This is a genomic window from Desulfogranum japonicum DSM 18378, from assembly GCF_000429945.1.
GTDB classification, from domain to species: domain Bacteria; phylum Desulfobacterota; class Desulfobulbia; order Desulfobulbales; family Desulfobulbaceae; genus Desulfogranum; species Desulfogranum japonicum.
In genome coordinates this window covers 1-51,495 of sequence record NZ_AUCV01000047.1, presented here as the reverse complement: position 1 = coordinate 51,495, position 51,495 = coordinate 1, and the positions used below count along the sequence as shown (strand labels likewise).

At 49.2% G+C, this 51,495-nt stretch carries 40 protein-coding genes and 1 pseudogene; 38 read left to right on the top strand and 3 right to left on the bottom strand.

The window, feature by feature from the left end:
* Positions 1-175 precede the first annotated feature (175 nt).
* Entirely contained in the window at positions 176-481 is a 306-nt protein-coding gene (locus G493_RS0118630) for a hypothetical protein (protein WP_028581616.1), read from the bottom strand.
* A 920-nt stretch (positions 482-1,401) separates the two neighbouring features.
* Here G493_RS0118630 and G493_RS30085 point away from each other — a divergent pair.
* The 27 genes from G493_RS30085 (at position 1,402) to G493_RS30045 (ending at position 36,879) form a co-directional block, all read left to right on the top strand.
* Positions 1,402-2,772, top strand: a complete 1,371-nt coding sequence (locus tag G493_RS30085; protein ID WP_051309547.1) for a UTP--glucose-1-phosphate uridylyltransferase — start codon at positions 1,402-1,404, stop codon at positions 2,770-2,772.
* Between the two features lie 18 nt (positions 2,773-2,790).
* Positions 2,791-4,887 (top strand): WecB/TagA/CpsF family glycosyltransferase, encoded by a 2,097-nt coding sequence (locus tag G493_RS0118615; RefSeq protein WP_051309545.1) that lies wholly within the window; start codon positions 2,791-2,793, stop codon positions 4,885-4,887.
* Positions 4,888-4,905: 18 nt separating this feature from the next.
* Positions 4,906-5,244 carry an STAS domain-containing protein gene (locus G493_RS30080; RefSeq protein WP_035275109.1) on the top strand — a complete coding sequence of 113 codons (339 nt, stop codon included), beginning with the start codon at positions 4,906-4,908 and terminating at the stop codon, positions 5,242-5,244.
* A 17-nt stretch (positions 5,245-5,261) separates the two neighbouring features.
* Positions 5,262-6,638: a glycosyltransferase gene (locus tag G493_RS0118605; protein WP_028581614.1), complete on the top strand. Its 1,377-nt coding sequence runs from the start codon at positions 5,262-5,264 to the stop codon at positions 6,636-6,638.
* Between the two features lie 16 nt (positions 6,639-6,654).
* Positions 6,655-6,990 (top strand): STAS domain-containing protein, encoded by a 336-nt coding sequence (locus G493_RS0118600; RefSeq protein WP_028581613.1) that lies wholly within the window; start codon positions 6,655-6,657, stop codon positions 6,988-6,990.
* A gap of 13 nt (positions 6,991-7,003) precedes the next feature.
* Positions 7,004-7,456: an ATP-binding protein gene (locus G493_RS30075; RefSeq protein WP_051309543.1), complete on the top strand. Its 453-nt coding sequence runs from the start codon at positions 7,004-7,006 to the stop codon at positions 7,454-7,456.
* A gap of 27 nt (positions 7,457-7,483) precedes the next feature.
* Positions 7,484-8,461, top strand: a complete 978-nt coding sequence (locus tag G493_RS0118590) for a glycosyltransferase family 2 protein (protein WP_035275106.1) — start codon at positions 7,484-7,486, stop codon at positions 8,459-8,461.
* A 6-nt stretch (positions 8,462-8,467) separates the two neighbouring features.
* Positions 8,468-8,992, top strand: coding sequence for a serine O-acetyltransferase (locus G493_RS0118585; RefSeq protein WP_028581611.1), 525 nt, complete (start codon positions 8,468-8,470; stop codon positions 8,990-8,992).
* Between the two features lie 7 nt (positions 8,993-8,999).
* On the top strand, positions 9,000-10,583 hold the full coding sequence (locus tag G493_RS30070; RefSeq protein WP_153306585.1) for a hypothetical protein: 1,584 nt from the start codon (positions 9,000-9,002) through the stop codon (positions 10,581-10,583).
* 210 nt (positions 10,584-10,793) lie between these two features.
* Positions 10,794-12,005 carry a PP2C family protein-serine/threonine phosphatase gene (locus tag G493_RS30065; protein ID WP_051309538.1) on the top strand — a complete coding sequence of 404 codons (1,212 nt, stop codon included), beginning with the start codon at positions 10,794-10,796 and terminating at the stop codon, positions 12,003-12,005.
* Entirely contained in the window at positions 12,005-13,159 is a 1,155-nt protein-coding gene (locus G493_RS0118570) for an SLBB domain-containing protein (RefSeq protein WP_028581610.1), read from the top strand. The genes G493_RS30065 and G493_RS0118570 overlap by 1 nt, the downstream gene beginning before the upstream one ends.
* A gap of 73 nt (positions 13,160-13,232) precedes the next feature.
* Positions 13,233-15,002: an oligosaccharide flippase family protein gene (locus tag G493_RS0118565; protein ID WP_028581609.1), complete on the top strand. Its 1,770-nt coding sequence runs from the start codon at positions 13,233-13,235 to the stop codon at positions 15,000-15,002.
* Positions 14,999-17,197, top strand: coding sequence for a GumC family protein (locus tag G493_RS0118560; RefSeq protein ID WP_028581608.1), 2,199 nt, complete (start codon positions 14,999-15,001; stop codon positions 17,195-17,197). Before G493_RS0118565 ends, G493_RS0118560 begins: the two co-directional genes overlap by 4 nt.
* Positions 17,198-17,200: 3 nt before the next feature.
* Positions 17,201-18,340 (top strand): glycosyltransferase family 4 protein, encoded by a 1,140-nt coding sequence (locus tag G493_RS0118555; protein ID WP_028581607.1) that lies wholly within the window; start codon positions 17,201-17,203, stop codon positions 18,338-18,340.
* A gap of 1 nt (position 18,341) precedes the next feature.
* Positions 18,342-18,863, top strand: a complete 522-nt coding sequence (locus tag G493_RS0118550) for a serine O-acetyltransferase (RefSeq protein ID WP_028581606.1) — start codon at positions 18,342-18,344, stop codon at positions 18,861-18,863.
* The gene (locus tag G493_RS0118545; protein WP_028581605.1) at positions 18,856-20,052 is read left to right on the top strand and encodes a glycosyltransferase family 4 protein; all 1,197 of its coding nucleotides are present in this window, start codon (positions 18,856-18,858) and stop codon (positions 20,050-20,052) included. The genes G493_RS0118550 and G493_RS0118545 overlap by 8 nt, the downstream gene beginning before the upstream one ends.
* Positions 20,052-21,464, top strand: coding sequence for a hypothetical protein (locus tag G493_RS30060; protein WP_051309535.1), 1,413 nt, complete (start codon positions 20,052-20,054; stop codon positions 21,462-21,464). The genes G493_RS0118545 and G493_RS30060 overlap by 1 nt, the downstream gene beginning before the upstream one ends.
* Entirely contained in the window at positions 21,461-21,856 is a 396-nt protein-coding gene (locus G493_RS30055; protein ID WP_035275102.1) for a VanZ family protein, read from the top strand. The genes G493_RS30060 and G493_RS30055 overlap by 4 nt, the downstream gene beginning before the upstream one ends.
* The gene (locus tag G493_RS0118530; protein WP_028581604.1) at positions 21,853-23,058 is read left to right on the top strand and encodes a glycosyltransferase family 4 protein; all 1,206 of its coding nucleotides are present in this window, start codon (positions 21,853-21,855) and stop codon (positions 23,056-23,058) included. The genes G493_RS30055 and G493_RS0118530 overlap by 4 nt, the downstream gene beginning before the upstream one ends.
* A 21-nt stretch (positions 23,059-23,079) precedes the next feature.
* Complete coding sequence (locus tag G493_RS0118525; protein WP_028581603.1) at positions 23,080-24,276, top strand: glycosyltransferase family 2 protein; 1,197 nt, start codon at positions 23,080-23,082, stop codon at positions 24,274-24,276.
* 3 nt (positions 24,277-24,279) lie between these two features.
* Positions 24,280-25,230, top strand: a complete 951-nt coding sequence (locus G493_RS0118520; protein ID WP_028581602.1) for a metallophosphoesterase — start codon at positions 24,280-24,282, stop codon at positions 25,228-25,230.
* A gap of 11 nt (positions 25,231-25,241) precedes the next feature.
* Positions 25,242-26,327 carry a glycosyltransferase gene (locus G493_RS0118515; RefSeq protein ID WP_028581601.1) on the top strand — a complete coding sequence of 362 codons (1,086 nt, stop codon included), beginning with the start codon at positions 25,242-25,244 and terminating at the stop codon, positions 26,325-26,327.
* A gap of 54 nt (positions 26,328-26,381) precedes the next feature.
* The gene (locus G493_RS0118510) at positions 26,382-30,323 is read left to right on the top strand and encodes an ATP-binding protein (protein WP_028581600.1); all 3,942 of its coding nucleotides are present in this window, start codon (positions 26,382-26,384) and stop codon (positions 30,321-30,323) included.
* Positions 30,301-31,242 (top strand): diguanylate cyclase, encoded by a 942-nt coding sequence (locus G493_RS0118505; RefSeq protein ID WP_051309551.1) that lies wholly within the window; start codon positions 30,301-30,303, stop codon positions 31,240-31,242. The genes G493_RS0118510 and G493_RS0118505 overlap by 23 nt, the downstream gene beginning before the upstream one ends.
* A gap of 140 nt (positions 31,243-31,382) precedes the next feature.
* Positions 31,383-32,216, top strand: coding sequence for a phosphate/phosphite/phosphonate ABC transporter substrate-binding protein (locus G493_RS0118500; protein WP_028581598.1), 834 nt, complete (start codon positions 31,383-31,385; stop codon positions 32,214-32,216).
* A 6-nt stretch (positions 32,217-32,222) separates the two neighbouring features.
* A complete protein-coding gene (locus G493_RS30050) occupies positions 32,223-35,498 on the top strand; it encodes a response regulator (RefSeq protein WP_051309533.1) in 3,276 nt (1,091 codons plus the stop codon).
* A gap of 253 nt (positions 35,499-35,751) precedes the next feature.
* Entirely contained in the window at positions 35,752-36,879 is a 1,128-nt protein-coding gene (locus tag G493_RS30045) for an MASE3 domain-containing protein (protein ID WP_084813653.1), read from the top strand.
* Between the two features lie 595 nt (positions 36,880-37,474).
* Here G493_RS30045 and G493_RS34435 read toward each other — a convergent pair.
* Together G493_RS34435 and G493_RS32485 are read right to left on the bottom strand one after the other, a co-directional pair.
* Complete coding sequence (locus G493_RS34435) at positions 37,475-38,404, bottom strand: AraC family transcriptional regulator (protein ID WP_028581597.1); 930 nt, start codon at positions 38,402-38,404, stop codon at positions 37,475-37,477.
* 98 nt (positions 38,405-38,502) lie between these two features.
* The gene (locus G493_RS32485; RefSeq protein ID WP_161629854.1) at positions 38,503-39,990 is read right to left on the bottom strand and encodes a PP2C family protein-serine/threonine phosphatase; all 1,488 of its coding nucleotides are present in this window, start codon (positions 39,988-39,990) and stop codon (positions 38,503-38,505) included.
* 560 nt (positions 39,991-40,550) lie between these two features.
* Between G493_RS32485 and G493_RS0118475 the strand changes: the two genes are divergently transcribed.
* The 11 genes and pseudogenes from G493_RS0118475 to G493_RS30020 form a co-directional block, all read left to right on the top strand.
* Positions 40,551-41,534, top strand: coding sequence for an aldo/keto reductase (locus G493_RS0118475; protein WP_028581596.1), 984 nt, complete (start codon positions 40,551-40,553; stop codon positions 41,532-41,534).
* Positions 41,535-41,546: 12 nt separating this feature from the next.
* Complete coding sequence (locus tag G493_RS0118470; RefSeq protein WP_028581595.1) at positions 41,547-42,293, top strand: SDR family oxidoreductase; 747 nt, start codon at positions 41,547-41,549, stop codon at positions 42,291-42,293.
* 42 nt (positions 42,294-42,335) lie between these two features.
* Entirely contained in the window at positions 42,336-43,556 is a 1,221-nt protein-coding gene (locus tag G493_RS30035; RefSeq protein ID WP_051309549.1) for a Bcr/CflA family multidrug efflux MFS transporter, read from the top strand.
* A 40-nt stretch (positions 43,557-43,596) separates the two neighbouring features.
* The gene (locus tag G493_RS0118460) at positions 43,597-44,448 is read left to right on the top strand and encodes an aldo/keto reductase (RefSeq protein WP_028581594.1); all 852 of its coding nucleotides are present in this window, start codon (positions 43,597-43,599) and stop codon (positions 44,446-44,448) included.
* Between the two features lie 214 nt (positions 44,449-44,662).
* A complete protein-coding gene (locus tag G493_RS0118455) occupies positions 44,663-45,328 on the top strand; it encodes a flavodoxin (protein WP_028581593.1) in 666 nt (221 codons plus the stop codon).
* Between the two features lie 32 nt (positions 45,329-45,360).
* On the top strand, positions 45,361-46,020 hold the full coding sequence (locus G493_RS0118450; protein WP_028581592.1) for a hypothetical protein: 660 nt from the start codon (positions 45,361-45,363) through the stop codon (positions 46,018-46,020).
* 213 nt (positions 46,021-46,233) lie between these two features.
* Positions 46,234-47,325 (top strand): alpha/beta hydrolase, encoded by a 1,092-nt coding sequence (locus G493_RS0118445; RefSeq protein ID WP_028581591.1) that lies wholly within the window; start codon positions 46,234-46,236, stop codon positions 47,323-47,325.
* A gap of 67 nt (positions 47,326-47,392) precedes the next feature.
* Positions 47,393-48,532 (top strand): (R)-mandelonitrile lyase, encoded by a 1,140-nt coding sequence (locus tag G493_RS30030; protein WP_051309528.1) that lies wholly within the window; start codon positions 47,393-47,395, stop codon positions 48,530-48,532.
* Positions 48,533-48,543: 11 nt separating this feature from the next.
* Positions 48,544-49,728: an aldo/keto reductase gene (locus G493_RS0118435; protein ID WP_028581590.1), complete on the top strand. Its 1,185-nt coding sequence runs from the start codon at positions 48,544-48,546 to the stop codon at positions 49,726-49,728.
* 66 nt (positions 49,729-49,794) lie between these two features.
* Positions 49,795-50,832: an alpha/beta hydrolase gene (locus G493_RS30025; RefSeq protein ID WP_205623711.1), complete on the top strand. Its 1,038-nt coding sequence runs from the start codon at positions 49,795-49,797 to the stop codon at positions 50,830-50,832.
* 37 nt (positions 50,833-50,869) lie between these two features.
* A pseudogene (locus G493_RS30020) lies at positions 50,870-51,196 on the top strand (alpha/beta hydrolase); the annotation flags it as partial.
* Between the last annotated feature and the right edge of the window lie 299 nt (positions 51,197-51,495).

Here is a 51,495-nt window from a genome sequence, read left to right as displayed (position 1 = left end):
ATGGGTGTCTGGTGCAGCTAGTAACAAGAGAGCACGTACCCTGAGAAATAACGGGCGTAGAGAGGAAGAAAGTTTACAACAAACAGCGAACAGTCCGTATTTTGACAAGGTATTTTACCTTAACGGAGGAGTATATTCCCTTGACAATTGCCTTTTAATGGGTGTCCCCATTTTTTCATCCGCCTACGAAAAGGGTAAATACTATAAAAAGAATTCCTATATTCACCAATAATGCTGAGAACATGGCAGGTAAAACTCGATATTTCTTCATTACTTTCAACATTAGACTGACAATTAAGCAACCCAGAGGCCCTACAATAATACCACATATCATGGGCAAAAGAATACGATCAAAAAAGCTAAATACTTCTCCTGAAACGAATGAGCCAAATACAAGATTAGCAACAATAACCGACAAACCAATCGTTATACCATATACCCATAACAAAATTTTGATCGTTGAGTTGGAATTAAATTTCATCTATTTTGACACCTCATTCTCACAACAATTATTACCGTTATTTGGTGTATAGCAGTCAGGCTAAGCCCCTTTATCCAGCTACCTGTATCACCTCACCATTATAGATCAGGCTGAATGTGCCAAATAGTATATCCGGGAAGTGATTGTTTCCTCTATTTTTCTTCTCTATAATAAGTGCTTTCTTCGACTCAGATCAAAAAACATGTAACTGATCACAGACCCCATCTTTGCATAATCGCGGTTTCCCAAGTAGATATCCTAACAGAGTCTTCCAAAGAGTGAAGCCAGATATTCTGTCCCTGCCTGTCCTGCCAGTTTGGAGTGACACCAAGAAAATACAGACCAGTGACGAGTCAGTGTCAATGCATATGCGCTGGGTAACTACACACAAATGCTGTCAGCTGAACTTAGGGTCACGAAAAAAATACATTTTCCAATCTTGCTTGTCTCTCAACTCGGTAACATCGTCGCGCCATTGGCTCAATACGGTCAGTATGGAACCATTGACGCGACGATGTTACCAAACCGATATCCTACGCAATTTTTGGATATTTATTATTTTCCGCGCCCCTAAAAAGCTCGCATTGCTGCGCACAGTAAACAATCACTACCCTCCCTGCAAAAATTGACTTAGCCCCCTGGAGTGAATTCCAACCCACAATCAAATTAAACAGTCTTTTCAAATCCTTAACAGGAAAGACGGCCATCGTTTTATTCCTTGTACGATTGTTCCTCCATGTGATACAGTTTTTCAAGGCCCTCCCTTTTGTACTTTATTTTCAGGCAACTGAAACCTTCTTGAAGATTCGCTTTACTCTTGAGTATTCGGACCCACGGGAGGCCTCTTTCTGAACACTTCAAGCACCCATGCAACGTAATCTGCACCTGACAGCCCACAACAAGGTATACAGCAGATGGCCATGAACACCGAAGAGATCAAAAAAAAGATGGCAGAGAGAGGCGTTTCTCCCGGAGCTATCGCCCACTTTCTCTCCTGCAGGGAATCAATCATTGACGGGGTCGTCAATACAGAACAACTGCGCTGGAATGATATCATTCCCTTTGGTGATGCAGATGTACAACAGATAGATGAGAATCAGGATACCTTCCGTCAGTATAAGAAAATCGGCGAAAACCATCTGGAGCATGCAGTTGTAATCAAACTCAATGGAGGACGTTCCACCTCCATGGGCGGTGCAATACCGAAGTGCTTTGTGGAAGCCAAAAACGGACGCAGTTTTCTTGACATCTGCATGCAGCGGATCATGCACCTTAACGATTGTTTTAAGGTAGAAATTCCGCTGGTTCTGATGAATTCCTTTTTCACCAACGAAGTGACTAAGGAAATAGTCGGTCGCACCCCGCTGATGATTCTCAACTTCATCCAGAACGAGTACCCCCGTCTGCTGGTCAAAGGGATGTCTCCACTGGATACGGGTGGAGAAGAAGATTGGTGCCCGGCCGGACACGGAGACTTTTATATCAGCTTCTACGAATCAGGACTTCTCGACAAGCTGCTTCAGCTGGGTTATCGCTGGGTCTTTATCTCCAACATCGACAACCTCTGCGCCGACATTTCTCCGGCCATTCTTGGCATGATGATCGACAATGGCCACGACTTTATGATGGAAGTGACCCGTAAAACGCCGGTTGATATCAAGGGTGGGGCTCCTGCCTTTATCAATGGGCACCCCGGCCTGCTGGAAATTGCCCAGGTGGAACCGGAACATGAGGCGGAATTCCAGGACATCAACACCTTTCGCTATTTCAACACCAACAACCTGTGGATCGACATGGAGGCAATTCGGGATCTGATCACAAGCAACAGCCTGCATATTCCCACCATCCTCAATCCCAAGACCGTCCTCGGCCACCCTGTCATCCAGATAGAGACGGCAATGGGTGCCGCCATGGGCTCATTCAGGAAACCGGCAGCCATAAGAGTTCCCAGAAGTCGTTTCTTCCCTGTGAAAAAAATGAAGGATCTTTTAATCCTGCAGTCAGATGCATTTCTCCTCAACCAAGAGTTTGAGATTCTTCCCAATCCGCAGCGCCCGGCCAAACTTCCCTTCCTCCCAGAGGTATCGTTCAGAGGGGGATTCATGGCTGACAACGAGTTAAAAAACTGGTTCGCCGATCCAGCCTCTCTCTCCCTTGTCGATGCAGAATCCCTCGAGATTCAAGGCAGGGTCTTTTTTGAGAAAGGGGTCACGGTTCGGGGTCGGGTGAAGGTGAAGCAGACCGGTGCAGGAGAATTCCGCATTCCTGCAGATACCGTTCTTACCGACTGAGGTCCCCCTGGGAATGCCATGACACAGAAGCGTATCAAAAAACTTGAACGGCTAATCAAGCGCCACAGTGGTGCCCAGGATGCAAGAAAAGCGAAGAGGCGGCGTTTTCTCTTTCGAAGCATTGCCCTTTTCGGCCTGCTCCTCAACCGCTTTGTGGAATTGCTTGTCACCATTCCGGTTCTGCTCTTCTTCACCCTGCCGGTCCACGTTGTTTTCCTCATCCGCAAAATTACCCGCGGCAAAAGGGTTTTTCACCCGCAAACGGTTGCCGGAGCCAACGCAAAACCGCTGACCATCTACACCTTTAATACCCCCCGGCCATTGCTGAAAAAACTGGCTCTTTTTTATCACGTCCTCTCTGGACAACTGGCTCTGGTAGGTCCGGAAAGCAGAAAATTATCCGGGGGTCCCAGGGGGCAGAAACAGGCCTATATCAGCACCATCAATCCCGGTGTTTTTTCTCTCAGTTACGTGAGGCGGGCAAGTAAAATTGCACACGAAGGAGAAGAGGCAATTGAATGGGAGTATATGTTCAAAAAGAGCCCTGTGTTTGATATGCTCCTGCTCCTGCGAACCATACCGGCAATCTTTTTCCAGAGTAAAGAAAGGATTGAACTCGACACGCTTGAACTCTTTGGTCTGAAGATCGCCAACATGACCATGGTTGAAGCCATTGGAGCAATCCAAGAGACGATCACAAACAAAGAAAGACGATCCATTTTTTTCGTCAATGCTGACTGCCTCAACAAAATCTTCAGCGACCGCGACTACTTTCAGATTTTACACAGGGAAAATCTGGTACTTCCGGACGGCATCGGCCTCGTTCTTGCCGGTAACATGCTGCAAACCCCACTGAAGGAAAATGTCAACGGCACCGACATGCTCCCTTATCTCTGCGAAATGGCAGCAGCCAATGGATATTCCCTGTTCCTTCTCGGGGGGAGGCCCCAGGTCGCCGAACAGATGGCTGCCAGACTTGCCGAGGTGTACAGGGTGAGCATTGCCGGCACCCACCACGGCTATTTCGACAGGGAGACAGAGAGTGAAAAGGTCATCGCGGCCATCAATGACTCAGGAGCTGAAATTCTCCTGGTTGCCTTTGGGGCTCCGCTCCAGGAAAAATGGATCAGTACGCACAGGGAACAACTTACACCCAATATCCTCATGGGCGTGGGCGGCCTTTTCGACTTCTACTCGGAAAGAACAAAGAGAGCCCCTCGATGGCTGAGAGAAATCGGCCTTGAGTGGGTGTATCGCATGCTCCAGGAACCAGGCAGGATGTGGAGACGTTATGTAATAGGCAACCCCCTCTTCCTCTTTCGGGTCATGCGCTGGAAAATCTATCCGGGCCGGCTCTCTGCTGAGGATTCCACTGAGCCGGTCAATGGAGAACCGGTGATCAATGATGCTGAAAAAAGAAAACAGCTGATTGAGCGGATAGAGGCTGCCACCACCCACCATCCTTCCAGTCCGCGTCGGGCGAAAATGGCGGTCTGGCGGTTTACCGTCGGTTTTTCCTATTTTCTCAAACGTCTTTTGGATATCTCCGTCTCCGTACTCATGCTGGTTCTCCTCTCCCCTCTCTTCCTGATTGTTGCTGCCCTGATTTACAGGGAAGATCCCGGACCGATCTTCTACAGCCAGATCAGAGTGGGAAAAGACGGCCGACATTTTGTTTTTTTCAAGTTTCGCTCCATGGTGATGAACGCCGACAAAATAAAGGAAGAACTCATGGCTGATAACGAATCCGGAGACGGTGTTATCTTCAAGATGAAAAACGACCCGAGGGTAACCAGAATAGGCAGGTTTATCCGCAAATTCTCCATAGATGAGTTACCTCAACTGGTCAACGTCCTCAAAGGCGACATGAGCCTGGTCGGTCCGAGACCGGCACTGCCTGTCGAAGTTGCGGAATATACCCTGGAACAACGAAAAAGGCTGCATATAACCCCTGGAATCACCTGTATATGGCAGGTCTCGGGGAGAAGTGACATCCCCTTTTCCGGTCAGGTGCAGCTGGACATGGAGTACATCCAGAGTTCCAGCTTTTTCAAAGATATCATTATTCTTCTCAAAACCATTCCGGCAGTTCTCACCGGAAAGGGAGCCTATTAACCTTAACAGGATTCTGTCATGCAATACTCGGAGCAACGTGTTGGTACAGTTCTGGTGGTCGGCCTCAGCGGGCGGCTGGATATGGAGGCGGAATATGAACTGCTGCAGTCCTTTGACACCTGGATGGACAGTAAACCGAATTTTGTCTTTGACTGCACCGACCTTGAGTTCATCGACAGTTCCGGCCTCGGTATTCTGCTGCGCATCCTGAAACGGACCATCAGTGCAGGCAAAGACATCAGACTGGCAGCCGTCAATGACCAGGTACGCATGCTCTTTGAGATCACCAGGGCAGATCAGATCTTCCAGCTCTTCTCCACCACGGAGGAAGCGATCGATTCCTTTTCCGAAAATTGATCAACGGAACTATCACAATGAAAGGACTTATACGTATCAGCGAGGCAAAATGCAGCTGGTTGCGCGAGCTGGTGCCGGTGTACCATCCAGCCATGATCCCGCTCTGCAACAAGCCCCTGCTTGAATATCTGTTGGAGTTCTGCATTCTATGCGGAGCAGACAAGGTGCGATTTGTCTTTGACTGCCCTGATAACACAATAGAAGACTACTTCAGCACCGGCAACCGCTGGGGGGTGGAAATCTCCTACAGCGCGATGAAGGAAAACGATTGTCTGGAGGATATTCTCAAGAAAAACAGCGGGTTTTCCGGTGGCTCCCCCCTGCTGATCCTGGATGGTTTCTTCTTTGTCAGATTTGACAAGAATGGTACGTATGAAAAGTTGTTTGATCCCCAAGGCGGTACAACCGAACTATGCTGCGACAGTGGTGCGATACGCTTCCAGGGGGAGAGTGGTCCTCCAGTCATCCTCAAAGCTGCTGAGGGGCTGCATCTGAGCATCAATCCACTTCAGGGAATCAGTAATCTTTTGACCTTGTCCATGGATATTCTCTCCCAGGATGCCCACCAATACATTCTGCCGGGCTACAACAATGAAGAGGGCGTGTATATAGGGAGAAACGTCGCCATACCGAAAACTGCCAAAATCAGCAAACCCATCCTCCTGGGCAACAACGTGCAGATCGGAAAAGGATGTGAGATCGGTCCGATGGCTATTATGGGCAATAATGTCATCATTGATTCCGGCACCGTGATTTCACACTCCATCATACTTGATAACACCTACATTGGTGCAGACCTGACCATCAGGGAAAAGATCATCCAGAGTAATATGGCCATTTCGGCGGAAAGCGGCAAAGCGTTCCAGTTCGTGGACCAGCATCTTCTTTCTGGCATCCGCAACACAAAAAGGAATCAGCCGCTCAAAATGGTGCTTCACTGGTGTTTATCCCTGATTCTCTATGTTCTGGCCATTCTTCCGGCCACTCTGTTACGGCTTTTGCTGAAAAACAGCGGCAACTGGTATCAGGAGAAAAACAGTATCCTCCTGGCCGATGGAAAAGCGCTGACAGTTGACCGATATACCGTTACAACGGCATCGTTTCTTGCCAAAATCGCCAGGGGACTTGCCATGGACAAGGTTTTTCTCCTTCCCCAGGTTCTCAACGGCAGACTTGACCTGGTTGGCAACAAACCCCTGCAGGCGACGGCAGAGGGCAAAATACTCTTTGACGACTTTGCCAACTACCTGCCAGGAATTTTTTATTTTTCCGAAGCCGAAAATATTGCGGAGGGAGATTTCCAGGAGGAGATAACCGAGCGCTTCTTTGCAGCCAACCGCAGCCTAGTCGGGGATATCAAGGTTATTTGCAAAACCCTTATCAACCGCTGGTAACCATAGGAGAAAAATCATGCCCATACAAAGCAGTCAGGTTGGAGACGTCACCCGGGTCAGAATCGATGACCGTCTGGAGGCTGACACTGTCCAGGAATTTCGCAATGCCATGTCCCGACTCGCAGATGAGGGAAACATCAAGATAGTGCTTGATTTCGGCAATGTTTCTTTTGTCGACAGTAGCGGACTGGGGTGCATTGTCTCAGCTTTGCGCCAGTTCCGCCAGTATGAGGGTGATATCAAACTGGCCTGCATCACGGACAATATTCGTCCCCTGATAGAGATAGTCCGCCTGCACAGGGTTTTTGATATCTACGACTCCGCAGAAGAGGCCGTGAAAAGTTTTGGTTGAGAAGGAGGCCAGTATGGAGACCTTGGAACTGACTTTTCCTCCCTCCACCAGGTATGTGCGGGTTGCAGCCCAATTCGCTGCCAATACAGGCTCTATCTTCTGCAGTGACATAACAGAACCAGAGACAGTCAAAAAATTCCTGTCTGTTCTTGAACTTGTGGTCAGCGAGGCCTGCACCAATGCCGTTAAACACGGCTCCAATCCAGACAGCAAAAAAGATGTGATCATACGGATCAGTCTCAATGAAGAAGCCATGATAGTCAAAGTCAAAGACTTCAATGAGCCTTTCGATTTCAGCAATATCAAAGAGCCTGATCTGGAGAGTCACCCGGAAAACGGGTACGGTATCTTTCTCATGCGCAGCTTCATGGATGAGGTAAGCTACAATCACGAGGATGGGTGGAACTGCATTACCATGGTCAAAAAGAAGCCGATACAGGAAACAAGAAACGAGCACACCAATTAAGGATTCACCGCAAAAAACGGAGTGCCAATGAAAGTATCTGTCATCATTGTCAGTTACAATACCAGGGATATATTAGCCAAATGCCTGCAGGAACTGCTCGATAAATCCGGCGAAGAGGAAATGGAAATTTTTGTCGTCGACAACTGTTCAGCAGACAAATCCGCCGACATGGTGGCAAGGGATTTTCCCCAGATACAGCTCATTGCCAACCAGGAAAATCGCGGTTTCGCAGCCGCCAACAACCAGGCATGGCAAAAAGCGACCGGAGATTTTATTCTCCTGCTCAACCCGGATGCCTATATCAAACACAATGCGGTCTATATCGTCCGCAGGTTTCTCGAATCCCGTCCGGAGTGCGGAATCTGTGGCGGCAGGCTGATAAACCTGGACGGTGACCTGGATCCATCTGCACGCCGCTTTCCCACTGCCTGGTACAAGCTTCTCACGCTCACCGGGATCAGTGCCAGGTTTCCTGATTCCAATATCCTTAACCGTTACAACTTCGGAGGGTTTGCCCACGACCACGCTATAGAGGTAGACTGGGTTCCCGGCACCTTTACCATGTATCGCCGGGAACTCCTGGAAAAGACGGGTCTGTTTGATGAACGATTTTACATCTACTACGAAGAAACCGACCTCTGTCTCAACGCAAAAAGAGACGGTTGGAAGGTCTGTTTTATTCCGGAAGCCGAGGTCCTCCACATTGGCGGAGCCTGCAGCAAAACACGAACAGACAAGGATTATGATCCCGCAGCTTCCCAGGTTCTGATTTTCAGAATGCGCAGCGAGTGGCTCTACTTCCGAAAAAATTATGGTCTGCTAGCTGTTCTGGCCAATGCCGGAGTCGAATGGTGCTGGCACGCGTTGCGCTATCTTGCCAACTGTATACCCGGCAGGAACAACAGGGCAGCCAAAAGAAAATCCTCGGCCACCATCATGGCAAAGATCCAGACTTCTCTGCAAGAAACACAATTTGGCAGCGTCTCGCCGCCTGCACCATGGTGAAAGATTATGTTTGACAATATCCGCCAGGACTTACAGACATATCAGGGTGACTGGGGCTGCCAGGGCTTCTGGGTGATGGTAGTCTACCGCTTTGGCAGATGGCGCTATGGCCTGAAGCCTCTGATCATACGCAAAATTTTCTCCTTTCTATACAAATTCTGTTTCAAACTCATCCAGATTATCACAGGTATTGAACTGCCCTGCGAAGTTCCGGTGGGGAGGAATTTCCGCATCGACCATTTCGGCGACATTATTATCTCCGGCTACGCAAGCTTTGGAGATGATTGTGTTCTCCGCAACGGAGTTACTGTCGGCCTCAAGAATGTGGACATCACGGCAGCACCCAGAATCGGCAACCGGGTAAACATCGGCGCAGGTGCCAAAATACTTGGGCCGATAACCATTGGAGACAACGTTGATATCGGTGCAAACACGGTGGTACTCAGTGATGTTCCGGACAACTCCATTGCCGTAGGGATTCCGGCCCGTATCATTTCAAAAAAAAGAAAAAAACAGTTCGTGTTTCGGTGACCAGAAAGTGGGGAAACTCCAAACAATGCGGCAACTCCTGCGACATTTCCGCTCTCCCCGGATGCTTTGCTTTTCCGTACTCATGCTAATACCGAGCCTTGCGTTTTGCCAACAGCTGGGTATCAACCTGGCAGGACTGCATGACTGGAACTCCGAACTTCCCTTTGTCGACTTTTTCCGTCTTTCCCGTTCCTGGGTCAGTCAGGAGAACGGAAAACCTTGGGGCAAGGGCCCTGCCCTTGAACTCGATCAACAGGGATGGGTAAAGAGACTTGCCCCCGGCTGTTGGGTGGAAACCTGCATTCTCAATATTCGTGGTGGGCACTATCCCCATGGCACCTACAACCTGTTCTATGATGGAAAGGGCAAAATAGATATCAATAATGTGGACGGAGCCTTCAGACAGATCGGAAACAGAGTCGTGTTTGAGGTCACCGGCGATGAAAATATCATCTGGATACAGGTCAAAGAGACCGATCCTGCGGATTACATCAGGAATATCCGGGTATATCCGCCGGGTTCCTCTGAAAAAGACGGCCTGCTTCGTCTCGGTTTTCTCCATCGCTGGCTAGGGGTTAAGGCGGTCCGTTTCATGGAATTTATGGCAATCAACAACTCCGGGGAACAATTCTGGCATCAACGGGCCAAAATCAACGACGCCACTTGGACCACCCATGGTGCTCCCGTGGAAGTGGCGGTGACAATAGCCAACAGTCTTCATGCCGCGCCCTGGTTTTCCATCCCTCACATGGCAGATAACGACTATGTCCGGCATTTTGCCCAACTGGTCAGGGAGAGGCTGAACCCGAACCTTCCGGTTTATATCGAGTATTCAAACGAAACGTGGAACCCCATGTTCAGCCAGACGCTGTACTGTCGTGAACAAGGGATGGCAAGAAAGCTCAGCCACAATCCGGTCCAGGCCGGACATCGCTATGCGGTTCACCGGTCCCTGGAAATTTTTCATATCTGGGAGGAAGTACTTGGCCCCACCAGGAAACTGATCAGGGTGATTGGCGGTCAGGCGGCAGCCCCAGCAGTCAACGAGGAAAGACTCAAATATCGCAACGCCTGGCGAACAACGGATGCCCTGGCCATTGCCCCGTATCTCATGCTCACTGTCTCTCCGGATTCTACACCTCCACTTGCTGCGGTGCGAAACTGGTCGCTTAAACGTCTTGAGCGCGAACTGGCAGAAAATATCCTGCCCAGGAGCACAGTATGGATGATGAATGGAGAGAAGACAGCAAAACAGTACGGTGTTTCGCTTATCGCTTATGAAGGAGGACAACACCTTGTAGGCATGCTGGGTGCAGAAAACGACGGACAATTAACCCGTTTGTTCCAGCAGGCCAACCATGCTCCCCAGATGGGCAGACTCTATGACCTCTACCTCGATCAATGGCAGAGGATCAGCTCGGACGGTATGATCTGTCTCTGGCTCTCCACTGAAATCTGGTCAAAATGGGGCAGCTGGGGCCTTGCTGAGTATTATGACGACGAAGTGGAAAATTCTCCTAAGTTAAAGGCCTTCCTTACCAGAATCAGATCTGACAGTGGTAAGCTTGAAGGGGGGTGTCGGCAACATTAAGCATGAACACGGCCAAATTACCGGTATCATAAAGTAACCTTCATATCCGGGTAATTACAGCAACAGCAGATAAATCCTTGAGGCCAACACGGGCTGAATGTATAATAGTATTAATTCTTATCAGTTACAAACAGTGTAATGAATTGTTCAATATCCTCAGGGTAGTCCTGATACTCCATACTATACCCTCCAAAAAGAAACGTGTGAGTTATGGCGACTACAATTCTTGCAATTGACGATAGTACCGAGGTGCTCTTGTCAATAGGTGCGACACTTGAACCATATTACGATGTCCGTATAGCGACCTCGGGTACGGAAGGGCTGGCCCTGGCCAAAGACCTGACTCCAGACCTGATCATCCTTGATATCATGCTGCCAGACATCGATGGATACCAGACCTGTGCCCAAATAAAGGCAAATCCGGAAACCAGCGACATTCCCATTATCTTTCTCACCAGCATGGATGATTCCACTGACAAGATTAAAGGGCTGGAATTAGGAGGAAGAGACTACATCACCAAACCTTTCAGCAAAGGGGAACTGCTGGCCAGGATAAATACCCAGCTGGAAATCAGGACCCTCACCAAACAGATCATGAAAGCCAACCATGATCTTCGACGCAAACAGGCCTTGCTCGAAAACGACCTCAGGGCTGCGGCAGAAATTCAGAAAAGCTTTTTGCCTCACGAAGCCCCAGAGAGTACGACCATCGATGTGGCCTGGCAGTTTCAGCCCTGTGATGCCGTAGGTGGTGACATTGTCAATATTTTCCGGATAGATGAAAACCACTACGCCTTTTATATCCTTGACGTCAGCGGTCATGGGGTTCCGGCAGCCATGGTTACAGCCTCTGTTCAACAACAGCTGCAGCCAAATATCGGAATGATTCTCAAAAAGAGTACTGATTCAGCACCACATTATGAAATCACCTCTCCTGCAAAGGTACTGGCCAATCTCGACCAGAACTTTCCCCTGGAACGTTTTGACAGGTATTTCACCATCTCCTACTTTTTACTCAATATTGTCAGCGGTCAGGTTCTGTACAGCAGCGCTGGTCATCCACCGCCCCTTCTTTTACAAAACAGCGGAGAACTGCTCCCGCTTAAAGAAGGCGGCACCATTATCGGCATGGGCGGCGTTCTCCCCTTTGAGGAGGGAAAAATACAACTGGAGCCCGGTGATATCCTCTTTCTTTATACCGACGGTCTGCCCGAGTATAGAAACAGTGAAGGAGAATTTTTTTCAGACAAACGTTTTCAAGCTGTAATCAGAGAGCAAACAGGCGCTACAGCAAAAGAAGCGGCAGAGGCTGTGGTCAAGGCCGTCACCTCTGAATTTGGTGCCGGCAACCCACCCCAGGATGATATTACGCTGCTTGCAGTCAGATATCTGGGTAACAGCGGCTCAGAAGCAGAGCCCTGATGAATGCATTGCAAAACGTTGAACGTTCACATAGTTGCAGGCTCATGAAACGTCTATTCAGCACACTTCTGATCCTCTTTTTCCTCTTCCACCTCTGTGGGTGTGTGGGATTGAACCCTCAACCGACGGTGCCCGACGAGTCTGGCCAGCCATCGTCGGCTGCCTCCTTTGAGACCTCTCCCCTGAAAAAAACCAAAACCTTCGCCTCTGCAGAAGTTATCCGCCAGTTCACTGAGAGCAAAAATACAACCTATCTCATGGGTCCCGGCGATGTCCTCTCGATCAAGGTATGGCGACGGCCCGAACTGAACCTGGAGGGAATCGTGGTTTCACCGGACGGAACAATATCCCTGCCCAGAATCGGCATCATTGCCGTGAAAAAACGCAGTATCGAGGACGTCACCCAGGAGGTCTCACAAAAACTTGCCCGCCTCTATGACAGTCCCGAGGTACATATTACCATCAGCGAGTACAACAACAACAAAGCCTTTGTCCTTGGACGCGTTGTCAAACCCGGGGTCGTCAGATTTCCAGGGGACGGCACCCTGTTGGAGGCCCTGGCCCTGGCCGGTGGCCTGCCTTACCAGGGAAAGGAGACCTTTCTCACGAAATGCGCCATCATCAGGGGGAATGACCTGGTCATCTGGATCGACCTCATGGATCTCCTCCAGAACGGCAATATGGCACTCAACTGTGCCATCCAGAATAACGATATAATCTTTATCCCAGCAGCTGAAGAGGCCATGGTTTACGTCATGGGCGAGGTGGAAAAACCAGGTACAGTCCAGATACAGCCTGGAATCAACCTCATCGACGCCATTATGCGGGCCGGCGGGTTCACCAACCATGCCAATCTCGAGCAGGTCTACCTGATCCGCCGCGGTCTGCCACAGGGAACCGTTCGTCAGATAAATCTCAGTCAGATGATTGAAAACGCGCAGTTTGCTGAAAATTTTGCCCTCCAGAATGAGGACATTATTTATCTCAGCCCCAAGGGATTGCATAAGTTCCGCTATCTCATGGAAGAAATTCTGCCCGCTTTTCAGGTTCTCTTTCTTACCAATTCCGCACTCAAGGACTACCACTATATAACACCGGCTGAATCCAGCGAGACCAGCACGAGCACCACTACCAGCACAAGCGGAACACCATAGGCGAGGAAGCAAGCTCGGAAATATCAAGTATACATACCAGCCATCAGGGTAACAAAGAGAGCAAGGGACAGGGATGGATCAGAAAAAAATCACTCAAGACTCCATGGTCCGCAATTCTGCGGCAGGCCTTATCGCCACCGCAATCTACCTGGCGAGTCGCCTGCTTCTTACCCCCTATGTCCTTAGCTATCTGAGCCTGGAAGAATTCGGCCTCTGGTCCATCTGTTTTGTCATCCTCTCGTATGCGGCACTGGGAGCCTTCGGTGTCAATACCGCCTATATCAGATATTGCGCCCAATACCTGCACGCCGGGCAATACGACAAGATCAACTCCCTTTTTTCAACCGGCATCATCTGTATGTCCTGCCTCAGTTCCCTTTTCATCCTCTGCCTCTACCTTCTCCTGCCCTTCCTCCATGAGCTTTTCAACGTGGAGCAGACTCTCAGGCCTCTTTCCTCTTTCATGTTCATCGGTACCGCCCTGATCTTCTGCCTTGATATGACTGCCGGCTGTTTCCGCAGTCTGCTTGAAGGTATGCAGCGATTGGTGATCGTCAATAAAGTCACCACGCTGGCTTCATTTTTCGAAATTGCGGCCATCCTCATTCTCCTCTACACCGGTATGGGACTGAAGGGTATGCTCTACGCCTATGTTCTCCGCACCCTTTGTACCCTGCTCTTCTGCATGGTTACCGCCTTCCGCCTTCTCCCTTCGCTACGTCTGTCCCCTGCCCTGTTCAGCAGCGAACACTTCCGCCAGCTTTTCATTTACGGAGGAAAGGTGCAGATTCTCGGCGGCATTGCCATGTTTCTCTCCTCCCTTGACCGGATGATCATTTCTTCCATCATTGGTCTTTCAGCTGCCGGTTTATTTGAAATAGGCCGCAAGTTTCCCTACACCGCCAAAAGCGTCTCTGGAGCAGCATTCGGTGCCTTTCTTCCCAGAGCAGCTCAACTGGGAGGCAGTTGGGAACGGGAAGAGATTATTACCCCGTCCCAGCGTTTCAGGAACTACCTGGAAATCATTTTTTTTGCTCTTTTTCTCGCCGCCGGCCCGGTTCTCGTATGGTGTGGGTCTGGAACACAGATACTTGCGCCATCCCTGGGCTTTTTTCTGGCAGCATCGGTGACCGTGGTTGCCTGCATTCTGGGGGTGAGGATCCGCAACAAGTCCCTTGCCCAGGACCGCATCACAGATCAGGAAATGCGAAGGCTCTATATCCAGGGGATTCGCCACATCAATATTCTCAACTTCATCCTTTTTCTCTTTCTCCTGCCCGTTGCTCCGATTCTGATCAGGGCCTGGGTAGGTGAAGGGTATGAAGCTGGAGTGCCTGTGATGATCTTTCTCGCCCTGACCTATATGATCCACCAGGGTACAGGCCCGATAGGTCTGATATTCAGGGGTATCGACCGCTCAGGGCGGGAACTTGAATACCTGCTTGTCCAGCTTATCCTTGTCCTTGCCTGGCTTCCAACCGCCACCTTGCAGTACGGGCTGACGGGAACAGCTCTTGCCATCATGGCCTCGACCCTGACAGCCTCCCTCTTTTTCTTCTGGCGCAGCAACTTTGTTTTTCAGGTAAGTTGGATCGAATTCTCCCGAAAAACCTTACTCCCTGGTCTGATCCCCGGAGCTTCGGCCCTGGTTATATATCTACTGCTTACCTTTTATCCCTATTCCGGAAGAGTAGTCGATGCTTTCACTGTCATTATCAGCGGTCTCTTCTATCTTGGTCTCACCCTCCCCCTTGTCTGGAAAATAGTTCTGGCTGATGACGAACGAAAGGTGGCCTTCGACCTCATACCCGCATTTCTCAAAAAAGGCAGGGGGACACCTTGAACACCACTGCCAATGGAATAAAAAAGCCAGAAAGGAAGGCGATCAAGCCCATAGACATTTTCGGTTTTATCAAGAGGTACGCCTTCAGCATCGTAGTCTGTGCTCTGTTTATCTTCACCATGGTGGCACCGCTGGCTCTGCTGGCCGAGCGCCCAACCTACACCGTTGCAGGCAAATTAATGATCACCCCGGTGACACCTTCCCTGATCACCAAGTCTGAAGACCCTTCAATCATCAACTTCTTCCATGATTACGCCCGCACCCAGGTGGAACGGATGCGGGATGACAGTGTGGTCGAAGCGGCAATAAGCAAGATGACCGAAGAGGAACAGGCAGCCTTTTTCCCGCCCTTTATTGACGATGTCGGCCGCATGAATATGCTCCGTGGCCGGGTGCGCATCACACCTGTATCACGCACCCATCTCATTCAGCTTATCCTGGAGGGAGACAAGCAGTCCGGCCTGGCAGGAGCCTTGAACAGTGTCATGGACGCATATATCGACAAACTCAAAGAAGAGGATGAGAGCAAGTATCTCTCCCGTCTCGAATTTCTCCGGGAAAAGAGGAATGACATTGAACACGAGGTTATCGCATTGGAGAAAAAAATCAATCAGGTAACCCAGGAGATTCACTCTTCAGCCTTTGTCGAAGACTACAACATGGTGCAGAAGCAGGTGGAACAGCTGCAAAAAATTTATCTTCAACAGATGGCAATCCGCATTGAAAAGGAGAGCAATTACAACCAGGCCCTGAAAAAAGGAAAGGCTCTTGCAGAAATCTCCCTTGATCCCATGATCGATGAGGTGGTCCTCAATGACCAGTCCCTGGACTTCACCACCTCCTGGACCTATCAGAAACTCCAGGAGTTGCGTGCCTCCATCGACGGCATTACCAAAAATAACAAAGACCGGCAGTATGTTGAACAGCGGATGGCGGCCATGAAGGAGTACGAGGCCAAACTGGGGGAAGAGATACGAGACAACGCCGAACGGATTCTCACCGGCAAGAGGGATTATGAAATAGAGCGGGAGATTCTCGACAGCCGGGCCCAGTACCAGGCTGCGAAGGACAGCGAGGATCAGATCAGAAACCAGCTGGAAGAAACCAGAGTTCAGGCCGATGAGGTTTCTTTAGGCATCCTCAAGGGCAGTTCCCTCGAAAAAGACCTCTACAACAAGCGGGATACCCTTTTTCGCCTCAGCACCAGAATTCTGGAGCTGGAATCCGAGTCCAAAGCTCCCCAACGGGTTACCATCGAGTCCAGGGCCCGTTTTCCCGAATCACCCTCCGGCACAAACCTGAAGAAGCTGCTGATGGCCTGCATGGTGCTGGCGTTCGCCCTGCCAAGCGGTATTTTCGTCCTCATTGAACTCCTTGATAACCGAATCCACCGTCCCAAGGACATTGAATTTGCAGTGGGAAGCAAGCCCCTGTGGCCCATATCCATGGCCCCTGAAGGAGTCGATTTTCTCAAGATACTCAGTGAAGCTCCAGACCACCGGTCCTCCAAGGCTATCAGGAGCCTGGCCGTTAACCTGCTTGGTGAACATGAGCAGCACCAGGCCAAAGTCTTTCTCTTCACGGGAGTGAGCCGGAATGTGGGCTCCTGCTCAATCATGCTCAACACTGCACATGCCATGAAAAAGCAAGTTTCCCGCATCCTGCTTATAGACGGTGATCATACCGGCAGCAACCTGTCCAGAATGCTGGATCTGCCAGTGGATCATCCCCATGGCCTGGAAAATTTCCTTACCGGCAGAGACAGCCTCGAAAACTGCCTCCTCAAGGATAAAGAAAGGGGCCTGGACATCATCACTTTCGGCAAGCCTGTCAGTGGTTCCGAGGCAGCCAGCCGCAAATTCATTCACATGGTACATGAGCAACGGGACATGTACGACGTGATCTTTGTGTATACCGATCCCATCCTGAGCAGTGACCTGACAGAATTGCTTTGCGGAGTAGCCGACGCAGCAGTTCTGGTCAGCAAAGGAGACAAAACCCTGTACAACGAACTGTACAGGGCTGCATCATTATTCTTTCGCTTTAAGATCAAGGCGCTGGCCCCTGTTCTCAACTGGGGCGGAAAAAAGGAAAAAGATATGGTTACCACACTTATTGAGACCTCCCTGAGGTACCTCACGCCGCTCATGGCCCGAAAAAGAAAACAGAAAACAACGCGCGGCAATACGGAGTAAAACATGAAACATCTCCCGGTTCTTTTCGGCTTTCATGCAAGCAATCTCGGCAACAGCCATGTTCCGCTGTCCCTGTGCCGCTGGTGGAATGCAATGCAACTGCCGACCAGACTCTACGTACCGAGCCTGGATAAAGTTCATCAACACCCATGGATAATTCCTGCCGCCAGTGGCATCAGAAAAACTCTCCTGTATCGTTTCGGCGGGAAAAAGAGCCCGCAAAAGGCTGTAATCAGACTCTTTGAACAGAAAGAAGGGGAGGCAGACATCGTCTATCTGTGGGCGGCATTGCCCATTGAAGTTTTTTATTTTTTCAAAGAAAAAGGAGCACAGATTATCATCGAGCGAATCAACTGCCACCGGAAAAGCTCACGGGATATCCTCCGCGCCGCCTACGAGCATCTCGGTCTGCCAGATACCTGTTCCATCAGCGAAAAGGATATCGAGCAGGAGATGGAGAAACTCTCCATCTGCGATGCTGTTTTCTGCCCGAGCCCCATGGTCAGGCAGACAATGCTTGAAAACGGTGTTTCCGGGGAAAAACTTCTCTCAACCAGTTACGGCTGGGACCCTGCCCGCTTCCCCGGACGTGACAGGCGACCTGCTCAACAAAGACAGCCCACCTTTCTTTTTGTCGGCACTCTCTGTGTGCGTAAGGGGGTCCCTCTTCTCCTGAAAGCCTGGCAGGAGGCCAACATCGACGGCAAGCTCATTCTGTGCGGGGCAATGGATGACGAAATCAGACAACATTTCGCCCACCTGCTTCAATTTGAAAACATCAGCTACCTGCCCTATACTACAGATATAGGCACACTGTACAGACAGGCAGATGTCTTTGTTTTCCCAACCCTGGAGGAAGGCGGGCCGATGGTCACCTACGAGGCCATGGCTCACTCCATGCCGGTACTGGTCACCCGGATGGGTGCGGGGGCCATTGCCAGGGATCAAAAAGACGGATTTGTGCTTCCTGATCAAAACGTCCAGACCTGGGTGGAGGCCCTGCGCAACATAGCTGCTGATAATGATTTGCGTCTTCATCTTGGTGAACAGGCCAGGGTTCGGGCCGGTGGATTCACCTGGGAGATGACGGCCGCCCAAAGAGCGGGCCTGCTGAAGGAAAAATATCCAAGTCTGTGGCGCTGATATGAAAAAAAATATCCAGACAGTTTCAGCTGACGTACCCGACTGGTCGAGGGAATCGGTCACACCTGGCCGCTATGAACCCTGGAAAAGGCTGATCCGCACCATTCGCCAATACCAGACCAACCAGGGCCGCCTTACAAAGCTGACCAGACCGTTGATCATTCTCCGGCATCGTTTCTGGTCTGTGGTCTGCGGCAGTGATATTCCCATCAACGCGCAGCTCGGCGGGGGAGTCATCATTCTCCACCCGCAAGGTGTGGTCATCCACCCCGATGCAGTGGTTGGGCCCAACTGTTTAATCCTGCAGCAGGTAACCCTGGGAACCGGCCCCAAACCAGGGCTTCCCAGAATCGGCGGCCATGTCGATATCGGGGCCGGAGCTAAAATCCTCGGGGGAGTGGTTATCGGCGACCATGCACAAATCGGGGCCAACGCTGTAGTCCTCCAGGATATACCGTCAGGAACAACGGCTGTAGGCATACCGGCACGCATCATAGGAAATAACAGGGAACCCAATGGCTGAGAGAAAACGAAAGGACATATGTATCCTGTACGCAGCCGGTCCCGGAGACGTGGTCAAGACCTTCCAGGCCTGGGACTCGGGCGTAGATGACCCTCACCAGGTTGCGGTCACCTATTCAGGCCAATTCTTTCAGGTCTGCAGAGAACTGGGCGTCAGGGGGGTGGCTGTTTCCTTCAACCCGAGAGCCGACATCCTGAAAAATGATCAGTTCGTCGTCGAAAACAGGCCCAAAGGAGCCATGGCGAGCGGTATCAGTTACCACCGGCAGCAACTCGCCTACGCAAAGGGGCTGATCCAAATTGCCGCAAAAGAGGGGGCTGACGTACTGGTTGCTGCCGAAAGTACCGGCCATCTCTTCAGCCTTGGCTGGTACGCGCCGCCGCAACTGGCACTCATCCCCACCATTCACTGCACGCTCTGGCCCAAATTCAAACCCCTGGATACAAAACAACGGATTCTCAATTTTTTCAACCGCAGTCTGTTCACCAGAAGGGCCCTGGGGATACTGTGTATTTCAGAAGATATCCGCCGGCAACTGCAGCTGATAGGCGGAAGTCGCCTGCGACCTGTGCATCGGTTTCGCCCCTGCTACCGCAGGGAGACTTTTGAATCCGTCCCCATGCCGGTACATGACAGTGATACATTTCATATTCTTTTTGCAGGCAGGTTGGAGACAAACAAGGGAATATTTGATCTGATCGAGATCTGTACCCGATTGAAGGCAGCGATCAAAAACAAGGTCATCTGGGACATTGCCGGCGACGGTTCCCAGGAGGGTAAGCTGCGCCAGATGGTGGCCGACAGAGGGATTGGCCACATCTTCCGTGTCCACGGGTATTGCCATCGCCCGAAAATGCTTGAACTCATCCGCCACTCCCATGCCTTCATAGTTCCCACAAGGTCTGATTTTGAAGAGGGGTTTAACAAGGTGGTGGCCGAATCCATCCTCAATAACCGGCCGGTCCTTACTTCCGCAGTCTGCCCGGCCATTGACGATGTCCGGCCGGCAGTGGTCGAAGCAAGGCCGGACAACGTTGACGACTACCGCCTGGGTGTGGAACGGTTGGTCGAAGATTCCGTTTTTTACCAGGATAAGCTCTCAGCCTGCCAAAGGGTTCAGCAACAATTCTATGACCAGGAAAACAGCTGGCGGGCAAAAATGAAACTCGCTGTTGAGGGTATTCTCTGATGCTTGGGGCGCGTGGAAATGCACTGGTGCCTTTGGCCCTGATTTCCTGGATGCCGCTGGTGGTCTGGGCTTTTTCCAGGTTTGAGAAGAGAGTTGTCGTTGCCGGCGCCTTTGTTCTCGGCTGGATGTTTCTGCCCGAGGCAACGATTCCCATACCTGGCTTGCCGGACCTGTCCAAAATGTTTGCCACGTGTGTCGCCGTTCTTGGGGGGGCTTTTATTTTTGACCGCCGGACCCTGCTGTCGGTTCGGCTGAGCGTGATGGACCTTCCCATGCTTCTCTGGTGCACCTGTCCATTTTTTTCATCCCTGGCCAATGGCATTGGTGCCTACGATGGCATGTCCGAGACCCTGCAACAAACCGTTACCTGGGGATTGCCCTATTTTGTAGCCAAGGTCTATTTCGCCGATCCGGAAGGCCTGAAGACCCTTGCTCTGGCCATCTTCATCGGCGGCATTCTCTACATTCCCTTCTGTTTCATCGAAATGGCAATCAGCCCCCAGCTGCACCGGATGACCTATGGGTTCAGCCAGGCAAACATTCTGCAATCCATGCGGGCCGGTGGCTTCCGGCCAGTGGTCTACATGCAGCACGGCCTGATGGTTGCCATGTGGATGGTTTCCGCCTCCTTTTTCGGGATATGGCTGCACTATGCCAAACTGCTGCCGAAAAAACTGCCGTTGATCCCCATTCCAGCCGTGTGGTTTATTCCGCCCCTGCTCATAACAACCATGCTGATGAAATCCAGCGGTGCCCTTGGCCTCTTTATTCTCGGGATGTTCACCCTTTTTACGGCCCAACGTACAAAAATTCCAATTCTCTTCATCATCCTGCTCCTTATTCCCCCGGCCTATATGATCACGAGAAGCACCGGCTACTGGAATGGTACAAACCTTTCCAGCTGGGTGGAGCGAAACTACAGTGCGGAAAGAGCCCAGTCCCTGCAATTTCGTTTTGACAACGAAGAAATGCTCATAGACAAGGCCCAGGAAGGCAGTTTTTTCGGCTGGGCCGGATGGGGCCGATCCAGGGTGTATGATGACGACGGCAAAGACCTGACCATTACCGACGGGTTGTGGATCATAGCATACGGGGTCCGGGGTATCTACGGCATCGTACTCATGACTGTAACCATTATTCTGCCCATGCTCCTCATGCTGGTCAAGGTTCCACTCAGGGAGTGGGCCAGCCCCAGATATGCTGCAGCCTCTGTTTTCGCCACCATGCTGACCATTTACATGATCGACAATCTGCTCAACGCAATGGTGAATCCGATCTTCATGCTCTTTGCCGGCGGTATCAATACCATGCTGACCACAGGGGTAAAAGAGCCTGACGGTGAGGTATTAATGGACGTAGAGGACAGCATGGATGAAGGATTCCGTACCCGTTTGATAGGAGGTGAGGGGTGAATATTCAACTGCCGAAAACAAAATCGGAAAGGCTCAGTATGGTGCTCTGGTTAGCGATTCTGGCTGTCATCACTGTGGGCTCCCTGCTGCCGAAGATGAGTCCTCCCGGCGAACAGTTTGGCGTAGATAAGCTCCTTCATGCCTTCTTTTTCCTTCTCCTTGCCGCCCTGCCTCTCTTCGGAGTTCCTGATCGCAAGACAGCCCTTCTCCTGGCACTGTCGGTTGCACCATACGGATACCTCCTAGAGTTTATGCAGAGATCGGTGCCGGGCCGCGAATTCAGTGCCCATGATCTCATCGCCAACAATCTGGGCGCTCTCCTGGGGCTGTTCATTGGCTGTATCATCCGGATAAAAACCAAATACTTCGCTCCCCCGGAGGATTGCGCATGAAACGTGTTGCCTACCTGTGCAGTATATACCCGGCCCTCAGCCACACCTTTATTTTCAGGGAGATCTGCTCCCTGCGCCAGGAGGGTATAGAGGTGGTGACAGCCTCTGTGAATCCTCCTCCACAGGTGGATATCATGACAGAAGCGGAGCAGAAAGAGGCAGCTGAAACCATGGTCATGAAGACCTTGTCACCCCTGAAAATCCTTTCCGCCCATCTCAAGTGTTTTCTTCGTTCGCCAGCTGGTTACCTGCGAATGGCGTTTACAGCCGTATCCTACCTCTTCAAGGGACCGAAAAGCCCGGTCAAGGCCCTTGGCTACCTTATTGAGGCCGGAATCCTGATGGATTGGATGCGGGAGAACGACGTAGAGCATATCCATGAACATTTCGGAGATTCCACTGTACTGGTGGCGATGCTGGGCAAGCAGTATGGGACTGTACGTTACAGCTTCTCCGTTCACGGCCCAGATATTTTCTACGGCGTGGAATCCAATCTTCTCAAAGAAAAGATTGAGGGAGCCACGTTTGTCCGCTCCATCAGTCACTACTGTTCCAGCCAGCTGATGAGGTTGACCAGCCATGATCTCTGGTCCAATTTCCACATCATTCGCTGTGGCATAGATCCGACTGTCTACACAGGTCGTCCTCTTCCGGGAAACGACGTCATACAACTGCTCTGCGTTGGTCGTCTGGTGCCGGCCAAGGGCCAGCACATACTCATAGAGGCCTGCTCTCAACTCCTGAAAAGGGGGAAAAGACTCCATCTCAATTTTGTCGGCGGCGGACAAGATCTGGAGTCTCTGCAGCAGCTGAGCCAGAACCTGCTCATGACCGACAGCGTCACCTTTGCCGGATCCATGGGCCAGGACAAGGTGCGCAGCTACTATGACCGGGCTGATATCTTTGTTTTGCCCAGTTTTGCCGAAGGAGTCCCCGTGGTTCTCATGGAAGCCATGGCCAAGGAGATACCGGTTATTTCCACCAGGATTACCGGTATCCCGGAACTGATCGAACATGGCCATGACGGCCTTCTGGCCACTCCCGGCGACGTGAACGATCTTGCCGCCCAGATCTCCACTCTCCTTGAAGATGCAGACCTTCGGGAGCGCCTGGGAAAGGCGGGCAGGCTGAAAGTAAAACAACTGTACAACACTGAAAAAAATAACAGGGCCCTGGCGGATATTTTTAAACAACTTCCGTAAGGCTCGTTTTGGGGTGGTGATATGGTGATCCTGCAGACATTGTACATCCTCTTTCTCTTTTTCCAGATCCTGGCCTGCCTCTGGCTGCTCCTTCTCACAGTGGGAGCCTGGCTGTTTCAACCGAAAAAGATTGAGGATGCTCCATTTTTCATGATGGGAGTATTGATCCCCGCACACAACGAGGAACTGCAGATGGAAGAGACCATCGCCGCTGTTCGACGCTGTCGTTACCCCAAAGAGTTGCTTAAAATATTTGTAATCGCAGACAACTGCACTGACAACACAGCCAAGGTGGCAAAAAACAGCGGCGCGACAGTAACTGAACGTCACAATCCGGAGATGCCGGGAAAAGGCCAGGCACTGGACTGGTTTCTCACCAGTTACCAGGAACTCTACAGCTCCTGTAACCTGCTCACCATCATCGACGCCGACGTGGTCCCTGAACAGAACTACTTCAAAGAGTTGAACAGCAGCCTCTCCCACCCTGAAGTTCAGGTGGTACAGGCCTACAACGGGGTGGCCAACCCCTATGATTCCTGGCGGACGGCCCTGATGTCAGCCGCATTCAACGTCTTCAATCATCTGCGAATGGCCGGCAGTACCCGGCTTTTCGGCACAGCCACCCTCAAGGGCAACGGCATGGCCTTCAGAAAAGAAATACTGGAAACCTACGGCTGGCCGGCCCACAGCGTGGTGGAGGACGTGGAATTTTCCCTGCTGCTGCTCAGAGACTGGGTCAATGTTCATTACAATCCAGAGGCGGTTATTCGCAGTGAAATGGCAATCAGTCACTCCCAGGCATCGAGCCAGCGACAGCGTTGGGAAGGCGGACGCTTTTCCCTGGCCAGAAAACTGATCCCGCATCTGGCTGCAAAGTGCCTGGGTGGAGAGTTTCGCTACTTTCAGGCCCTCATGGACCTGGCTGTACCTCCTCTTTCCCTGCTCATAGTGACTGTCATGGCTACCCTGGCAATTTCCTGGCTGCTCTTGCCGGCAACCCTTCCCATCCCCCTGATCTGCCTGGTCATTATCATGTTCTATGTTGCCTCCGGGCAACTCCTGATGCAAGCCCCTTTGCGACTCTGGTGCTATCTGGCGACTGCACCTCTCTACATCGTATGGAAGCTTGTACTGTACCTGAAAATGGCCTTTTCAGGCAGGGGCGGCAAGTGGACTCGGACCATCCGCAAATCAGAATTAAAACAGCAGGACGACTGAACAATGGAAGCCCACGTCTTTGCAGACTTAAAAAAGAGAATCGGTGAGCGTCACCTGGGCAAACGACTGCGCATTCAGGTCAACTATGCAGATAGAATGTTTGTCCGCAACGACTCGCTGAAAACTTTTCACTATGAAAACAGCAGCCTCTTCAACACACTGGTTACCGTGGTGCTCAAGGGTGCATTCTGCTATGGCCGAGGGGCAAAAAACGCTCTCACCTACAAGGTGCGTGAACATGAATTTACCCTGCGTAATCTTCCCGTTGCCTTTGACGGACTACGCATCCTGCATCTTTCTGATATTCATGCAGACGGCATTGCCAGCGAGGCGGTGGAATTGTGCAAACTGCTGGAAACCATCAGGGCCGATGTCTGCGTCATCACTGGTGATTACCGTTTCAAGACCCATTCCTCGCACCGGGAAACGGTACGGATTATGGCAAAAATTCTTCAGGCCATCAACGTCTCCATGGGTACCTGGGGCATACTGGGCAACCATGACTTCATTGAATTCGTTTCGCCCCTTGAAGAAGCGGGGTTATCCATGCTCCTGAATGAGGCTGTGAGCCTGGATCAGAATGGTTCCAGAATCTGGCTGGCCGGTGTTGATGACGACCATCTCTTTCACTGCGCCGACCTTGGCAAGACACTCCTGCATGTTCCACCAGAGGACACAGTCATCCTCCTTTCACACACCCCGGAACTCTACAAAAAAGCCGCCCTGGAAGAAGTGGATTTTTTCCTCTGCGGCCACACTCACGGCGGACAGATCTGTCTTCCCGGAGGTATTCCGGTGATAACAAACGCCTCCTGTCCCAGGCGTTTTTGTGCCGGCCGATGGAAGTTTCAGAATATGCAGGGCTATACTTCCTTTGGTACCGGTTCCAGTGGTGTGCCGGTGCGTTTCAACTGTCCGCCCGAGATTGCAGTGCATACCCTGCGCAGAAAATAGAAGGATACAGCATGCTTCGTACCATCAACAACATAGACCCCTCCAGCCTGCCAGACATAGATTGCGTGGTCATCGGCGTCAACACCGAGGCGACCCTGACCAGATGTCTGCAATCAATCAGGGACTGTGAGTATCCATGGGAAAAGCTGCATGTGATCTATGTGGACGGCGGCTCCATGGATAGAAGTGTCGAAATCGCCAAATCAACCGCAGATATTCAGGTTATCAGTCTGGGAGACCGTCACCCTACTCCGGGAAGGGGAAGAAACGCTGGCTGGAGAGCTGGCCACTCGCCGCTGATTCAGTTTCTCGATTCAGATACCGTCCTGGAACCGGATTGGCTGACAAAAGGTGTTCAGGCAATATACAGTGAAAAAACAGGGGCCGTTCAGGGATACAGAAAGGAAATGCACCCTGATACAACAGTCTTTAACTGGCTCACCAGCCTAGAGTGGAACGGCCCTGCCGGAGAGGCCGAAGCATTTGGCGGCGATGTTCTTATCCGCCGGAAAATTTTGGAAGAGACAGGAGGCTATGATGAAATAATGGTGGGAGGTGAAGATCCGGAGTTGAGCCAGAGAGTCAGGGATAAAGGATGGCGGATTCTGCAACTGGATACGGTGATGACCCACCATGATATTGCCATGTTCAAAATCTCACAATACTTCAAACGGGCCTTTCGCTCAGGTTACGGATTTGCCGCGGTCATCGACAAGGGTGCGGGCAGGGAAAGGAGATTCTGGTTTATCGAGTTTCGACGCATTATTGTGCGGGGCGGGGGCACGCTTTTCTTTTTCGTCACTGCCATCTGCCTGTTGATCATGGCCTTTTTTCTCCATTCCCTCTTTTTCATTCCCTGTTTTATTTCAACGCTTCTGGCCCTTGTACTGCTATTTTGGCCAAGGCTGTTCAGGGTAAATGCCTTCAGGGATGCCATGGACCTCACCGAACAACAGGCCCGTGTTTATGCCTGGCACTGCTCGCTGGTGGTGTTTCCTGATATTCTGGGGGTACTTCGCTATTATCTGGGTAAAATTGCCAAAAGCCCCTTGCGCAATACTCCCGGCAAACACAAACCCCATACCAAGGCGACCTGACATTATGATCAAAGGAACTGTTATGAAAAACCAGACACCTGGTGATTTCCCTCGATGATGAACCGGAAAATCCTCTTCCATATCCTCGTAACTTCAGTGCTAATCCTTTTTTCAGGATATGCTTTTGCAGGCATTGCGTTCACGGACGAGGAAAAGCAGTGGATACATGACCACCCCACCATTGATGTGGCCGGTTTTAAACTGGATCCGTTCATTTATGAAGAAGAGGGGAAGGTAACCGGCTACTTTACCGATATTGTGGCCAGGATTATCAAACAGGCAGGTATCTCCCCTCGATTTCATTTTATGTCCCTTGCCGAAGCCCTGATCAAGACCGAAAGCGGTGAAATCAATGCCACCATGGGGCTGATCCATACGCCGGAACGAGCGGAAAAACTCTTCTTTTCAAAAGAATATTTCCCGGTAGTTCTCCACATCTTTATGCACTCAGACAGATATGACGTACAGGGCATTGAAGATTTGGCAGGAAAACGGATTGCCTCCTACCAGCAATATTCGCTGAACTCTCTCTTTAAAAAACATCTTCCTGATGCCACGATCGTCATGGCAGATAATGCCGAAGATATGTTCCGCCTGGTTGCAACAAAACAGGCGGACGCGGCCATACAGGAATTCCATTCAGGCCAGTGGATTCTCCGTCGCGCCCTGATCGGCGATGTTTCCTCCAAAGGCGTTGCGTTTTTTGGAACACAAAAGGAAATGGCAGCCCATTATTACGCTGTTTCACGCAATGAACCACTCCTGGCCTCAATCCTGAACAAGGCCCAGCAGAACCTGCCTCCCGCAGTAAAACAGGAAATATGGAACCGTTGGTTTACCAGGCCGGCATTGACGACAACCGGCGAAATGTATCTCTCTGAAGAAGAAAAAGCATATCTTGATGCACATACCTTCCGGAGGCAGCAGTCCAGCGGCTGGATGCCGTTCAGTTTTACAAATACGGAGGGACAGATCATCGGCGTATCAGAAGATTACTGGGCCCTGATAAGAAATAAGCTGGGTTTACAGGAAACCATTGCCCCCCATGCCCTGGCATTCATATCCATACTTGGTAGAATGCAGGAAGGGGAAATAGATATTTATGCCTCCACATCAAAAACCACTGACCGGGAAGAATTCGCGGTTTTCACTGACAGCTACGAAGAATTTCCCATCGCCATTGCAACCCACAAAGCAACGGACTACATCTTTGACCCCTCGGTGCTGAACGGAAGAAGGGTATCTGTCGGTAAAGATTACAGCGCCTATTATCTGATGAAACAACGATACCCGGCGATTGATTTTATTCAGGTAAAGGATACAAAGGAGGCGCTTGAGTTCGTTCGTGATGGTGGCGCTTTTGCAGCTATCGACTGCCTCCCGGCATTGCAGTTTCAGCTCAATAGTCTCGGTAGTGAAGAGCTCAAGCTCTCAGGCGTGACCCAGGTGGTTTTCCCGGTACAGATCATGGTGAGAAAGGAACATGCCAGGCTTGTTCCCCTCCTCAACCGGGCCATTTCAGCCATAACACCTGCCGAAAGAGCAAAAATCAGGGAAAAATGGATGATGTACAAGGTACTCACCAGGACGGATTACTCCCTGAGCTGGAAATTGGCAGCTGTTTTTACTGTAGTTCTACTCCTCATTGCGTATTGGAACCGCAGGTTATTGCGAGAAATTGCCGAGCGCAAGGAGGCGGAACAGGAACGCCACCGCATGTACAAAAAACTGCGCGATGCAAAAGAACAGGCTGAAATAGCTCAAAACAGGCTGCACGCTGCCATCGATGCCATTGACGAAGGTTTTGTCATTTATGACTCAGAAGACAGATTGAACCTGTGTAATGCAAAATATCTGGAAATCTATAAGGAGTCAGCTGATTTGCTGGTACAGGGCGTGGACTTCGAGGAAGTTATCCGCAAGGGGGTGGAAAGAGGCCAATATCTTGACGCCCTGGGACGTGAGGAAGAGTGGATAGCCGAACGGCTGGCCTGCCACCAGGGGGGTGACATCAGCATTGAACAGAAACTGCCCAACGGCCGCTGGGTAAAAATCGCAGAACGGAAATCTGAAGATGGCAGTGTTGTCGGCATACGAACAGACATCTCCAAGCTCAAATTCGCGTTAGAAGCAGCTGAAGCAGCCAATAAGGCCAAGAGCCAGTTCCTGGCCACCATGAGCCATGAAATCCGCACCCCGCTCAACAGTGTCATTGGCCAGACCTGGCTGCTGGGACAACGCGACGATATTACACCTGAGGTACAGCAGGAGATTGACAAAATCCACTCAGCAGGCCAGATGTTGCTCTCACTGGTCAACGATATCCTTGACATGAGCAAAATAGAGGCTGGCGAAATCAGCCTGGAGATGGTTCCAATGCGTCTGGAAGGGTTGCTCAAAGAACTGGAGTCGCTGCTCACCTTCCAGGCCCAGGCCAAAGGCCTTGATTTAAACATTGGTACGTTGCCGAGGGGTGCTGCAAATAACGTTATATGTGATCCCACCCGGCTGCGACAGGTGCTGCTTAACCTGCTCAACAACGGCATAAAGTTCACCACCAGTGGCCATATCTCGCTCTCCGTTGAAACGGCAGGCCCGCTGTGCCATACCGAAGATGGTGACACGTTCCAACGGTTACGCTTTCGTGTGGAAGATACCGGCAGCGGTATTTCTCCCGAGGTACTCCCCAAGCTCTTCACCCCCTTCCACCAGGCTGACAGTTCCATTACCCGTGTCTACGGAGGCACCGGCCTGGGCCTGGCCATTGTCAGGAAACTGACCCAGGCCATGGGTGGGAAGGTCAGTGTCGAAAGCACGCCAGGACAAGGCAGCTGTTTTACGGTGGAACTGCCTTTTCAGATTGCCACGGAGAAGGAAAATCAAGAGGCCGCCTTGTATCAGGCCCCCCTGGACCTGAGCGCCGAGCAGATGTGGCTCAGCGGCCTGCATATCCTGCTGGTCGACGACAGTTCCATGAATCTTGACGTGGCCAGCGGCATTCTCAGGCGCGAGGGGGCGTCGGTTGCCACCTGCTCGAATGGCGCCGAGGCCCTCACCTGGCTGCAGGCACCGGGTAACCTTGTTGACATTGTTCTGATGGATGTACAGATGCCGGTGATGGACGGCAATACTGCCGTTGCAAACATTCGCTGCATCGATTCCCTGAAGGGACTGCCGGTCATTGCACTGACCGCTTCGGCCCTCTCCAGTGAACGGGAGAAATCAATCCAGGCCGGCATGGACGATTATCTGACCAAACCATTTGAACCAGAACAGATGATCCAGATGATCCGCAGGCATGTGGAGGCTGCCAGGGGTATCCCCATCCCTGTTGTGAAACGGGACTCATCCTCTGGCAGCTCGATAAGCTGGCCCAGGATCAAAGGGATAAACGGCAACAGTGCACGCCACCGAACCCAGGGAGACCTGCCGCTGTTCATGAACTTGCTGCGCCGTTTTGTCGACGGCAATCGGAAACTGGAACAGCCACTGCCAATGCCGATTTCCCAGCAAGACAAAACCGTCCTGCATGCGCAGTTGCACAAATTTGCAGGAAACGCCGGGCTCATAGGAGCCGATGCTTTATTTCGCCTTGCCAAACACATTGAAAACTGCCTGCAGGACAACACTCCCAGGGACATGGCAAGGCTGCTCGAAGAACTGGCAACCCAATACCAGAACCTGAGAGAAGCCATTATGCCAGTGCTTCAGGAATATGAGCAAAAAACCAAGCCAGACCAGAGCGCGGTGCTTGACAGTGCAAAGCTGGATGAGCTCTCCAAGGCAGTGGCACAAAAGAAAATATCAGCAATGAAACTGTACCAGGAAGTACAGCCGGCGTTACGCTCCCTGATACCGAAAGAGGCTTTCAAAGTACTCGACGAGGCCATGGCAAAACTTAATTTTGTCGAGGTGCAGAAACAATTGAATGAACTGGCTGCAGCCATGGATACAGCTGATTCAGGCAGGCAGGATGAAAAATCGCAGTACCCCTGATCACCATAAAACTCTTGAGGAAACTATGTCCGCAACCATCATTGCCATTGACGACAGTGTTGAAGTTCTTTTGTCTATTGGCGCAACCCTTGAACAAGACTACGATATTCGAGTGGCGACATCCGGCAAAGAAGGGTTGCCCCTGGTGGCTGAACTGCACCCTGATCTCATTCTCCTTGATATCATGATGCCGGATATGGACGGGTTTGAAATCTGCAGACGGCTGCAACAGGACGAAACACTGAAAGATATCCCCATCATCTTCCTCACATCCCTGAACCGCCAGGAAGACGAGGTCCGCTGTTTTGAGGTTGGCGGCGTTGATTTTGTTACCAAGCCCTTCTCTCCCATCGTTTTACGCTCCCGGGTCACCACCCAGGTTCGTCTTAAACAGCAGGCAGATCTGCTGCGATTTCAAGCAACCAGGGATGGCCTGACCGGGCTTTTCAACCGCCGAGAATTCAACTTCCAGCTGGACCGCGATTGGCGCGCCTGCCAACGGGCTAAAAAACAGCTCTCCATCCTGATGATAGATATTGACCATTTCAAGCTGTATAACGACACCTACGGTCACCTGGAAGGTGACAGATGTCTGCAATCAGTGGCCACCGCCATCCGTAACCAGCTCAAACGAGGACGTGATCGTGTTGCGCGTTACGGAGGTGAGGAGTTCGTCTGCCTGCTGCCGGAAACCAATGTTCAGGCTGCACAGCATGTTGCTGAGGAAATCCGCGCAGCTGTCCAGGCATTGGCGATTCCCCATACTGCTTCGATTATTGCTGATACTGTCAGTATCAGCGTAGGTGGCGCCTGCGAGGACCACTTTATTGATCAGACGTCTGCCAAACTATTAAAAAAGGCTGACGACAGCCTGTATCAGGCCAAGGAACAGGGCAGAAACAGAGTGGTCTTTCTCTGATATTCACAGCCTGAATGCCGGGGTGAAACACACGAGCACACCACGTCAGAACAAAGTAACCGGGAAAAAACCCTGCCACGCTCAATCCTTTTCCCGGATATTGTACAAGACCAGAAACCCTGAAATACAAGGGAGATTATATGAGACGATTATCAGTACTATTGTTTGTGTTTTGTTGTATTTGTTTTCATAGCATCTCCCATGCCGGACAATCCGAACAGGTTTTCACCGTCGGTATTGTACCCCAATTTGAAGCGCGAAAACTGCATAGCATATGGAGGCCAATTCTCGATCAGGTGGAAACCAGAACAGGGTATCAGTTCAGACTGATAGGTTCACAAACCATTCCGGATTTTGAGATCGAGTTTATCCAGGGCAAGTTCGATTTTGCCTATATGAATCCATATCACCTGGTTATCGCGAATCAAAAAGCCGGTTACATCCCCTTGGTTCGAGACGTTGGCCGCGAACTTTTCGGCATCCTGGTCGTTGCCAAGAACAGTGGCATCAATGATCCCACGGAACTTAATGGAAAAACTGTTGTTTTTCCCGCACCAAATGCTCTGGGCGCGAGTTTGCAGATGCGTCAGGAATTACATGACAAATTCGGAGTTACCGTTAAACCCAAATATGTCAAGACACATGACTCGGTTTACCTGAATGTACTTATAGGTGCGGCTGCGGCAGGTGGAGGGGTGCAGAAAACCCTGCAAAGTCAGAAGCAGAAGTACCAGAATAATCTAAAAATCATCCATACTACCACCAGGGTTCCACCTCATCCTTTTGCCGTCCTTCCAGGCGTACCTCTGGAAATACAGCAGCGTGTGCAGGAAGCGTTTTTATCATTGGGAAAGGAAGAGGCGGGCCGAATTCTTTTGGAAAAGGTTCCTATAAAAAAAATTGGTGTAGCCTCTCTGGACGATTACACACCTCTTTTACACATGGGACTGGAACGTTATTACAAACAACCTTAATTACCGATGAATCTGACACTTAAGCTTTCATTACCCATACTGGCAGGGCTGCTGTTTGCAATGGGGTATCTTCATTTCCACTGGGAACCCCGACAGCTGGATAAAGGTAAGGCGGTTTTTGAACTCCACAATCAGGCCCTGCTGGACGCCGCCGAATCCGCACTTATCCGCGATGTACTGGAAGGAAATCTTGCAGCCCTGATAGCCAACATTGAATATCTTGAAAAAAAACAGGAAGGTGTCTGGTTAAACATGGAAATATTTGCAGATGACGGAAGCCGTCTGTATCCACTATTTGACCGGATAAAAATCTCCAATACGGAGGAACATGACTTTATCCATAAAGATCATCCCCTCAAGCTGGCAAACAGTTATATCGGCAACCTGGTAGTCGACATTGACTGGTCCAGGGAAAGAGAAAGAATTCAACAAGATATTGCAACCGTGAGAAACATGCTTCTGGGCATGGTCATGTTCTCGCTACTCGTCATTTTAATCATTCAATTACGAATTATTGTCCGCCCTCTTGTCAGATTGGGTGACGCGGCAAGAAAAATTGCAGATGGAAACCTGGAGATAACGTTACCGGAAGCTACCAAGGATGAGGTAGGTGTATTAACGAACTCCTTTGCCTTTATGGCACAGGAACTCTCCTTTAAACAACGTGCTCTAGATCAGCATGCCATTGTCAGTATAACCGATGCCAATGGGAATATAACGTATATCAACGAGAATTTTCTTCATACAACCGGCTACGATAAGCTTGAATTGCTGGGGAAAAATCATCGTATACTGCAATCCGGTGTTCATTCACCTGAATTTTACGACGATCTCTGGCAAACAATCAGCTCAGGCCGGACATGGAATCAGGAAATTTGTAACAGGAAAAAAAATGGAGAATACTACTGGGTAGATACAACCATTGTACCCCTTATTGGCAAAGACAATCGACCCGAGCGATTCATCTCCATCGGTACAGATATTACCGTGCGAAAAAATACTGAAGCCGAACTCGTTGAATCAAGACGGCAGGCCGACAGTGCCAGCTTTGCAAAGTCAAGGTTCCTGGCCAACATGAGTCACGAGTTCCGTACACCACTGAACAGTATCATCGGCTTGACCCGAATCGTAACCCAGCGGCAGGATTTGAATCCTGAAATCAAGGAAGACGTCGACAGAATTCATATTGCCGGCCAGATGCTGCTCTCCCTGGTGAACGATATTCTGGATCTAAGCAAAATAGAGGCTGGAGAGATCAATATTGAGATGGTTCCGTTCCAACTTGATTCGGTTCTCAGCGAGCTTGCAGCTCTGCTCACTACCCAGGCACGGCAAAAAGGAATTGGCCTGATCATTGATTCTTTGCCTGCAACAATCAACGGCTACGTTATAAGTGACCCGACCAGGCTTCGCCAGATATTGCTCAACCTGCTCAACAATGCAATCAAGTTCACTGGCAGTGGTATTGTCTCGCTTTCGGTAGAACCTGCCGGTTCTATACATATTTCAGATGATGGAACCCGACATAAACGGCTGCGTTTTCTGGTTAAGGATACCGGTTCAGGCATCCCTGAGGATCTCCTGCCGACCCTGTTCGATGCTTTCAGGCAGGCCGACAGTTCGATCACTCGTAAGCACGGTGGTACAGGCCTGGGCCTGGCGATTGTCAAACAACTGTGTGAAGAGATGGGAGGCGAGGTTCATGTAGAAAGCACAGATGGTGTGGGAAGCAGCTTTACCGTTGAACTTCCTTTTCGTATTGCCACAGAGGAAGAAATAAAAGACGCCGGACTCTACAGGAAACATTTGAGTATTTTGCTGGCCGAAGACGACCCGGATCATCGTGAGAGCCTGGTTGCCATGTTCAAGCAGCTCGGCTGGAATGTGGAAGCAGTGGAGAATGGAAGGGAACTGCTGGAACGCTACGAAAAGATACTTGAGGAGGGACAACAGATCGATAGCCTGGTCGTTGACTGGCAGATGCCGGAACTGGACGGGCTTGCGGCCCTGTATGAGCTTAAAAAAAGATACGGCACTGATGGGATGCCGGGGGTTCTGGTGGTTACCGGATATGAAACAGAACAGCTGCGGAAGTCCCCCCATGCGGAGATCGCTGACCTCATTTTGAAAAAGCCAATCACTGTCTCTGCTCTGATCAATGGGCTGGGCCTTGTATTCAGCAAACATTTCAACGATATCGACCTGGTACTCAGAAGTTCCATACTGGATTTCTCCCACCTGGCATGGCTGCCTGGTGTAAAGATACTGGTAGTGGATGATGCACAGGTTAATCTGGATCTTGCCACCAGACTGCTGGAACGTGAAGGAGCTATTGTCTATACGTGCATGAATGGAGCAGAGGCGCTGAAATGGCTTCAAGATCCAGCTCATCAGGCCGATGTCGTTCTCATGGATATCCAGATGCCGGTGATGGACGGGAACACGGCAGTACAGGAAATCCGCCGGATTGAATCACTCAAAAAACTGCCGGTAATCGCCCTGACAGCAGCAGCTCTTGCCAGCGAACGTAAAATATCCCTGGAAGCCGGCATGGATGATTACCAGACCAAACCCTTTGATGCCGAAAAGATAGTCCGTCAGATCCGCAGGCTTGTCGGCATCTCTCGATCCATTCCCGTTCCTGTCCAGGAAAAACAGGGGCAAAAGGTCAAACATGATGATTGGCCGGTCATCGAGGGGATAGATGCAAAAGGGGTAAAAGAACGCATCAATGATGACGTAGAGCTCTTCATAGACCTTCTGGATCGATTCACAGACGATAATCGGGATCTGTTGCAGCCCGTCGCGCTGGAGCCGGAGCAGTCAGGAAAAGATGCGCTGCAGGCTCGTATTCATAAATTTGCGGGTAGCTCCGGGCTGATTGGGGCCAGTGTTCTCTCCGACCTGGCCAGACGGATAGAACACTGTCTGCGTGACGGCGAATCAGGGGATATTCCCTCACTGTTGGATAAGCTGCGAGAAGGGTATTGCAAACTACAGAACGCCATTACCCCTGTTCTCCAGGATTACAAGCAAAGAAGCAGGAACTCTGAACCGATACAGATGGAAGATGCACAGCTTAATGAGCTGTGCGATGCGCTGCAGCAGAAAAAAATATCAGCGATAAAACTCTACCGGACACTACAGCCTGCCCTGCATTCCCTGATGACAAAAGAGGCCTTCAAAGGGCTCGATGAAGCCATGGCTAAACTTAATTTTGCCGAAGCACAAAAAAGGCTTGATCAGCTCAAAACTGAAACAGACACGGACAATTCAGCCTGAAAGAAGGGAGAGCTGTAGGCAAGGTTCAATTCTACTGAAGCTTTATTGATTTTGGTGCATTACCTCATACAATACCTGGTGAGACTTACAATGGGCTCGTTTTCTCGAGGTCAAGATAACGCTGATACCAGCCAGTTGGTCTGGCCGCGAGAGAATGCAGCGTTTGACCTTTCATTGTGGGTATGCCATGATTAAAATATATTATAACCGTAAGCACTTCCGGCTTGCAGACCGGCAAAATGTACAGTAGCGGTTGAAAAACTTGTCGGGGAATCCAGGAAAACTTGTTACCGGTAAGGATAAGAGCGATTTGTTACCTCAGGATTTCATTGACCGAATTGAGCAGAATGTTCTCAAGCGCAGGCAGACGACGACAGTCTTCCTGGCTCCTTTGTTGCTGATCGGCTTGTATCTGACCAGCAGGATCAACTACCTCCTCTTCCATACCCTCGCAGAACTATTCAGTATTGTTGTTGCCTGTTGTCTCAGCATGATTGCCTGGAATGCAAGGGCTTATATAAAAAACCAGTACCTTATGTTTATTGGTATTGGGTATTTATTCATTGCTTTGCTTGACCTGCTGCACACACTTGCCTACAAGGGCATGCCGATATTCACCGATTATGACTATTATGCTAATCAGCTATGGATCGCCGCCCGGTATCTTGAAAGTTTCACTTTGCTGATTGCGTTTAACTATCTGTTGAGTAATAAACAGCTTCAGCTTGTTCGAATTTCCATTTCTTATTCACTGGTTACATTTATTCTGATTGCCAGTATCTTCTGGTGGAAAATCTTTCCGGAGTGTTTTATCGCTGAACAGGGATTAACTCCATTCAAGAAGATCAGCGAGTATATCATATGCGCCATACTCGCAGTGACCGCTCTGTTATTTCATCTTAGTCGCGAGTACTTCGACCGTAAGATCTTTCTGCTTCTGCTCGGTTCCCTGGGCTGCACTATCGTATCAGAATTGTCCTTCACCTTTTATATCAGCAATTATGGCTTTTCCAATCTTGTCGGACACTACTTCAAAATTTTCTCCTACTATCTTATTTATCAGGCAATTATTGAAACTGGAATTCGGGAGCCGTTTGCCTTGCTTTTCCGTGAACTGGAAGCCTCCAACAATCAACTACAACGCGAAGTCAACACTCGCAAAACGACAGAACTTGAGTTGAAAGAAGCACTGGAGCAGGTCAAAACCCTTACCGGAATTATCCCTATTTGCTCATACTGCAAAAAACTGCGGGATGATGAAGGATACTGGCAACAGCTGGAACAATTTCTACGCGATCATTCTACCGCTGAGTTCAGCCACGGTATTTGCCCTGAATGTTACGAGAAAGTCATGCAGCAATTAAAAAGTAAGAAAGGCTGACCTTTCCATGAGTTCTGAGTTGTAACTGGTCACAGGTGCTTCAAATTTGTGCAAGCGCTGTTTTTCGCAGGTACGCGACCAGCGGAAAACTCCGTGGAGTCTGTGATCAGTTACAAATAGGGGTAGCGGGGGCATTTGAACAGAAACTTACGGTTTCACCCTCGCTGGCCTATCTCAAACCGTAAGTTTCTGTTCAAAAATCACCTTCAGAAAAAACTGTCCCTCCATCAACGATTCAACTTTTTATCTCAAATAACGTGGGACAAGGATCTACCGCCTTTACCTCAAATCAAACCATACACAGAAGAAGTAGTATGCAGCACGGTCAGTATCGAAAATGGAGCAACTTCCAAGACAAGGCCACTGTACAATATTCGCATTTTCCTAACATTAAAAAGAGAAGACATTAACATGCTTAGACATAGGGAGTCATGGACAATCTATTCTCTCAAAATCTTTTATGGCTGTTAGGTTTCGTGGCTAAAGAAATTTTCTACAATAGAAGCTATATAAAGTTTTAGAAAATTATGAAGCTCGTGAGCTTGGGAATGGCAAGATTAATCTTCAATTCCGCTTAATTCAGCAGCTAGAGGTACTACGCACTCCTATCAACTGTGTTATCCCTCAAGTTTTTGATATCGCGTAACGGCGGAGCACCAAACAACCGGCTGTATTCACGGTTGAATTGAGACGGACTTTCATAACCGACAAGGAATGAAGCCGTAGCTGCATCTGTCGGTTCGGCAAGCATTAATCTCCGTGCTTCATTTAATCTCAGGTTTTTCTGAAACTGTAGTGGGGTCATTGCGGTTAGCGACTTGAAATGATGGTGAAAAGTCGAAACACTCATATTGACCTGCTTTGCAAGATCTTCGATACGTATTGGTTCAGCAATATTTTCTTTTATCCAATCAATTATTTGTGCTATCTGGCGTCCCTTGCTGAAAACGGCAGCTATCTGTCGCAAACGTTTTCCTTGTTCCCCGGTAAGAAGGCGATAGGTGATCTCTCTCATAATGCCAGGGGCAAGGAACGGAATATCTTCCTCGTTTTCAAGCAAGTCGATAAGCCGTATAAAGCATGAAAGCAACGGCGAGGTATTTTTAGCGATTGCGATTCCGCGCGGCGACTGCTGGACACTTGGCGGCGGCAGCTTATTGTCTGCCATCAATTGTGAAAGATCCTGGAGATTAAATTTCAATCGAAGCCCAAGGTACGGTCTATCCTCACTGGCCCTGGTGATTTCCGCAATCGTCGGGAGATGTACAGCTGTGAGCAGATAGTGATCCTCATCGTATATATATGTTTCATTCCCAAGCAGTATACGTTTTTCTCCCTGAGCTATTAAACAAACGCCCGGTTCATACATACCGGGCATTGGGTCGGTTGGTTCAAATCGTTTGAATAGGGCCAGGCCTGGGACTGAGGTTTCAAGGCGATCCACGCCATCGGTCCATTTAGCAATACTCCGGCCCAGTTGTGCGGTTAGATCTTCATTTTTCTCATTTGCTGTTCCAGCTCTCATTTAGATCACCTTTCAGTATAAGGATTATCTATCATTGGCTTCACCATGTTTAAAAATGGGTTGATCCAATCAATATACTAAACATTTCCAAGTTATTTTCATACAAGACGTTGAATAGCTAACATGGTCAGATCGTCTGAACGTGACGTATCTCCTTCAAAAGAGAATACCTGCTGCCTAATTTTTTCGAGCAACTCTCTTGATGAGTTAATGGGCTGACCAAGAATTTCCTGCACACGCGACCGGCTAAACAGCTCGTCTCTTGAATTCATGGCTTCTGTCACTCCATCTGTAAAACCGAAAAGAGTGTCGCCAGGGGCCAATTGGAGTTTACCGGTTTTGTAATTGATATCGGGCATCACGCCCACCGCAGGTCCTGTCGGAGCGAGTTCCTGTTTGATACCATTCTTGCCTATTATATAGAGCGGTTCATGCCCTCCGTTGATATAGACGAGATCACCGCTCTCCACCTCCAGTACGCCGAAAAACAGCGTTGCAAACATCCCCTCCATTCCATGATGACGTACAAAATATTCGTTCGTCAATTGTACAACTCGTTGTTCTCTGCTTTGAAACCCTTGAGGATTGAGACCGAGGTGACGAAAATTCGTGGAAATCACATCTGTCTCACTTTCAAAGGATTGTTCAGAATACAAGCGTATGAGACTGCGTATAAGAGCCATGTAGAGCCCCGGGCCGACACCTTTGTCAGCCACATCGGCTATGACAAGCCCCAGTCTTTTGCCTGGCAGCTCAAAGACATCGTAAAAATCACCGGACACGTTCTTAGCAGGATCAAAACAGGTGGCAATATCCCAATTCGCAAGGTATGGAATTTCCCTTGGAAGGAAGTTCTGCTGGAACTCCCGTGCCCTTTCAACATCGACCTCCAATTGCCTCATTCGGTGTATATCTCTTAAACCGATGATCATTTTATTGAAATTTTCTCTGAGTTCTCCTACTTCAGACTCACCAACCGGAGGAACCTGGAAGCTGAAATCGCCTTCTGCTACTCTGGTGGCAGCCCGAGAAAGTTGTTCTACCGGCCTGACAAGCTTGCCTGCAAATAAATGTGCAGCTATTCGGAAAACGATTAATGCTCCCAACGAGATGAAAAAGAAATTTAGAACCCCATTCCTCAAAAGGCATGAGATTCCCTGCTTATCAATAGTAACTTTATAAAAGTATTCTCCCCTGTCTGCCGGAGAGGTAATGTTGACAAATAAGGCGATCTTGTGGGAGCTCAAAAACAGATTCGAATCTGAGCCTACAAGTCGCTTTTCATAATGGGAAGAAATGTCCTTAACCTTTGCCTGATCGATGGGGATCACTCTCATAACATCATCGTCATCGAGTTGTAATCTCTGCCAGGGAGCATCATTGGCAGCGCGTCCATAGATCGAGGTATCTAAAATAGTGTGAGAACTTGAGGTAAGATTTGCCAAAGTCCTCGAGAGGGCTCTCAGTTCATGATGCTCTTTATTGATAAATCTCCACCACACATCACCTGATTCATTGACATTGATCTCCGAAATCTCTGTACGAACAATACGGGTAATTGAATCCGCTAGGTTTTTTTGTGACACGAAAAGCCATGCAATAGAAGTAAAGTAAAAAATAAGCAGGCCAAAAACAGCGAAATATAGTGTGATCTTGCTTGACAGCGAAAGCTTGCTGAAGCTAAAAATCTCAGGAATGAAGTGTAGTGTTTTCATAGAATTTGATCTGTTCTTCATCTATTGGTATTTATTCGAATCCCTATAACCGACAAGAAGCCGGGGTACCTGTTCTCCTACTATTCCAGTATATGGCTTTTCATAAATCAGTGGTAGACCAATACTCCTACATTATTGCCTGATTCTCCGAAGGGTGATAATTAAAGTCTCCTTTTCTATCCTTCTATCTGTCCAGACTGTAGCTTTCCACCACTCCTCAATGATTATCATTCCTGTTTTTCTAGGTTCCCCGACATATTTCGCGGTCTTCATATAATCAGGCAATAATTGAGCAGGATTGATCTACCGGTTTCTGTTCGCACTGCATTAGTTTATCCGACATCAACCCACCATGTATAAATCATGTGGGTTGCAAATCGCCGGACCATTCCTCCGACGAAGTAATACAAGAACAACCAAAGGAGAACAAAATGCAGAAACGAAAACTTGGAAACAGTGAGCTGGAGGTCTCAGCTATCGGTCTGGGTTGCATGGGCATGAGCCACGGTTATGGCCCCCCGGCAGATATACAAGAAATGACTCAACTGATTACTAAAGCGGTTGATAACGGAATCACATTTTTTGATACCGCCGAGGTATATGGTCCATATACCAACGAAGAGTTGGTCAGTAAGGCTTTAGCACCATTCAAGGGCAAAGTGACCATAGCCACAAAGTTCGGGATACAGATTGAAAACTGGAAGCAGGTTCTGGATAGTAAGCCCGCAACGATAAGGCAAACAATCGAAGGATCACTTAAGCGTCTGAAAGTGGATGTTATTGATCTCTATTACCTACATCGTGTCGATCCACAGGTTGAAATCGAGGAAGTAGCCGGTACGATTCAAGCCCTGATCAAAGAAGGTAAAGTTCTGCATTGGGGACTTTCTGAGGCAGGCGTACAGACCATTCGTCGCGCCCATGCGGTGCAACCGTTAGCCGCGGTTCAAAGTGAATATTCGATGATGTGGCGTCAGCCTGAAGAAGAATTGCTTCCGACCCTTGAAGAACTCGGCATTGGCTTTGTACCGTTTAGCCCCCTCGGGAAAGGGTTTCTGACCGGTAGATTTAACAGAAGCTCAACCTTTGACAACTCCGACTTCCGCAGCATTGTTCCACGTTTTTCGGCAGAAAACCTTGATGCCAATCAGGTGCTGGTGAACCTGGTGAAACAAATTGCTGCTGACAAAAACGCAACCCCCGCCCAAATAGCCCTAGCCTGGGTATTGGCCCAAAAACCGTGGATTGTACCCATTCCGGGAACCCGTAAGCTACATCGTCTTATGGACAATTTGGGAGCGGCTGAAATTGCGCTGACACAGGATGAGCTGAGTGAAATCAATACAGCGCTTACCAATATAGAGATAGCCGGAGATCGATATCCGGCTGAATATGCTGAGCGAGTAGGAAAATAACAAGGAATACAAATGAGCAATAATATAGAAGGAAAAGTCATTGTCATAACAGGTGCAAGCAGCGGACTTGGTGAAGCAGCAGCCTGGCGTTTGAGTATTGAGGGTGCAACCGTTGTCTTGGCCGCTCGTCGCTCGGAGCGCATAACCTCTCTGGCTGAGAAATTGAAAGCCGAAGGCGGAAAGGCTCTAGCGGTCGCTACGGATGTCACCATTGCCGGTCAGGTAAAGGCCTTGGTTGACTCTGCAGTCACGGAATTCGGGCGTATTGATGTCATGATCAATAATGCAGGCCTGATGCCCCACTCGCCATTGGAACGTCTCAAACTTGATGACTGGAACAACATGATCGATGTGAATCTGCGGGGAGTATTGCACGGCATCGCTGCAGCACTACCCTACATGAAAGAGCAGAAGTCAGGGCATTTCATCAATGTTTCTTCTGTTGCAGGTCATAAGGTTCGTCCAGGTGCTGCAGTTTATGCCGCGACGAAATTTGCTGTTCGTGCGTTATCTGAGGGGCTTCGGCAGGAGGTCAAACCATATAACATCCGCACAACAATTATCTCTCCGGGAGCTGTTGCTACAGAACTGCCAAACAGTATCACCGAAGGAGATATACAGGAAACCATGCAGGGGTTTTACGAAGAATACGCGATACCAGCCGATTCCTTCGCCCGGACCGTTGCTTTTGCCATAAGCCAACCGGATGAAGTGGATATTAATGAAATCCTTTTCCGTCCAACAGCACAGGAAGCATAGATGTCATTTCCATCACGTATAAGATCTTCAAGTAACAGGATAATGACAGAACCTGTTACTTTAAAACCTGGCTGGTATGTCCTCTCCGTCCTGAGTCTACTTATGGGGTTTGCATCAATCTCCACGGACCTGTACCTACCGGCAATGCCGCTCATGGCAAAGTCGCTGGGAGCAGGTCATGGGATGATTGAGCTGACTGTTTCCGGTTACCTCATTGGTTTTAGTCTCGGACAGTTAGTTTGGGGACCGATCAGCGACCGATATGGACGTCGTCCCTCGGTAGCAGCCGGGCTTATCATGTTTGTTATCGGTTCAGCTGGGTGCGCGTTGGCAGACAGCGCTCACCATTTGATAGCATGGCGAATTATCCAGGCACTTGGTGCTTGTGCTGGTGTCGCTCTATCGCGTGCTATGGTTCGGGACCTTTATGAAGGAAACCGGGGCGCACAGATGCTATCAACCCTGATAACCGTGATGGCGGTTGCACCACTCATCGGACCTACTGTTGGTGGACAGATTCTATCACTTTCCGGATGGCGTGCCATTTTCTGGGTATTAGTAGGTGTTGGATTAGTTACCCTGGTTGCTCTATTGACAATTCCTGAGACATTGCCTGTAAACAGACGAAACAAGGAACCTCTTCATGTAGCAATGAAAAGCTACATTGAAATTGTAAAGAGTCAGCGGGTCCTCGGCTATATAGGAACAGGTGCCTTTCTCTATGCTGGTATGTACGCTTATGTGGCCGGGACGCCATCTGCATATATCAGCTACTATCATGTTCCTGCAGAAAAATATGGCCTACTGTTTGGTTTGGGTATTGTTGGGATTATGTCTGCCAACATTCTCAATTCACGACTGGTCCTCCGTTATGGCTATGACAGAGTCCTTTTTTGGGGTTGTTTTGTCTGTGCCTTTTCATCTCTTTTCGTGGCCTTTGCAGCCGGAACTGGATGGGGAGGACTCTGGGGATTGGTTGTCCCGTTATTCGTGTTTGCCTCAACCACCGGTCTTATCGTGGCTAATTCCATCACTGGGGCAATGGCTCTTTTTCCTGAACGTGCTGGGACGGTATCTGCTTTAACAGGTGCTTTGCAATACGGTAGCGGCATTATCGGTTCAGGACTTGTCGGTGTTTTCGCAGACAAGACTCCATGGCCGATGGGGTGGATAATCGCGGTGTGTGGAATCGGTTGCTTGCTATCAACACTACTGCTGTTACCAGCCAGTAGCGATGAAGACCGGCAGATGAGAACAATATAGCGAGGTAATCGCACAAAACATAAATGAAGGAATAATGAAAATGGAAAAAGTAATTTTAAATAACGGTCTGGAAATGCCTGTCCTGGGTTTTGGTGTTTTTCAGATTCCCGACCAGGGAGAATGTGAAAAAACAGTTATAGACGCCCTGGAGACGGGATATCGTATGATTGACACGGCCGCTTCCTATCTCAATGAAAGCGCTGTAGGAAGTGGCATTAAACAAAGCGGCATCCCCAGGGAAGAAATTTTTATTACCACCAAGTTGTGGCTTCAGGATGCAGGCTACGAGAGCACGAAAGCTGCATTTGAAAAATCCTTAACCAAACTGCAGCTGGATTACCTGGATCTGTATCTCATCCATCAACCATACGGAGACGTGTATGGAGCATGGCGGGCAATGGAGGATCTTTACCGGGAAGGAAGGGTTAAAGCAATCGGTGTCAGCAACTTTCACCCAGACCGGGTCATGGATTTAATAATTCACAATGAAGTGGTTCCCGCTGTCAACCAGATTGAAACCCACCCGTTCTGCCAGCAGGTCGATGCGATTAAGTTTTTGACTGAAAATAATATTCAGATTGAATCATGGGGACCATTTGCCGAAGGCAGGAATAGTCTTTTCACCAACGAATTGTTGCAAGCAATCGGTGATAAATATGAAAAATCCATAGCACAGGTAGTTCTACGCTGGCTCATCCAGAGAGGTGTTATCGTTATTCCTAAATCGGTTCGTAAGGAGCGAATGGTCGAAAACGCCTCCGTCTTTGATTTCAAACTGAGTGAAGAAGATATGCAGTGTATTTCAACTCTTGATCAGGCAAAGAGCAGCTTTTTCGATCACCGTGATCCAGCCATGGTCAAATGGCTTGGTGAAAGAAAACTGGATCTCTAACAACTTCATAGCTTACCATAGTTTCTCTTGAAAGAGAAAAGTGACGTTGTTCGCATTATTGGGCAATTATTCCATAGTATCAATCTACCGCTGTCAGCGGTCCAGGCTCTAGAATAGTTCACCATAAAGAGAGCTTTCTAAAATGGCTGGATATTGCAATTACCAGCTAACTAACGATGAATTCGACCATTAAGATACCGGCAAGACAAATACTATGAAAGAAACAAATGTCATCCAATCACGTCGTACTTTTCTAAAAACCATGGCATTGGGCATTGCTGCCTGTGCCGTTCCCAAAAGCGTAAACCATGCATTGGCCGCAGTGTCAGGTAGTGGGAAACCCCTGGTAGTCTACTTCTCTTGGCCCGAGACCCTGAATCCACATAACATGAGCGATGACGAGGCAAACAGCACGGTGGTCATTAACGGCAACGTGCTGGGAAACACCCAGTATGTGGCCATGGTGATTGCCGAGGCAACTGGTGCCGACCTCTTCCGTATCGAACCAGTAAAACCATGGCCCCTGGATCATAAGCCACTCATAGCCCAGGCTAAAATCGAGCAAATGCGAGATTATCGTCCTGCCATCGCAAAACCGTTGAAAAACTTTCAGGATTACGACACCATTTTCCTTGGCTATCCTAACTGGTGGGCTGATCTGCCAATGATTCTCTATACCTTTCTGGAATCATATGACTTCTCTGGCAAGCGAATAATTCCGTTTAGCACCCATGGTGGCAGCGGCTTCTCCGGCACCATTCGCACCATTGCTGATCTACAGCCAAAGGCAGAGGTAGTGCGGAATGGGTATACTGTCAGCCGGGACGTGGTGGCAGAGGCTGCTCCAGAAGTCACCCGCTGGGTTAGAAAGACAGCGTAGATGGCCAATCAAGTTCTTTTCTGGAGATTGCAATGAGAAGTAAAATAGCACTTCGTCTGATTGTTGATCTGATTTTGCTTATCACTTTTATACTCTCCCAGGCCAACCTCTATACTGGCAATCGTTTTCATGAGTGGAATGGAACCATCATGGTGCTTTTTATTGGGGTTCACATTGGCCTTAACCGGCACTGGTTTCTTACTCATTTTAAAGGGAACTACTCTTTCAGGCGTTGGCTTAATCTTCTTATAATCCTTGCTCTTGCTGGAATTTTTCTAGCCGTTCTATGGTGCGCATTCTTTATCTCCCGGACCGTATTTACCTTTGACAGCATAGAGGGCAGTAAGCGCATATTGTTCATCCATGCCACCCTCTCCAGCTGGCTCTTAGTGATGGCAGGCATGCATGTCGGCCTGTTTTGGAAGCGTATCCAGAACTGGCTCTGTCGCCTGATACCAACGATGTCCTGGGACAAGCGTAGAGGAATAAACGCTATTTCACGGCTATTGCTTGTTGGAGGTGGGGTCTATGCATCTTTTTCACGAGAGATGGCTTCCAAGCTCTTTATGCTGCCAAGTGAGAATTACTATCTACCGCATCAGACAGTGGTAACCTTTTGTCTACTGAATCTGTCAATTTTTTCCTTTTATGCCATTCTGACCCATTGGCTAACCCGCCTGGTTAAAGAGTGATGAAGATCTGGAGCGCATTTGAACACTTGATCAGGCAAAAAATGACGTTGTTCGCATTATTGGGCAATTATTCCATAGTATCGATCTACCGCTATCTGCACCCCACATACTATAGTTATCCATTATAGAGTGAGCTTTTACAGTTTACTTATATGGCAGAAATCCAGCACGCTTACCATGAAATCAAAACATTGAATTAACAGGAGTGCAAATATGAAACTGAATAAACCCAGGATGCTTTATGCTCAAGTGCTGATTCTCATCAGTATGCTTGCGTCATCATGCGCTATGAACGGTGGGAGCACACAAAACGGAACAATGTCAATCAAGGAACAGGGAAGTTTTGCAGCTGGTGGTACAGTCATCACCAGTCCCGGTGAATTTGATTCAAAAAACCTTTCTGCATCAGGAGGGCAAACCCTTCATGGCGACCATCTCTACACTTTTTACCAGATCCCGGAAAATGGTCGTCAACTCCCCCTGGTTTTCTGGCATGGTTATGGACAGTTCTCAAAGACATGGGAAACGACCCCCGATGGACGCGAGGGATTCCAGAATATTTTTCTTCGTCGCAACTTTCCGGTTTATCTGATTGACCAACCCCGTCGAGGCAACGCAGGGCGAAGCATTCAACCGGGTGCCATAGCTGCTGTACCGGATGAACAGAAGTGGTTCAATATTTTCCGTGTCGGTATCTGGCCTGAGTTTTTTCCTGGGGTTCAATTCTCTAGGGAACCAGAAAGCCTCAATCAATACTTCCGTCAAATGACACCTGATACCGCACCAATCAACATTGATGTCAATGCTGAAGCCGTAGCAGCATTGTTTGACAAGATTGGTCCTGGTGTTCTTGTTACGCATTCACATAGCGGTGGAATGGGTTGGGCAGCAGTATTGAAAAGCAATAATATCAAGGGGGTTGTGTCTTATGAACCGGGTTCCAATTTTATCTTTCCAGAAGGTGAAGTCCCTGCTCCGATGCCCAGTTCCGGTGGAACCCTTAAAGCAGTAAGCGTACAGCTTGAAGATTTCCAAAAGCTCACGAAAATTCCGATCATCATTTATTACGGGGACAATATCCCATCAGAACCCATGGATAACCCTGGTCAAGATCAGTGGAGAATCCGTCTTGATATGGCAAAGTTGTGGGCTCAGGCAATCAACCGTCATGGTGGTGATGCTACTGTAGTACATCTGCCTGAAATAGGAATTCACGGCAACACACACTTCCCCTTCTCCGATCTGAACAATCTTGAAATCGCTAACTTGATGAGTGGTTTCCTGAAAGAGAAAGGATTGGATTAAATAAGAATTCTCTGCAGCATTTCATCTAAAAGAGATACTGCAGAATAGTATCACGACCGGAGACATTATGAAAAAACAACTGTTCATAGTTATAACGACCATACTCTTCACTTCTTTCAATATGACTAACACCGCTTTTGCAGAAGATGCCATTTCAGAAGAGTTGAGTAAGGCAGAAAAAGCACTCGTTCCCATCGCTGCCTTTACTGCGAGTGGCAACATTTCCAAACTAAAAGAATCTCTGCATCAAGGGCTTGATGACGGACTGACTATCAACGAAATAAAGGAAGCCCTTGTTCATATCTATGCCTATGCAGGGTTCCCACGATCCTTGATAGGGATCAACACGTTTATAGCCGTTATGGATGAACGTCAGTCACAAGGTAAGATTGATAAAGCTGGTAAAGAAGCATCAGCACTGCCTGATGATTTCGACCAGAATGCATATGGCCATAAGGTTCGAAATACACTTGTTGGCAGGGATATATCGAACCGTACCAGTGGCTATCCCGTGTTTACGCCAATTATCGACAAGTTTCTCGTCGAGCATCTCTTTGCGGACATTTTTGTTCGTGATGTCTTAAACCACAAGCAGCGAGAACTTGTGACCATCAGCACGTTATCAGCTCTACCGGGGACAGAACCGATGTTCAAAGGGCACCTTGGAATAGCCATGAGAATGGGCTACAGCGAATCGCAGCTTGAAGACTTCATCGAGGTGCTGCGAGAAAGAGTCAGTGGGCACGTTGCTGACAGGAGTGCTCTGGTACTTGCGGAAGCGCTGAAAACCACAAATCCCAAGACAATCTCAAAGGCTCTTGAAGTGACGAGAAAAACGTCTCCTGTCGTTGCTTCATCCGAATATTTCACCGGTAGGGCTACAGTTGAGTCAAGGTTTACCTCAAAAGCAACAGGCAGTTATGGCGGCGGTACTGTTAATTTTGAAGCAGGTGCACGGACAGCCTGGCATACACACCCTGTTGGACAAACCCTTATTGTTATTTCCGGACGCGGCCTGGTGCAGTCCGAAGGAGAAGCTGTTCAGGAGATACTGCCCGGTGATGTCGTCTGGATTCCAGCAAATGAACGTCACTGGCATGGTGCGGCACCTGACAGCGCGATGTCTCATGTGGCTATTTCTGAGCCTTTGAATGGCTCAGGTGTTCAGTGGATGGAACATGTTAGTGACGAACAATATAACAAATGAGGAATACTAAAATGAATAACAAACAAAAAGCTCCTATTAAAGAGAACACTATTACAGCAGTGGATCGACGCTCATTTATCGCAGCAGGGGCAAGTGTGGCAGGTGTGGTAGCAGCTTCAATGTTGCCCGGTCTTGCCACCGCTTCACCAAAAGGCGAGGAACAGAACTCCACGAGTTATGCAAAACCGGGGAAACGTATGCTTGGTTCACTTGAGGTGTCAAGCATCGGTCTCGGCGTCCAGAATATGCACCGCAAGTACACAACTACGGTACCGTATCGTCCTGAAATGATAAATATCATCCGTGAGGCTTATGATCGCGGTGTCACCTTCTTCGACACTGCCGAGGCATACGGACCTTTTGAAAACGAACGGATTCTCGGCGAGGCCATCGAGTCGTTTCGGGATAAGGTGAGGATTACTTCCAAGTTCGGCTGGAACATAGACCCGGAAACCGGAGAGCGTGGGCCTGGGCTTAATAGCCGACCCGAAAGAATCAAACGTGCAGTGGAAGGGTCGCTCAAGCGGCTGCGGACTGACCGCATCGATCTCCTCTATCAACACCGCGTTGACCCACAGGTACCCATTGAAGATGTCGCCGGAGCGGTCAAAGAGCTTATGGATGAAGGTAAGGTTCTGCATTGGGGGCTTTCTGAACCAGGCATACAGACGATCCGTCGCGCTCATGCGGTGTTGCCCCTGACCGCGATTCAAAACGAGTATTCGATGGCAACCCGAGACCCGGAAAAGGAAGTAATACCACTCTGCGAAGAATTGGGAATCGGCTTTGTACCCTGGTGGCCTCTGGATTGCCAGCTCCTCACAGGCTGGCTCGATGCAAATACGAGGTTTGCAGCCGGTGATTTCCGCGCTATCACGCCAAGGTTTTCACCGGAAAATCTCGCGCACAATATGCAGTTAGTTGATTTGATAAAGACTTGGGCAATCCGCAAGCATGCATCTCCTGTTCAGATCGCACTTGCCTGGCTGCTCGCGCAGAAGCCCTGGATCGTACCTATCCCCGGAACGACGGTGATGGCACACATGATTGAAAATATCGGTGCAGCTGGGATTCAATTCACTGGAGGTGAGATCGCCGAACTGAATGCGGCACTGAAGTCAATTGAAGTGCGCGGTCAACGTCTTCCCGACAGGGTGCTCGCCTTTTCTGGTGTGGAAGCGCTCCCGGAGGGGTGAAAGATCTCAGCCGCACTCAATGTATGGATATAGAATCGCTAACGGATTTCAGCAGATAATCAACCTATGAAAAATGAGAGAATTACTGGGTGCCATACAGTAGCACTGCTCTTCACGGCTGCCTTTACCATTGGATGTTTTTCCAGTTATGCAATTGGAAACCAGAATGTCCCGGATCAACATAACGGTGGAGTAACGAGCGTGAATACACATTCGCACTATCAGCATGTCACTACCGGAGACGCTGTTCGATCTATTGTTGAACATCCTGCGTTTAAAGAGTTTGGTCAATACCTTCTCCCCTGGGATGACAGGCCGCAGCAGCTTGATGTGAATTTGAGTAATGTCGGGTCACTTCTCCCGTATCATAGCCATGTGAATTCTGACGTTGTTGTTGGAGCAGTTAATCATATGATCGATGAAGTAGCCTCTGGTCACAAGATTTTTTACGACTTTTACACTGAGCAGCAAAAGAGACAAGATCCTGCCAAAGAATATGCCGGTCTCTTTTTCTTTAGAGGCAAACCGGGAGCTCCATTTGCGGTGATCTGTCCAGGAGGAGGCTTTTCCTATGTAGGATCATTTCATGAAGGGTTTCCACATGCAGTCGAAATCAGCAAAAAAGGACTCAACGCATTTGTCCTGAAATACAGGGCAGGAAGTGGTCTGAAAGCTTCTGAAGACCTGGCTGCAGCGACTTCTTATATTGTCGAAAATGCAAATACTCTGGGCGTATCAACAAAAGGCTATTCACTGTGGGGAAGCTCTGCCGGAGCACGGATGGTAGGCGATATCGCATTAAACGAAACAGCTTACTATGGCGGTCTTGATCTGCCAAAACCCGGTGCCGTGATCATTGCCTATACCGGGCACTCAACATACTCCCCAGGCTTTCCCCCGACATTCATTACGGTTAGTGCTGATGATCCCATCGCCAGCGCATCAGTCGTAGACAGACGTGTTCAAAACCTGAAGCGTGCAGGGGTTACTGTTGAGTATCACAGGTTCAAGCATGCTGGGCATGGTTTCGGGACTGGTGTTGGGACTGATGCAGAGGGCTGGGTAAATGATGCGATCAGATTTTGGATAAACAACTATAATTAAATAGAAAATCAATAATTACATTTGGAGAAGTTCAAAGATGAAAAAGAGTATTTTAGGTGCAGCACTAATGGCTGCTGTTACAATCAATTCGGTAGGAACCGCTGCTCTGGCAGCAGATTATAAACTGAACCCATATACGTTGACGTATCAGGGTGCTATCACTGAAAATGTAGAGGGTAAAGTAAATATCCACCCTGTCAGCTATAAACTCAATGGTCTGGAAATTGCCGCCAATGTCTATACACCTGCTGGCTATGACCCAAAAAATACTTACCCGGCAGTTGTCGTTGCTCATCCGAATGGTGGGGTAAAAGAGCAAGTTGCAGGATTATACGCTCAAAGATTGGCAGAAAAAGGATATATAGTGCCTGACCGAAAACCAATTTACACAGTAAATACAGCCAAATAACTCATATGTGAGTAGGCGAAGATTTTTGTATTACAAGCTATATTCATTTTGACAAATGCCGACGGACTACGTTAACATGCCGAAAATATGGAATTTGTGTGGAATTCATTTCGATTGTCTGCGCCAAAAAGCAGGCTGTGTACCAAAATCTTCAATCTGAATCATAGCATGAGACAAACAAAACATCCTCAATTAAGAATAGGTGAAACTCCTATCGCTGAAGTCAAAATTGATTTCAAATCTCGTGATGACAT

What these genes read in the sequence shown, in the direction of transcription:
- G493_RS0118455 (WP_028581593.1), top strand. Translation starts at nt 44,663, where the DNA reads ATGAAAGAAACAAATGTCATCCAATCACGTCGTACTTTTCTAAAAACC.
- G493_RS0118630 (WP_028581616.1), bottom strand. Translation starts at nt 481, where the DNA reads ATGAAATTTAATTCCAACTCAACGATCAAAATTTTGTTATGGGTATAT.
- G493_RS30065 (WP_051309538.1), top strand. Translation starts at nt 10,794, where the DNA reads ATGGCGACTACAATTCTTGCAATTGACGATAGTACCGAGGTGCTCTTG.
- G493_RS0118605 (WP_028581614.1), top strand. Translation starts at nt 5,262, where the DNA reads ATGAAAGGACTTATACGTATCAGCGAGGCAAAATGCAGCTGGTTGCGC.
- G493_RS30035 (WP_051309549.1), top strand. Translation starts at nt 42,336, where the DNA reads ATGACAGAACCTGTTACTTTAAAACCTGGCTGGTATGTCCTCTCCGTC.
- G493_RS0118470 (WP_028581595.1), top strand. Translation starts at nt 41,547, where the DNA reads ATGAGCAATAATATAGAAGGAAAAGTCATTGTCATAACAGGTGCAAGC.
- G493_RS30050 (WP_051309533.1), top strand. Translation starts at nt 32,223, where the DNA reads ATGAATCTGACACTTAAGCTTTCATTACCCATACTGGCAGGGCTGCTG.
- G493_RS0118515 (WP_028581601.1), top strand. Translation starts at nt 25,242, where the DNA reads ATGCTTCGTACCATCAACAACATAGACCCCTCCAGCCTGCCAGACATA.
- G493_RS0118500 (WP_028581598.1), top strand. Translation starts at nt 31,383, where the DNA reads ATGAGACGATTATCAGTACTATTGTTTGTGTTTTGTTGTATTTGTTTT.
- G493_RS30060 (WP_051309535.1), top strand. Translation starts at nt 20,052, where the DNA reads ATGCTTGGGGCGCGTGGAAATGCACTGGTGCCTTTGGCCCTGATTTCC.
- G493_RS30080 (WP_035275109.1), top strand. Translation starts at nt 4,906, where the DNA reads ATGCAATACTCGGAGCAACGTGTTGGTACAGTTCTGGTGGTCGGCCTC.
- G493_RS0118505 (WP_051309551.1), top strand. Translation starts at nt 30,301, where the DNA reads ATGAAAAATCGCAGTACCCCTGATCACCATAAAACTCTTGAGGAAACT.
- G493_RS0118555 (WP_028581607.1), top strand. Translation starts at nt 17,201, where the DNA reads ATGAAACATCTCCCGGTTCTTTTCGGCTTTCATGCAAGCAATCTCGGC.
- G493_RS30025 (WP_205623711.1), top strand. Translation starts at nt 49,795, where the DNA reads ATGAAAAATGAGAGAATTACTGGGTGCCATACAGTAGCACTGCTCTTC.
- G493_RS0118435 (WP_028581590.1), top strand. Translation starts at nt 48,544, where the DNA reads ATGAATAACAAACAAAAAGCTCCTATTAAAGAGAACACTATTACAGCA.
- G493_RS0118565 (WP_028581609.1), top strand. Translation starts at nt 13,233, where the DNA reads ATGGATCAGAAAAAAATCACTCAAGACTCCATGGTCCGCAATTCTGCG.
- G493_RS30075 (WP_051309543.1), top strand. Translation starts at nt 7,004, where the DNA reads ATGGAGACCTTGGAACTGACTTTTCCTCCCTCCACCAGGTATGTGCGG.
- G493_RS34435 (WP_028581597.1), bottom strand. Translation starts at nt 38,404, where the DNA reads ATGAGAGCTGGAACAGCAAATGAGAAAAATGAAGATCTAACCGCACAA.
- G493_RS30085 (WP_051309547.1), top strand. Translation starts at nt 1,402, where the DNA reads ATGAACACCGAAGAGATCAAAAAAAAGATGGCAGAGAGAGGCGTTTCT.
- G493_RS0118520 (WP_028581602.1), top strand. Translation starts at nt 24,280, where the DNA reads ATGGAAGCCCACGTCTTTGCAGACTTAAAAAAGAGAATCGGTGAGCGT.
- G493_RS0118615 (WP_051309545.1), top strand. Translation starts at nt 2,791, where the DNA reads ATGACACAGAAGCGTATCAAAAAACTTGAACGGCTAATCAAGCGCCAC.
- G493_RS0118550 (WP_028581606.1), top strand. Translation starts at nt 18,342, where the DNA reads ATGAAAAAAAATATCCAGACAGTTTCAGCTGACGTACCCGACTGGTCG.
- G493_RS0118525 (WP_028581603.1), top strand. Translation starts at nt 23,080, where the DNA reads ATGGTGATCCTGCAGACATTGTACATCCTCTTTCTCTTTTTCCAGATC.
- G493_RS0118475 (WP_028581596.1), top strand. Translation starts at nt 40,551, where the DNA reads ATGCAGAAACGAAAACTTGGAAACAGTGAGCTGGAGGTCTCAGCTATC.
- G493_RS0118585 (WP_028581611.1), top strand. Translation starts at nt 8,468, where the DNA reads ATGTTTGACAATATCCGCCAGGACTTACAGACATATCAGGGTGACTGG.
- G493_RS30030 (WP_051309528.1), top strand. Translation starts at nt 47,393, where the DNA reads ATGAAAAAACAACTGTTCATAGTTATAACGACCATACTCTTCACTTCT.
- G493_RS0118460 (WP_028581594.1), top strand. Translation starts at nt 43,597, where the DNA reads ATGGAAAAAGTAATTTTAAATAACGGTCTGGAAATGCCTGTCCTGGGT.
- G493_RS0118600 (WP_028581613.1), top strand. Translation starts at nt 6,655, where the DNA reads ATGCCCATACAAAGCAGTCAGGTTGGAGACGTCACCCGGGTCAGAATC.
- G493_RS0118510 (WP_028581600.1), top strand. Translation starts at nt 26,382, where the DNA reads ATGATGAACCGGAAAATCCTCTTCCATATCCTCGTAACTTCAGTGCTA.
- G493_RS0118570 (WP_028581610.1), top strand. Translation starts at nt 12,005, where the DNA reads ATGAATGCATTGCAAAACGTTGAACGTTCACATAGTTGCAGGCTCATG.
- G493_RS0118545 (WP_028581605.1), top strand. Translation starts at nt 18,856, where the DNA reads ATGGCTGAGAGAAAACGAAAGGACATATGTATCCTGTACGCAGCCGGT.
- G493_RS0118530 (WP_028581604.1), top strand. Translation starts at nt 21,853, where the DNA reads ATGAAACGTGTTGCCTACCTGTGCAGTATATACCCGGCCCTCAGCCAC.
- G493_RS0118445 (WP_028581591.1), top strand. Translation starts at nt 46,234, where the DNA reads ATGAAACTGAATAAACCCAGGATGCTTTATGCTCAAGTGCTGATTCTC.
- G493_RS0118590 (WP_035275106.1), top strand. Translation starts at nt 7,484, where the DNA reads ATGAAAGTATCTGTCATCATTGTCAGTTACAATACCAGGGATATATTA.
- G493_RS0118450 (WP_028581592.1), top strand. Translation starts at nt 45,361, where the DNA reads ATGAGAAGTAAAATAGCACTTCGTCTGATTGTTGATCTGATTTTGCTT.